Origin of the sequence: Herbaspirillum sp. 1173 (assembly GCF_031455335.1) — a bacterium.
Lineage (GTDB): Bacteria > Pseudomonadota > Gammaproteobacteria > Burkholderiales > Burkholderiaceae_D > Herbaspirillum > Herbaspirillum huttiense.
Genome location: NZ_JAVDSP010000006.1, coordinates 1 through 57,671, shown reverse-complemented (window position 1 = coordinate 57,671; position 57,671 = coordinate 1). Strand labels below are relative to the sequence as shown.

The 57,671-nt window shown below is 62.2% G+C and carries 44 protein-coding genes (1 of these 44 running past the window's edge); 9 read left to right on the top strand and 35 right to left on the bottom strand.

Features of this window, described 5'->3' with window-relative positions; translation table 11 throughout:
• The 3 genes in view from J2X56_RS18760 to J2X56_RS18750 are tightly spaced (at most 35 nt apart) and all read left to right on the top strand, a layout consistent with a single transcriptional unit that may run on beyond the window.
• Nucleotides 1-742: the 3' portion of a phosphotransferase gene (locus tag J2X56_RS18760; protein WP_310161660.1), read on the top strand. It extends 305 nt beyond the left edge of the window; 742 of the gene's 1,047 nt are visible here — the last part of the coding sequence; its start codon lies off the left edge, out of view; the stop codon is at nt 740-742.
• Nucleotides 743-756: 14 nt separating this feature from the next.
• On the top strand, nt 757-2,112 hold the full coding sequence (locus J2X56_RS18755; protein ID WP_134135746.1) for an aspartate aminotransferase family protein: 1,356 nt from the start codon (nt 757-759) through the stop codon (nt 2,110-2,112).
• Nucleotides 2,113-2,147: 35 nt separating this feature from the next.
• Nucleotides 2,148-2,651 (top strand): Lrp/AsnC family transcriptional regulator, encoded by a 504-nt coding sequence (locus tag J2X56_RS18750; RefSeq protein WP_134135747.1) that lies wholly within the window; start codon nt 2,148-2,150, stop codon nt 2,649-2,651.
• Between the two features lie 35 nt (nt 2,652-2,686).
• On the opposite strand, the gene J2X56_RS18745 is transcribed toward J2X56_RS18750, so the two are convergent.
• The 12 genes from J2X56_RS18745 to J2X56_RS18690 all read right to left on the bottom strand — a co-directional run bounded on the left by J2X56_RS18745 (nt 2,687) and on the right by J2X56_RS18690 (nt 17,559).
• On the bottom strand, nt 2,687-3,388 hold the full coding sequence (locus J2X56_RS18745) for a hypothetical protein (RefSeq protein WP_310161658.1): 702 nt from the start codon (nt 3,386-3,388) through the stop codon (nt 2,687-2,689).
• Nucleotides 3,389-3,506: 118 nt separating this feature from the next.
• Nucleotides 3,507-4,205, bottom strand: coding sequence for a hypothetical protein (locus J2X56_RS18740; RefSeq protein ID WP_134135750.1), 699 nt, complete (start codon nt 4,203-4,205; stop codon nt 3,507-3,509).
• Entirely contained in the window at nt 4,202-6,409 is a 2,208-nt protein-coding gene (locus J2X56_RS18735) for a hypothetical protein (RefSeq protein WP_310161652.1), read from the bottom strand. Before J2X56_RS18735 ends, J2X56_RS18740 begins: the two co-directional genes overlap by 4 nt.
• A gap of 18 nt (nt 6,410-6,427) precedes the next feature.
• Nucleotides 6,428-7,003 carry a DUF2345 domain-containing protein gene (locus J2X56_RS18730; RefSeq protein ID WP_310161649.1) on the bottom strand — a complete coding sequence of 192 codons (576 nt, stop codon included), beginning with the start codon at nt 7,001-7,003 and terminating at the stop codon, nt 6,428-6,430.
• A 9-nt stretch (nt 7,004-7,012) separates the two neighbouring features.
• Nucleotides 7,013-8,890 carry a type VI secretion system Vgr family protein gene (locus J2X56_RS18725; protein ID WP_310161645.1) on the bottom strand — a complete coding sequence of 626 codons (1,878 nt, stop codon included), beginning with the start codon at nt 8,888-8,890 and terminating at the stop codon, nt 7,013-7,015.
• 298 nt (nt 8,891-9,188) lie between these two features.
• Nucleotides 9,189-9,953 carry an enoyl-CoA hydratase gene (locus J2X56_RS18720; protein ID WP_204726221.1) on the bottom strand — a complete coding sequence of 255 codons (765 nt, stop codon included), beginning with the start codon at nt 9,951-9,953 and terminating at the stop codon, nt 9,189-9,191.
• A gap of 102 nt (nt 9,954-10,055) precedes the next feature.
• Complete coding sequence (locus J2X56_RS18715; RefSeq protein WP_008334355.1) at nt 10,056-11,252, bottom strand: acetyl-CoA C-acyltransferase; 1,197 nt, start codon at nt 11,250-11,252, stop codon at nt 10,056-10,058.
• Between the two features lie 50 nt (nt 11,253-11,302).
• Nucleotides 11,303-13,690 (bottom strand): 3-hydroxyacyl-CoA dehydrogenase/enoyl-CoA hydratase family protein, encoded by a 2,388-nt coding sequence (locus tag J2X56_RS18710; protein ID WP_134135755.1) that lies wholly within the window; start codon nt 13,688-13,690, stop codon nt 11,303-11,305.
• A gap of 222 nt (nt 13,691-13,912) precedes the next feature.
• Nucleotides 13,913-15,703 carry an acyl-CoA dehydrogenase C-terminal domain-containing protein gene (locus tag J2X56_RS18705; RefSeq protein WP_034329395.1) on the bottom strand — a complete coding sequence of 597 codons (1,791 nt, stop codon included), beginning with the start codon at nt 15,701-15,703 and terminating at the stop codon, nt 13,913-13,915.
• Between the two features lie 17 nt (nt 15,704-15,720).
• Complete coding sequence (locus J2X56_RS18700; RefSeq protein WP_034329398.1) at nt 15,721-16,422, bottom strand: TetR/AcrR family transcriptional regulator; 702 nt, start codon at nt 16,420-16,422, stop codon at nt 15,721-15,723.
• A gap of 217 nt (nt 16,423-16,639) precedes the next feature.
• On the bottom strand, nt 16,640-17,101 hold the full coding sequence (locus J2X56_RS18695) for a hypothetical protein (protein WP_121042392.1): 462 nt from the start codon (nt 17,099-17,101) through the stop codon (nt 16,640-16,642).
• Nucleotides 17,102-17,184: 83 nt separating this feature from the next.
• On the bottom strand, nt 17,185-17,559 hold the full coding sequence (locus J2X56_RS18690; protein ID WP_121042390.1) for an RNA-binding S4 domain-containing protein: 375 nt from the start codon (nt 17,557-17,559) through the stop codon (nt 17,185-17,187).
• Nucleotides 17,560-17,742: 183 nt separating this feature from the next.
• Between J2X56_RS18690 and tssI the strand changes: the two genes are divergently transcribed.
• Genes tssI through J2X56_RS18675 form a run of 3 tightly spaced genes read left to right on the top strand, consistent with a single transcriptional unit; the run spans nt 17,743 to nt 23,828 of the window.
• The gene (gene tssI / locus J2X56_RS18685) at nt 17,743-21,708 is read left to right on the top strand and encodes a type VI secretion system tip protein TssI/VgrG (protein WP_310161634.1); all 3,966 of its coding nucleotides are present in this window, start codon (nt 17,743-17,745) and stop codon (nt 21,706-21,708) included.
• A gap of 15 nt (nt 21,709-21,723) precedes the next feature.
• Nucleotides 21,724-22,401 carry a hypothetical protein gene (locus tag J2X56_RS18680; RefSeq protein WP_310161632.1) on the top strand — a complete coding sequence of 226 codons (678 nt, stop codon included), beginning with the start codon at nt 21,724-21,726 and terminating at the stop codon, nt 22,399-22,401.
• 32 nt (nt 22,402-22,433) lie between these two features.
• Nucleotides 22,434-23,828, top strand: coding sequence for a hypothetical protein (locus J2X56_RS18675; RefSeq protein WP_310161630.1), 1,395 nt, complete (start codon nt 22,434-22,436; stop codon nt 23,826-23,828).
• Between the two features lie 84 nt (nt 23,829-23,912).
• Here the strand turns inward: J2X56_RS18675 and J2X56_RS18670 are convergent, their stop codons facing one another.
• From J2X56_RS18670 to lptM, 17 genes are all read right to left on the bottom strand, one after another.
• A complete protein-coding gene (locus J2X56_RS18670; RefSeq protein WP_039785245.1) occupies nt 23,913-25,088 on the bottom strand; it encodes an acetyl-CoA C-acetyltransferase in 1,176 nt (391 codons plus the stop codon).
• 136 nt (nt 25,089-25,224) lie between these two features.
• Nucleotides 25,225-26,388 (bottom strand): phosphatidylserine/phosphatidylglycerophosphate/cardiolipin synthase family protein, encoded by a 1,164-nt coding sequence (locus J2X56_RS18665; protein ID WP_039785243.1) that lies wholly within the window; start codon nt 26,386-26,388, stop codon nt 25,225-25,227.
• Nucleotides 26,389-26,390: 2 nt separating this feature from the next.
• Complete coding sequence (locus tag J2X56_RS18660) at nt 26,391-27,188, bottom strand: endonuclease/exonuclease/phosphatase family protein (protein WP_121042386.1); 798 nt, start codon at nt 27,186-27,188, stop codon at nt 26,391-26,393.
• Between the two features lie 54 nt (nt 27,189-27,242).
• Complete coding sequence (gene nudB / locus J2X56_RS18655) at nt 27,243-27,746, bottom strand: dihydroneopterin triphosphate diphosphatase (RefSeq protein WP_121043062.1); 504 nt, start codon at nt 27,744-27,746, stop codon at nt 27,243-27,245.
• 50 nt (nt 27,747-27,796) lie between these two features.
• Nucleotides 27,797-28,702: a LysR substrate-binding domain-containing protein gene (locus J2X56_RS18650; RefSeq protein ID WP_034329416.1), complete on the bottom strand. Its 906-nt coding sequence runs from the start codon at nt 28,700-28,702 to the stop codon at nt 27,797-27,799.
• Between the two features lie 120 nt (nt 28,703-28,822).
• On the bottom strand, nt 28,823-30,052 hold the full coding sequence (locus tag J2X56_RS18645; protein WP_034329458.1) for an amidohydrolase family protein: 1,230 nt from the start codon (nt 30,050-30,052) through the stop codon (nt 28,823-28,825).
• An 8-nt stretch (nt 30,053-30,060) separates the two neighbouring features.
• Complete coding sequence (locus J2X56_RS18640; protein WP_121042384.1) at nt 30,061-31,362, bottom strand: MFS transporter; 1,302 nt, start codon at nt 31,360-31,362, stop codon at nt 30,061-30,063.
• 285 nt (nt 31,363-31,647) lie between these two features.
• Nucleotides 31,648-33,453, bottom strand: coding sequence for an aspartate--tRNA ligase (gene aspS, locus J2X56_RS18635; RefSeq protein ID WP_034329422.1), 1,806 nt, complete (start codon nt 33,451-33,453; stop codon nt 31,648-31,650).
• A gap of 96 nt (nt 33,454-33,549) precedes the next feature.
• Nucleotides 33,550-34,185, bottom strand: a complete 636-nt coding sequence (locus tag J2X56_RS18630; RefSeq protein ID WP_034329425.1) for a DUF502 domain-containing protein — start codon at nt 34,183-34,185, stop codon at nt 33,550-33,552.
• Between the two features lie 19 nt (nt 34,186-34,204).
• The gene (locus J2X56_RS18625) at nt 34,205-34,561 is read right to left on the bottom strand and encodes an FmdB family zinc ribbon protein (RefSeq protein WP_121042382.1); all 357 of its coding nucleotides are present in this window, start codon (nt 34,559-34,561) and stop codon (nt 34,205-34,207) included.
• Between the two features lie 178 nt (nt 34,562-34,739).
• Nucleotides 34,740-36,134: an alpha,alpha-trehalose-phosphate synthase (UDP-forming) gene (gene otsA, locus J2X56_RS18620; protein WP_039785232.1), complete on the bottom strand. Its 1,395-nt coding sequence runs from the start codon at nt 36,132-36,134 to the stop codon at nt 34,740-34,742.
• A complete protein-coding gene (locus J2X56_RS18615; RefSeq protein WP_034329431.1) occupies nt 36,134-38,023 on the bottom strand; it encodes a glycoside hydrolase family 15 protein in 1,890 nt (629 codons plus the stop codon). Before J2X56_RS18615 ends, otsA begins: the two co-directional genes overlap by 1 nt.
• Nucleotides 38,024-38,107: 84 nt before the next feature.
• Nucleotides 38,108-38,854: a trehalose-phosphatase gene (gene otsB / locus J2X56_RS18610; protein ID WP_034329435.1), complete on the bottom strand. Its 747-nt coding sequence runs from the start codon at nt 38,852-38,854 to the stop codon at nt 38,108-38,110.
• Nucleotides 38,855-39,052: 198 nt separating this feature from the next.
• The gene (locus J2X56_RS18605; protein WP_121042380.1) at nt 39,053-40,510 is read right to left on the bottom strand and encodes a sodium:solute symporter family protein; all 1,458 of its coding nucleotides are present in this window, start codon (nt 40,508-40,510) and stop codon (nt 39,053-39,055) included.
• Nucleotides 40,511-40,769: 259 nt separating this feature from the next.
• Nucleotides 40,770-41,717, bottom strand: coding sequence for a phage tail protein (locus J2X56_RS18600; protein ID WP_204726227.1), 948 nt, complete (start codon nt 41,715-41,717; stop codon nt 40,770-40,772).
• 326 nt (nt 41,718-42,043) lie between these two features.
• Entirely contained in the window at nt 42,044-43,336 is a 1,293-nt protein-coding gene (lysA, locus tag J2X56_RS18595) for a diaminopimelate decarboxylase (RefSeq protein ID WP_121042377.1), read from the bottom strand.
• Between the two features lie 112 nt (nt 43,337-43,448).
• Complete coding sequence (gene lptM, locus J2X56_RS18590) at nt 43,449-43,685, bottom strand: LPS translocon maturation chaperone LptM (protein WP_121042375.1); 237 nt, start codon at nt 43,683-43,685, stop codon at nt 43,449-43,451.
• A gap of 49 nt (nt 43,686-43,734) precedes the next feature.
• Between lptM and cyaY the strand changes: the two genes are divergently transcribed.
• The gene (gene cyaY, locus J2X56_RS18585; protein ID WP_034331871.1) at nt 43,735-44,067 is read left to right on the top strand and encodes an iron donor protein CyaY; all 333 of its coding nucleotides are present in this window, start codon (nt 43,735-43,737) and stop codon (nt 44,065-44,067) included.
• Nucleotides 44,068-44,171: 104 nt separating this feature from the next.
• The gene (gspG, locus tag J2X56_RS18580) at nt 44,172-44,627 is read left to right on the top strand and encodes a type II secretion system major pseudopilin GspG (protein WP_121042373.1); all 456 of its coding nucleotides are present in this window, start codon (nt 44,172-44,174) and stop codon (nt 44,625-44,627) included.
• Nucleotides 44,628-44,675: 48 nt separating this feature from the next.
• On the opposite strand, the gene J2X56_RS18575 is transcribed toward gspG, so the two are convergent.
• The 6 genes from J2X56_RS18575 to putA form a co-directional block, all read right to left on the bottom strand.
• Complete coding sequence (locus J2X56_RS18575; RefSeq protein ID WP_121042371.1) at nt 44,676-46,211, bottom strand: tetratricopeptide repeat protein; 1,536 nt, start codon at nt 46,209-46,211, stop codon at nt 44,676-44,678.
• 571 nt (nt 46,212-46,782) lie between these two features.
• A complete protein-coding gene (locus tag J2X56_RS18570; RefSeq protein WP_034331865.1) occupies nt 46,783-47,967 on the bottom strand; it encodes a porin in 1,185 nt (394 codons plus the stop codon).
• Nucleotides 47,968-48,389: 422 nt separating this feature from the next.
• Nucleotides 48,390-48,602, bottom strand: a complete 213-nt coding sequence (locus J2X56_RS18565; RefSeq protein ID WP_121042369.1) for a hypothetical protein — start codon at nt 48,600-48,602, stop codon at nt 48,390-48,392.
• Nucleotides 48,603-48,643: 41 nt separating this feature from the next.
• Entirely contained in the window at nt 48,644-49,987 is a 1,344-nt protein-coding gene (gene hslU / locus J2X56_RS18560; protein WP_121043060.1) for an ATP-dependent protease ATPase subunit HslU, read from the bottom strand.
• A 64-nt stretch (nt 49,988-50,051) separates the two neighbouring features.
• Nucleotides 50,052-50,588 carry an ATP-dependent protease subunit HslV gene (gene hslV, locus J2X56_RS18555; RefSeq protein WP_006464149.1) on the bottom strand — a complete coding sequence of 179 codons (537 nt, stop codon included), beginning with the start codon at nt 50,586-50,588 and terminating at the stop codon, nt 50,052-50,054.
• Nucleotides 50,589-50,786: 198 nt separating this feature from the next.
• On the bottom strand, nt 50,787-54,485 hold the full coding sequence (gene putA / locus J2X56_RS18550; RefSeq protein ID WP_121042365.1) for a trifunctional transcriptional regulator/proline dehydrogenase/L-glutamate gamma-semialdehyde dehydrogenase: 3,699 nt from the start codon (nt 54,483-54,485) through the stop codon (nt 50,787-50,789).
• A gap of 360 nt (nt 54,486-54,845) precedes the next feature.
• Between putA and J2X56_RS18545 the strand changes: the two genes are divergently transcribed.
• Entirely contained in the window at nt 54,846-57,518 is a 2,673-nt protein-coding gene (locus tag J2X56_RS18545) for a contractile injection system protein, VgrG/Pvc8 family (protein WP_310161594.1), read from the top strand.
• Nucleotides 57,519-57,671 lie beyond the last annotated feature (153 nt).

The window sequence follows — 57,671 nt, the reverse complement described above, 5'->3', positions numbered from 1 at the left end:
AAGCATCGAACAGGTGACACTGCCGGATGGCAGCGTGAGCATGGTGCGCCTGCTGACTTACCTCGACGGCGTACAGATCAAGCACACCGAACGCAGCGACGGCCAGCGGCGCGCCATGGGCAGCGGCCTGGCCAGGCTCGATCTGGCCCTGCAAGGGTTCAGCCACACCGGGGCACATCATGACCTGCTGTGGAATGTCTCCACCGCGCACCGCTTGCGCGACAAGATGGAGAGCCTGCAGGATCCGGCCAAGCAGCAGCTGGCACGGCACTTCATGGCGCGCTTCGAACGAGATGTGCTGCCGCGCCTGGGCGACGTGCGTGCGCAGGTGATCCACAACGACTATCACCTCTACAACGTGCTGGTGGCACCGCAGGAGCTGGAGCGCATCACCGGCATCATCGATTTCGGCGACATGCTGCACGCGCCGCTGGTGGGTGAAGTCGCCACGGCGGCGGCCTTCCACATGACAGGCAGCGAGGATCCGTTTGCCGGACCGGCGCAGTTCGTCGCGGCCTATCACGCCGAGCTGCCGCTGACCGCGCTGGAACAGGAGATCGTCGCCGACCTCATGGTCACGCGCCATCTGGTCACGGCGCTCATTTCCGAATGGCGCGCGGTGCGCTATCCCCACAACCGCGCCTACATCATGCGGCACAACCCGGCGGCCTGGGAGGCGCTCGGCCAGCTGGCCGACCTGCCACGCCAGGACGCACGTGACCGCCTGCTTTCCGACATCTGACACAGGAGCATTGCATGAGCACCCCTACCGACCTCACCATGGTCAACGCCTACATCCCCGGCCGTGCCGACGTCGGGCCCGTCACCGGGGCCCTGATCGAACGACGCAATGCCCTGCTGGGGCCGGCGTATCGGCTGATGTATGAACATCCCTTGCACATCGTGCGTGGCGAGGGCGTCTGGCTGATCGATCCGCAGGGGCGGCGTTATCTGGATGTGTACAACAACGTCACTTCGCTGGGACACTGCCATCCGGCCGTCACCGCAGCGATCTGCGAACAGGTGCAGACGCTGGCCACCAACACGCGCTACCTGCACGACACCATCCTGGAGCTGGCCGAACGCCTGCTGGCGACGGTGCCGGAGACATCGCTGGCGCACCTGATGCTCACCTGCACCGGCAGCGAAGCCAATGACCTGGCCTATCGCATCGCCAAGGTCCGCACCGGCGGCACCGGCGTGATCGTCACCGACACGGCGTATCACGGCATCACCGATGCGGTCTCGCAGTTCTCGCCGTCGCTGGGCAGCAGCGTCAACCTGGGACCGCATGTGCGCCTGGTGCCGGCCCCGCGTGCCTATCATGCGCCGGGGCAGGATTTGGGAGAAAAATTCACCCGCGACGTGCAAGCCGCCATCGCCGACCTGCAACGGCACGGCATCCAGCCTGCCGCCCTGATCGTGGATTCACTCTTCACCAGTGACGGCATCCTGCCGGGACCAGCGGGCTTCCTCAAAGGCGCGGTGCAGGCCATCAAGGAGGCCGGCGGCCTGTTCATCGCCGATGAAGTGCAACCGGGCTTCGGCCGCACCGGCGAGCACATGTGGGGCTTCCAGCGCCACGGGATTGCGCCGGACATCGTGACCATGGGCAAGCCGATGGGCAATGGCCAGCCGGTCGCAGGCATTCTGGCGACGGCCGATGTGTTGCAGGAGTTCGGGCAGCGCTCGCGCTACTTCAATACCTTTGCCGGCAATACGGTCTCGTGTGCCGCTGCGCTGGCGGTGCTGAAGACGATTGAACATGAAGGCCTGATTCCCCATGCACGGGAGGTCGGTGGCGTGCTGCTTGACGGCATCCGTGCGCTGGCCGAACGACACGAAGCGATCGGCGACGTGCGCGGTGCGGGCATGTTCGTGGGTGTCGAACTGGTCTCGGACCGGACGCAGCGCACGCCTGACCGCGCGCTCACCAGCGAGGTGGTCAACCGCATGCGTCAGAAGGGCGTGCTGCTCAGCGCCTGCGCGATGGGCCACAACGTGCTCAAGATCCGGCCGCCGCTGGTGCTGACGGCGGAACAGGCGGGCATGGTGATCGATGCACTGGACGAGTCGCTGACGGAAGCGCGATCGGCGGCGGGGCGGCGTTGATCCTGAGGCCGGCGATGCGGTGCTATGATCGGACCATGCGACCTACCGACCCTCTCGACCGCACCGACATCAAGATCCTCGAGCACTTGCAGCGCGAGGGCCGGTGCTCGAACGTGGAGCTGGCCGAGGCCGTCAATCTCAGCCCCAGTCCCTGCCTGACCCGGACCAAGCGCATGGAAGAAAACGGCGTCATCGCCGGCTATGCAGCCCGGGTCGCGCTGGACAAATTGGGCGGCCATGTCATGGTGTTCTCCGAAATCACGCTGGGCAGTCACCGTCCCGCCGACTTTCGCAAGTTCGAACAGGGCGCGGCCAGGTATGCGGAAATCGTGGAGTGCTACAACGTCAGCGGGGGGTATGACTATTTGCTCAAGATCGTCTCGCCCACCGTGGCGCTGTTCCAGGAGTTGATGGAACGCCTGCTGGAGGACGAGATCGGCATCGAGAAATTCGCCAGCCGCATTGTGTTGCGCCATCCCTATGAGCAGCGGGTGGAGCCGGTGGAGGTGATTGCTTCGGGGAAGAGCAGCTGGAAATAGCGAGGGTGTAGTGATCTCTGCGTTCTCGCAGCTTTTCATTTCTCAGCCGCCATGTAGTAGCGGCCTGCGCAGTTCACGTAGCGATAGTCAAAGACGGGAGAGAAGACGACGTCGCCTTCCTCATCAAGCCATACACCATAGTTGGATCGCTCAAAATAATCCAGGCAGGCCGTCTTTATCTCCGGCTTCAGGTTGGACATGACCAGTGCGACTGCATCCTTGTTCAACTGCAGGAAATTTCCATTCGTGCGGACACCTGCCTTGCGCAGGGAGGGGACGTAGCGATTGATCAGCGCTATGGGTGGAAGCTGTTTTCCCGTGCTGATATCGAAGGTCCAGCCCACTTTGTCGAAGACATGGTTTCCAGCGCATGCACTGGTGACGTTGAAGACGATGCTCATGGTCCGGAACGCCATCAGGGCTTCATCAAACTCTGCTTCATAAGCCCATGCACCACCTTGTGGATCGGGACGACAGGTTTTTCCCTGTACGAACAGTGACTGATAAAACTTTTCCATGGTGGCATGGATCTGGCTGGCTGCGTCCTTCGATATCCGTCCTCCTGGCTTCACTCTTATCTTCTCGGTATAGATGCGATTCATTGCGTCACGTGGACCGGTTTTCCTGTAGACGGAAATATCGAATTTTTGATCGTCGAGTTCGAGTTCTCGTGCTTGAGTGCAGGGACTAAGAATGGCCGCTCCCAGTGCGGCTGTTCGCAGGAGCAATTTTTTCATGGTATCGCCTTTGATCCGATCAAATGCCATCTGCTTGATGACAATAGGTCAGGGAATAATAAATAGAGAGAGCAACCTTCCGCGGGTCCAGTTTGACTGGTAGACAGACCGCAGGCATTCATCTTCTGATTGGATATTCCTTTTGACATGCCGAATAAGGCCGCTGGAATAACGGCATGAGAAACAATCCCTCGTCCCTTATCAAGATGTGGAAAGCCGTAGTCTTGAAGTGGAAACTACAGAATTCTTTCAAGTCAGCTGTCAACAAGTGTCCATTCTGCTCAATCAGAATCTCGGCAGCATCTTCGCCAAGGACAAGAAGACTGCCCTTTGCGACTGCACCAGCCTCAAACAGCGAAGGCGCATATTTTTTAACGATCTGATGGCTTGAAATTGCCTTACCTGTTCTGATAGCGAAGTTTTTTACACTTTTCCCAAAATAAGGGACGCCACCGCAGACCGCTTGGAAATCGAATACGATGCCCAGCACTCCATGGGCTGAATAGATCTTCTGATGGAGGAAGCGATAGCCCCATGGATGCCTGAATTCCGGCTCATGACAGCTGCGCGCCTCGGCATATACCGACGCATATCTCTCTTCGAGAGCTCTATTGATCCTAAGTACTTGAGCCTTTCCGATCGCGGCAGACTTTTTCAGGACCAACTTTTCAATATATAGACTGCGAAAAGGCTCTTCAAAACCAGTTTGACGGTATATTGATAGCGAATAGTCAATTTCCTCCCTTTCTTTGCTGAGGCCAGTTTCATGAAATATTAAGGTGCCGAAGAGAACCAAGTGGCGGAAGAAAGGGCTCATTGCAAAACTCTCTTGATCCTTTGTGTAAAGTTTTTCCTGTCGGGAAGATTGGCTTTTTGTTCCCACGCCAAGGTTGCATTCCCGCCGTTTATCGCAAGGGTCACGCCGCGGACATCATCCATATCCATGGCTTCGATCGTCTTGTGCCTGAACAGCACGGCGTACCACGCTGCTGTATCAATACAGTTGAAATTCGTTTCAAGAATGCGGTCTGGATCCTTGATGAGCGGCGGACGTTTCTCTTTGTCACCTTTGCCGCCAGATTTTATGTTCCAGCCAAAATCAAAATCCAATCCCTTGGATAACCATCCGCGAAACGCCCAGTACTCGCCATAGTTGTAGCGTCCAGTCAATTGTTTGAATCCCCTCCCTTTGAATCGCGGCCCATCTCCAGGAGAAACATTGCCGAGTTGTTCGCTATGTTCATAACCATGGCCGTCCGTCACTTCTAGCATATAGGTAAGACTCACCGACTCAACGGCTCCCTGCGCCAAGAAATGCGCCATCCGCAACCGACTGTTGAGCCCATACTTGAAACAGCACTTGTTGATCTCAGCGCGATACTTCTCCCGGAGTTCTTCTGATGTGCCATGACTGATCGTGGCAGCAGCGAGAGAGCCCATGGACGGATAAACCAATGCCAGCTCCTCCTTCGACAACCACATGCATTTCGCCAAATTCTCAATGAACTTGATCGGATGCACATGCCACACTCCGCGCGCATCCGGCAATCCCGGCACCTTCTCCCAGAAGGTCTGGCGTTCGATGTGTCGGATCAACTTCTGAAACTGCTCTTGCGTCAATTTCTGCGCACCGAAGTCCTCCTTCGTCACACGCTCATAGCGCTGAGCGATGCCCTGATTGCTCCACTCGGTGGGGTGTCGGGTGACCACATGGCGGACCATTTCATCCTTGTCTGACTGCACAGTCTTCGTGTCGGTGCGCCCTTTCTGACTCTCCTGGATCAGGCGCTGCAGGCCCTCGTCGTCCATGAAGCCGTCAGCACTGAATTGACCATGCTCCTCAACCTTCCTGAAATCCTTCCAGTCAGCATCGCTGAGATACTTAACCGCACTTTTCTCCGCCCAGAAGATCTTGTTTTGATCCGGTTTGAAAATCTGGATCCAGAGTTTGCCTTCATATTGGCGCTCCTGGAATTCGCCGGCATTCAACCACGGCCCGCTCCACGGAACGATCAAACTGCCAGCTTCCAATGTGCGGGCATTCGTGACAGGATTCTTGGCATAGCCGATGAGCCGCTTCCCTGTCGGCATGTAGGCCTTCCTCGCGGCTGTCTTTTTCTTGAGATCGGCAGGTACTTCTGTCTCCACGAACTGGTCCTTCTCGATCCACCAGTTCTTCTTGTCCTCGGTCTGAATATTGAGACACCCGCCTTTGTCTTTGTCCTTGTCTTTATCCTCCACCACGATCAATGGCTTTTCGGGATCCACTTCCAGCTCATGCTTCACGAGCAGTTCGTCCAATACCCTGAGGCTGGCTGTCAGCCAGCATTTGCCCCAGATCGCCTGCATCGGGTTTTGAAGAAAACGAGGATCCTCAAAGAAGATTTCGAAATGAATACCCTGAGACGGTGTGGCCAGGTTGTCGGGAATGCTGCCGCAATAGCCCAGTACATCGCCGCGCTGCACACGCGAAAACTCAGTCCCCAGTTGTATCTGGCAATCTGCCGCAGGCAGGACCGTCTCATCATGGGCTGGCTCCATGATTGGCCGACCTTGCTTGTCGATCAGCGGAGACTTGTTCTTCATGCGTGGCCTTTCGGGAATCCTCTTCTTCAGGAAATTGATGGCCTGCTCTCCCGATTTTTCCTTGACCTTGCTCCACGCTCGCAGATGCATGTAGAGCGAATAGAACACCAGCTTGCTGGTACCCAGTGAGGTCTGGCCAAGTTCCGTCTCATGCCTGAGCAAAATGAAGCTGCGCGAATAGCTGGCCTTCTCAAAGAGTTCATCTCCGGTATCGGTATCGTCATAGCGATAGGCCACCAGCTCGCCAGCAGCAATCGCGCGGATGGGCGTGTTGCGATCCGCCGGATGAAGGTGCACTCCGCCATGCCAGAATCGATTCTTCCCCATGGGATAAGAGCCGCTCAGAATTTCACTCTGGTGATAGAGCGCATCGGGGACGACACGCTGTTCCGCTCCGGCTACGTAGGGCAGATGAATGGGATAGGTAATGATCATGAGAGAGTCTCGCGTCGATCAGGCCGAAAAGAGAAACGCACCAGCGTTGTCAAATCCGCCCTGAGCAGGAATCACCAGTTGCGCATTCATTGATTTGGGTGAAGTGAATTCATGATTGGCGGCATGCACGATAAAGTCGCCACTGGTTCCGAACTCGACGCCATCGCCACTGAAGCGGGCGTAACTTCCACCACCATTGATGAGAATTTCTTCCTTCGCCGTGATCGTGATTTGCCCGGCTGTCTGCGTGATCTTGAGTTTGGCCAGCAGGTGGATGCTGTCGCTCAGTGCGTGCATGTCGATATTGCCCGCCGCCGCGATGAGTTTCATCCCGGCCCGGTGCACCAATAAGCGCAAGCTATTGCGTACACTGGCAAAGAAGCTGTTTCCGGCTGTAACGGCCACAGTGCCGCCGGTACTGACGACGGTATGTTCCGTGCTGGAAAGATGGGTGGATCCGTCCGTGCTGCCGGCGATGCCGACAGGGCTCGCCAGCACCAGTTGCGGCGTGGCGAACTCGGGAAAAGCTGCGCTCCCGGCAACGCAACCCTTTCCGGAGATGGCATTGTTCTGCTTATTCAGCGCAGCAGCCATGTCCGACAACTACCCCGGCACCAGCGCACCGCATTGTTCTGCAAAGTCGGCGTGATGCTCCAAGGCTTGCTGTGCCAGCGCCAGACGTTGTGCCGTTTCGCCCAAATCCTTGGCCGGGCCTCCGGCATTGCGGCGTGCCTCGGTGGTAATGAGCATGCCGCGGCCAGCACGCGCCACACCCCACGCATTGGTGGCCAGCTCCCAGCCCTCTCCACGGGCCTCTTCCCGGCCCTGCGTCCGCTCTATGCGCACGATGTGACCCAGCGAGAGCTGACTGCATTGATGATCGGACTTCAACTGAACCTGCAGCTGTTCAGTCGTATCGTCGAGAATCAGATGATTGCCGCGTCCGCCCGGTGCATTTCCCGTGCCCGGCGCCAGCTCGCGGCTACGCAAGCCGGAAAGTGCCCGCTGCTCAGGCAAGGTCCAGGGCGGCATGTTCCAGCGATTGGCCACGGCAGCAAGAATGATCGGCCGGTCAGGGTCACCGGATAGCCAGTGCACGACGACTTCCGAGCCCACCCGGGGAATGGCCGCGCTCCCAAGCTCAGCACCAGCCCATGGCCCGGCAACCCGGATCCAGGCCGAACTGCGGTCATCGTTGCCACCGATCCGGTCCCAGTGAAACTGGACGCGCACCCGGCCATACTCGTCCGTATGAATGCTGTCCGGGCCGGAAGGACCTACGACGGTGGCCGTCTGCGGTGCCAGTATCCGCGTGTCTTCGCTGTTGAACTGGCGTCCTGGTCGCCAAGGGATGGAGCGACGCGTGCACGTGAGCCATTGCTCATAGCGGGAGCGCTCTGATGGTGCTCGCTGCAACACATTGTTGACTGCCTTGTGCTTCACGGAGAGGATCAGGAAGTCATCCTTGCCAGTGGCATCACTCCGGCCGCGCGGTCCGTGGTTGAAGTGATCAACCAGGCGAAAGTAACGACCCGGCTCGATGTAGCGGCAATTGCCTTCGCCTTGATAAGACTTGGCAATGGCCTCCACTTCTTCCATGCGCAGCTTGGCCATCTCGTATCCGGCATCGGCATTGCGGAATCCATAGGCACCGGCATATTCATACGACTCCACATGCGGCACGCATCCCTGCTGGTTCAGCGTGGGCGCATCGCGCCAGACCGGACGCGGATCCTTGAAGTTGAACGAACTCAAGGCCACGCTGGCCGGCATCATCTCGCGCGTGCATGCCCAGCGGCGGATGCCATCCTCCTCACTCGCCCCGCCCTGATCGTGAAAGCGCACCTCAGGACCACAATCAATGGGCAGGCAGCAGCTGGAATCGCTGGCGACGACGAGCGTATGTCCCTGTTCATCATGCCGATAGAAGTAATGCCAGCCTGCGGCTTCCCAGCGGCGGCACAAGTAATTGAAGTCGGTTTCGTTGAACTGGCAGGCATCGGTCATGGGCGGATCTTCGCCGCTGACCTGCCATTCCCACCGGGGATAAAAGGAATAGTCCGAGAAGATGCTTTCACTCTGCTCCCGCAGAGTCTTGCCGTGGAAAAGATAGTTATCCTTGCGCAAAGCAAGGAATTTCAGCCAGGGACCTAGCCAGGCTTCATAGAGCGTCAGCGCGCCGTCCGAATGGAGGCGACGAAAGCCGAAGACATAACCGGAGAAATAGCGCAGGCTGCCATCGGATCGGACCATGGCCACATTGAGCAGCTTTCCCTGCATCTCCTTGAGGGACAGGCTGGGCTCATCCGACAACAATTCGACCTTGAAGGAAAAATCACGGGAGAGACCTTCCTCCGCCTCAATCTGATGCACTGCGAAGCGAGCGGCAGGGGCATCTTGATGCGGAAAGTGCAGGCGCAAGAAGCGCCGCTGCTCCTGGCTCTGCATCAGCCGGTTCAATGCTTGAAATGTCTCGTGCATGCCTCCTCCTTGAAAGCCTCACCTGCGTTGAAACGCGATGAAAAGGAGGACGATGTTAGCCAGTCAGGATCCGCTGCGATAGCGAAGAAATCCTAGAATTTTCGCCTTAATGGGAGGATGAAAAACGGGACAAGCCGACCTACTTGTTAAGTAAATTTTGATGAAATTCTCATTTCTTTTGCTGCACTGACTGCTAGCAGAATTTCAGTACCACATTGCACTGCGGTTGACCGTTCAGGACCACCGCAGGTCAGATGGCATCTCCGGCAGCACCAACCGCAGGAGATGCACCATGACATCAGGAAAACTGCGTGAAATCCGGCTTGCGCTTCTCGAAAAAAGCCGTGAACGCTTCCTTGGCCTCAGGCGCGGTCAGCATGCGCGAGAAATGCTCGATCTCGGCCACCATCTGCTGTTCGGTCGCGGTGACGCGATTCTTCTTCATCAACTGCTTGGTCACCCGGATCGAGGCCGCCGGCAGCGCCGCCAGCTTGGCTGCCTGCTGCAGCGCATAGGGCAGCAACTCCTCCAGCGGCAGCACGCGATTGACCACACCCATCTGGCAGGCTTCGTCTGCGCCGAAGGCTTCGCCCAGCAACAGCTTCTCGGCCGCACGCTGGTAACCGGCGATGTGCGGCAACAGCAGTGAAGACGCCGCCTCCGGGCACAAACCCAGTTGCGTGAAGGGCATCGAGAACTTGGCATTGTCGGCCGCATACACCAGGTCGCAATGCAGCAGCAGCGTGGTACCGATGCCCACGGCCACGCCCGAGACGGCCGCCACAATGGGCTTGCTGGCATGGCTGATCTGCCACAGGAACTGGAATACCGGCGCATCCTGGGTCTTGGGCGGATTCTTCAGGAAGTCTTCCAGGTCATTACCCGCCGAGAAGGATTTGGGCTTGCCGGTGAAGAGGATGGCGCGGACCGCATTGTCAGTCTCGGCCTCCTTCAGGGCATCGGCCAGCTGCTGGTACATGGCCGCGGTGATGGCGTTTTTCTTGTCTTCGCGATCGAAGTGGATGGTCAGGATGCCATCGGCCTTGGTGAGCTGGATATCCATCTGCACAGTCTCCTTGAATGTTATAAATGATTTATAAGGTTCATGAAAAAAGCCGCACGGCATGCGCAGTGCGGCTTTTGCATCAGGCCTTGCGGGCGCGGATCAGACGCGTTCGAAGATGCCCGCCGCACCCATGCCGGTACCCACGCACATGGTCACCATGCCGTACTTCAGGTTCTTGCGGCGCAGTGCATGGATGGTGGTGGCGGCACGGATCGCACCGGTGGCCCCCAGCGGGTGACCCAGGGCAATCGCACCGCCCATGGGGTTGACCTTGCTCGGGTCCAGGCCCAGGTCGCCGATGACGGCCAGCGCTTGTGCAGCGAAGGCTTCGTTCAGTTCGATCCAGTCGATCTGGTCCTGGGTCAGGCCACCGGCCTTCAGGGCCGCAGGAATCGCTTCCTTCGGACCGATGCCCATGATCTCCGGCGGCACGCCGCGCACGGCAAAGGAGACGAAGCGCGCCAGCGGGGTCAGGTTGAATTGCTTCAGGATCTTTTCCGAAACGATGATCAGCGCACCTGCGCCATCGGAGGTCTGCGAGCTGTTGCCGGCGGTGACACTGCCCTTGGCGGCGAAGACGGGTTTCAGCTTGGCCAGCGCGGCCAGGTTGGAATCGGCGCGCGGACCTTCGTCCAGGGCGACGGTACGGGTCTTGATGTCGATCTCGCCGGTGGCCAGGTTGGGGAAGCGCTCGACGATCTCGACCGAGGTCATCTCGTCGGCGAATTCACCGGCCTGCTGTGCGGCGATGGCCTTCTGGTGCGAGGCCAGCGAGAATTCGTCCTGCGCTTCACGCGAGACCTTCCACTGCTGTGCCACCTTCTCGGCGGTCAGGCCCATGCCATAGGCCATGCCGACGTTCTCATCCTTGAAGGCATTGATGTTGATGGAAGGATGGAAACCCATCATCGGTACCATGGACATCGATTCCGCACCGGCAGCGATCATGACATCGGCTTCGCCGACGCGGATACGGTCGGCGGCCATGGCAATGGCGGTGATGCCGGAGGCGCAGTAGCGGTTGATGGTGACGCCGCCAATGGTGTTGGGCAGGCCGGCCAGCAGCACGGCATTGCGCGCCATGTTCAGGCCTTGCGCGCCTTCGGGGAAGGAGCAGCCGACGATGGCGTCCTCGATCAGCTTGGGATCCAGGCCCGGCACCTGTGCCACGGCGGACTGGATGGCACGCACCAGCAGGTCATCCGGGCGGGTGTTCTTGAACATGCCACGCGGCGCCTTGCCGATGGGGGTGCGGGTGGCGGCGACGATGTAGGCGTCTTGCAATTGTTTGCTCATTATCAAATCTCCTTGGACTCTCCCTCCCCTTCAGGGGGAGAGAGGTTTCATTAATTGCGCACAGGCTTGCCGGTTTGCATCATGCCCATGATGCGTTCCTGGGTCTTGGGGTGGTTGAGCAGCTCCATGAAGAACTTGCGCTCGATGTCGAGCAGCCATTGTTCATTGACGATGCTGCCCTCTTCCACTTCACCACCGGCGACGGTCTCGGCAATCATCTTGCCGAGCTTGAAGTCGTGGGCCGAGATGAAGCCGCCATCACGCATGTTGACCAGCTGCGCCATGATGGTGGCCAGGCCGTTGCGGCCGATCACCGGCACCTGCGGCGGCAGTTGCGGACGATAACCGGCATCGAACAGCGCGCGCGCCTCGACCTTGGCCACGTGCAGCAATTCATAGGGGTTGAAGACGATCACGTCATCCTCGCGCAGGTAACCCAGCTTGCGCGCTTCCAGTGCGGACTTGGAGACGTTGGCAGTGGCTGCAGCCAGCATGTATTCCTTCAGGAACTGCAGGATGTCGTTGCCCTTGGCTTCCTTGGCAGCGCGCACGGCGGCTTCCTTCAGGCCGCCACCGGCCGGGATCAGGCCCACGCCCACTTCCACCAGGCCGATGTAGGACTCGATGGAGACCACGCGCTTGGCGGTATGCAGCAGCAATTCGCAGCCACCGCCCAGCGCCAGGCCGGCGACAGCGGCGATTACCGGCACGCTGGCGTACTTCAGGCGCTGGTGCGCCTGCTGCAGCTGGTGCACCACCGGCTCGATGGCCTTGACGCCACCGGACATGAACAGCGGCAGCATCGACTGCAGGTCGGCACCTGCGGAGAAGGCACCGCCTTCGGCTGCATCCGGATGCCAGATCACCAGGCCCTTGAAGTTCTGTTCGGCTTCGGTGACGGCCTTGTTCATGCCATCGATCACGCCCTGGCCGATCACGTGCATCTTGGTCTTGAAGGACAGGATCAGCACATCGTCGTTCTGGTGCCAGATGCGCACCGATTCGTCTTCGAAGAAGGTGGTACCGGCGCTCTTGCCATCGGCCGCACCCTCGCCCACCAGCGGGGCACGGAAGGCCTGGCGCTGGTAGACCGGCAGCTCGGAACGGGCCACGTCAGCCTTCTTGGAGGGCGACCAGGAGCCCTTCTCCGAATGCACGCCGTCACGGCCATCGAAGACCCAGTCGGGCAGCGGTGCGCTCGACAGTGCCTTGCCGGCCTCGATGTCTTCCTTGACCCATTGCGCGATCTGCTTCCAGCCGGCAGCTTGCCAGGTCTCGAAGGGGCCGACGCTCCAGCCGAAGCCCCAGCGCATGGCGAAGTCGAGGTCACGGGCGTTGTCGGCCACCGATTCCAGGTGCACGGCGATGTAGTGGAAGGCATCGCGGAAGATGGCCCACAGGAACTGGCCTTGCGGATTGGTCGAATCATGCAGCGCCTTCATGCGCTTGACCGGATCCTTTTCCTTGAGGATGCGGGCGATGATGTCATCGGCCTTGGCACCGCCCGGAACGTAATCGCCCTTGGCCGGATCGATGCGCAGGATGTCCTTGCCCACCTTCTTGTAGAAACCGGCACCGCTCTTCTGGCCCAACGCGCCCTGCTCGACCAGCTTGGCCAGCAGCGGCGGGGTGGCATAGGAAGAGAAGAAGGGATCGTCCTTCAGGTTGTCCTGCATGGTCCGGATGACATGGCCCATGGTATCCAGGCCCACCACGTCGGCGGTACGGAAGGTGCCGGACTTGGCACGACCCAGCTTGGCACCGGTGAGGTCATCGACCACATCGACCGAGAGGCCATACTTCTCGGCTTCGATGATGGTGGCCAGGATGCCGAACACGCCCACGCGGTTGGCCACGAAGTTGGGGGTGTCGAAGGCCCGCACCACGCCCTTGCCCAGGGTGGTGGTGAGGAAGGCTTCGAGCTGGTCGAGGATGTGCGGTTCGGTCGATTGGGTCGGGATCAGTTCGACCAGGTGCATGTAGCGCGGCGGGTTGAAGAAGTGCACGCCGCAGAAGCGCGCCTTCAGGCCCGCATCGAAACCTTCGGAGAGGGCATTGATCGACAGGCCCGAGGTGTTGGAGGCGAAGATCGCCTTGGGACCGATGTGCGGGGCGACCTTCTTGTAGAGGTCGTGCTTCCAGTCCATGCGCTCGGCGATGGCTTCGATGATGAGGTCGCAGCCTTCCAGCACGGCCAGGTCATCCTCGTAGTTGGCGACCTGGATCAGGGCCGCGTCATCCTTGTTGCCCAGCGGCGCCGGGCTCAGTTTCTTGAGGTTCTCGATGGCGCGTTGCACGATGCCGTTCTTCGGGCCTTCCTTGGCCGGCAGGTCGAACAGCACGACCGGCACGCGGGCATTGATGCAGTGGGCGGCAATCTGGGCCCCCATGACGCCCGCGCCGAGCACGGCCACTTTTTTGACGATGAAATTGGACACGCAAATCTCCTTTGCTGGTGCTGCAAACATGAAACATGAATTCGGGCCTGGCAAGGTGCTGCGCCGCTGGGACGAGCGCTCACTGTACGCTCTTTATCCCGGGTGCGGCGGCTCACAGCATGCCCTGCCGCAGTGACGCCCGCGTGACGCCGTCACGGGCCGCATTGCGTTGGATCAACGCCGCGTGCAGGCGTGCAGCCCGCGCGCGGCGTGGTGTTGCGATCAGAACAGTTCTGCGTCCAGCGCCATCAGGTTGGCCGCACCCGAACGGGCCTGGCGGATCAGCATCGCGGTTTCCGGCAGCAGGCGCGCGAAGTAGAAGCGCGCCGTGGCCAGCTTGGCGGTGTAGAAAGCATCGCCGCTGTCCTGCTTTTCCAGCGCAATCTTGGCCATGCGGGCGAACAGGTAGGAGAACACCAGGTGGCCCACCACGCGCAGGTAGGGCACCGCAGCCGCACCGGCTTCATCCTGGTTGGCGAAGGATTTCATGCCGATTTCCATGGTCAGCTTGGTCACCTTGTCGCCGATGTCGGCCAGCGGGGTGATGAACTCGGACATGGACTCATCGGTACCGTGCTCTTCCACGAAGGCCTGGATCTGCGCGCCGAATTTCTTCAGCTTGGCACCGTTGTCCATCAGGATCTTGCGGCCCAGCAGATCCAGCGACTGGATGGTGTTGGTTCCTTCATAAATCATGTTGATGCGGGCATCGCGCACGTATTGCTCCATGCCCCACTCGGCGATGTAGCCGTGGCCGCCGTAGACCTGCAGGCACTCGGAAGTGGCCATCCAGGCGTTGTCGGTCAGGAAGGCCTTTACCACCGGGGTCAGCAGGGCCACGATGTCGGCGCTGTCCTTGCGCACCTGCTCATCGGGGTGGGTCAGTTCCTTGTCCAGCTCCAGCGCCACATACGAAGTGAAGGCGCGGCCACCTTCGGCGAAGGCCTTGGCGGTCAGTAGCATGCGGCGCACGTCCGGGTGCACGATGATCGGATCAGCCGGCTTGTCGGCGGCCTTGATGCCGGACAGGCTGCGCATCTGCAGGCGGTCCTTGGCGTAGACCAGGGCGTTCTGGTACGCCACTTCGGTCAGGCCCAGGCCTTGCATGCCCACGCCCAGGCGCGCCGCGTTCATGAACACGAACATGGCCTGCAGGCCCTTGTGCGGCTGGCCGATCAGCCAGCCGGTGGCGCCGTCCAGATTCATCTGGCAGGTGGCGTTGCCGTGGATGCCCATCTTCTCTTCGATGGCACCGCAGAAGATCGGGTTGCGCGCGCCCAGCGAGCCGTCGGCATTGGGCAGGAACTTGGGAACCAGGAAAAGTGAAATCCCCTTCGAACCTTCGGGCGCATCGGGCAGACGGGCCAGGACCAGGTGAACGATATTGGCGGACACGTCGTTCTCACCGGCGGAGATGAAAATCTTGTTGCCGGTGATCTTGTAGGAGCCATCAGCCTGCGGCTCGGCCTTGCTGCGCAGGAGGCCCAGGTCGGTGCCGCAGTGCGCTTCGGTCAGGCACATGGTGCCGGTCCACTCGCCCGAGACCAGCTTGGGCAGGTAGAGCTGCTTCTGTTCGTCCGAACCGTGCGCATGCAGGCATTCGTAGGCACCGTGCGACAGGCCGGGGTACATGGTCCAGGCCTGGTTGGACGAGTTCAGCATCTCGTAGAAGGAATTGTTGATCGTCAGCGGCAGACCCTGGCCACCGAAGTCCGGATCACAGGACAGCGCCGCCCAGCCGGCCTCCACGTACTGCTTGTAGGCTTCCTTGAAACCCTTGGGCGTGGTCACGGCCTTGCTCTCGCGATCGAAATGGCAGCCCTCGCGGTCACCCGAATGATTCAGCGGGAACAGGACCTGCGAGGCGAACTTGCCGCCCTCTTCCAGCACCTGGTCCACCAGTTCGCGGTTGGTGTCGGCGTGGGGCGGCAGTTCCTTGAACACTTCCTCGACATTGAGCAGCTCGTGCAGCACGAATTGCATGTCGCGCAAAGGGGCGTTGTATTGGGGCATGAATGTCTCCGGACGGGTTACGCTGCCTTCCTGGCAGCCGATTTGGAATTCTTGGGGGCGCTGGTACTGGCGCTGTCGCTGCCCTGCGGGCGGTAGCTGTCGATCAGACGCCGGAAACTGGCCTCGGCACGTTCGACGCTGCCGGGAATGTGCAGGAAGCGCGCATCGTGATGCAGGGCCAGGATCAGGCCATACATTTCATAGACCATCTGGCTGACCTCGATGTCGGTGCGCAGGTGGCCGGCTTCCATGGCCTGCTTGATGCAGCGCTCCAGCGCATCGCGCCAGGCCTGGACCATGGCAACGAGGTGATCGCGAATGGCACCGGGACGGTCGTCATACTCGACCGCGCCGCTGATGTAGATGCAGCCCAGGGCGATTTCCACCGTGACCTGCTTGATCCAGCGCGCGAACATGCCTTCCAGGCGCGGGAGGCCGCGCGGCTCCTTGATGGAGGGATAGAACACGTCCTGCTCGAAGCGGTTGTGGTACAGCCGCACGACCTCGATCTGCAGGTCCTCGCGCGAACCGAAATGGGCGAAGACGCCGGACTTGCTCATCTTCATCTTCTCGGCCAGGAGGCCGATGGTGAGCCCTTCCAGGCCATCACGGCTGGCCAGCTCCAGCGCCACATCCAGGATGGCGGCGCGGGTCTGCTCGCCCTTGCGCAGGAACTTGGGCCGGGCGGGCGCGGTGGTCACCTTGCTTGTCTCAGTCATCGTTGTCTCTTTGATATCCGCCGCAGGCGGCGACGGGAAGGAACCGGTTCGACGGGCGCGGCTCGGGGTCCGCTGTCTTGTGCCCTGGATAACCCGGCATGAATTTATCTTCATGCAGAATTTATTCGAACGATCGTACTATTATTCATAGCGCCGCAAATGTCAAACAAAAAATCGGGCTGTCTTGCGGCATGGATTTTTGCCGGGCGGCAAGCCTTCAGGCGGATTCGGAAGGGGGGCTGGCGGCGCCCAGCAGGTCGTGGGCATCGAGCAGGGCGTAGACGATGGTGGGGTTGTTTTCCAGGCACTTGCGGATGGCCGCCGGGATGGTGTCGCGCGTCTTGCGGCACAGGCCGGGCTGCTCGGCCAGGTGGATCTGCAGGCCGCGCACGGTGCGCACCTCGTTGGCCCCGGGGCTGATGTGCAGGTGGATGCCGAGGTTCTTGCGCATGAGGCTGCCCACATGCAGCAGCTCGTCGTAGGTGCTGACGCGGGTGATGCGTTCGATCAGACGTTTTTCTTCTTCACGGGTGAGCCAGAGTACGCGCGCTTCGGGCGCGTGCAGGCATTCCAGCAGCGCTTCACGCTGGCAGTCGCAGGCACCGGGCGGGCACTCCTTGCGCAGGGGCCGGGCCACGGGGACGGACTGCATCGATTCGGAAGAGACCACCTGAGACATCTGCACCTTTGCACCTGGGTTGGAGAAAAGACAGGCCGGGGAAAACGGCCTTCATCTTACAACGAGCCAGCGCTGCGGCGGGATCAGGATGAGGAACGGTCGAGCAGGCGGCGGTCACGCTTGGTCGGGCGTCCCTTGATCTCGGCCGAGGGTTCGCGGAAGAGGCGATGGCGTTCGGCCAGCGCGGCACGGCGCGCAATGCTCTCTTCGGTTTCCTGATAGAGGGTGGCGGCAATGGCGGCCGAGCCACGCTTGTCGGCAATGCCGGTAACCAGCACTTCCCATTCGGTGGAACCGTTGTCGATGTCTAGGCGATCACCGTTCCTGACGTTGTGGGCAGGCTTGGTGCGCTCGCCGTTGAGCTTGATGCGGCCGCGCTCCACGGCTTCGGTGGCCTGTGACCGCGTCTTGAAGAAGCGTGCGGCCCAGCACCATTTGTCGATGCGGGTGGTGTCCATGTCGGGATGAGAAGTGGTCAGTGATGCTTAGTGAGTAGCGGTAATTATCGATATTTTTTGAATCATTTGCTCAAGAAAATCGGGATTCACTTCCTTTCTTTGGTGAATCTCTGCCCTGGTGGATCAGCGTCACTATGCTTGCCAGTTTTTCTGACCACGCTTGTCGCTGCCGTCCGTTCCGCCATGACAGATCAATTCCAGACCATCGCTGCGGCATTTGCCGGCGCCGTACTCTCGCAGCTACACCGTCCCCTCAGGCTGCGCTGGCGAGGGCAGGAGACTCATTTCGCGCAATGGCTGCTGGTGCAGCAAGTCGATATCCAGGAAGCCTGTCTGGAAGGACTGCAGGCGAAGCTGACCTGCGTGTCCAGCGATCCTGAACTGCCGCTGCAGGCCCTGCTTGGACAGCCGCTGGGCATCGAGATGGTGACCGACCGAGGCGGTCTGCATCACACTAACGGGATCATCACCGAGGCGCGCGCCGGCCAGGCCGACGGTGCGCTGCGGGTCTACCAGCTCACGCTCAAGGACGCGCTGTCGATCATGGAGGAGCGCATCAACACCCGCGTCTTCCGTCAAATGAGCGTGCCGCGCATCCTGGAGATCATGCTCGGTGAATGGCGTCAGCGCAGCCCCGCACTGGCGACGGCGTTTCACTTCGATCTGGATGGCCTGGAAGATCGCCGTTATCCGATGCGCGAGATCAGCCATCAGTTCAACGAATCCGATGCGCACTTCATCAGGCGGCTCTGCCGGCGCGAGGGCATTGCCTGGTATGTGGCCAGCCCCCAGCCGGCTGCCAATACCGGCAGGACAGCGCATGCAGACGTACCAATGCATACGCTGGTGTTCTGCGATCAGTCCGCCCTGCTGCCCCGGGCCCTTGCCGGTACGGTGCGTTACCACCGCGAGGGTGCCACCGAGGAGCGCGACACCATCAGCGCATGGAGCCGCCAGCGCAGCCTGGTGCCGGGTCGCGTATGGCGCGGCAGCTGGGACTACAAGGCGGTGCGCCTGGAGGAAGCCGCCAGCCACAGCGCGATTGACCAGGGCGATACCGGCAGGGCATTGGCCGCCATCCTGAATGACGGGTTGATCGAGGCCCCTCACGCTGCGGATGGCCAGCAAGATCACTTGCGCCTGGCCGATGCCCGCATGCTGGCGCACGAGGGCCGCAGCGAATCCTTCGAGGCCAGCGGTACGGTGCGCGATCTGGCGGTGGGGCACTGGTTCGAGCTGGAAGGGCATCCGGACATGCACGGCCAAGATCGCACCTTGCGCGAATTCATCGTGACTTCCTTGCGGCAGCAAGCCGAAAACAATTTCCCCAAAGCGTTGCAGGATGCGATCGACCGCCTGCTGCCCGCCTCCACCTGGCAAGCCGATGTGCAGGGCGCAGCGGACATGCGCTACCGCAACCAGCTCAGCTGCTGCCGCCGCAGCGCGCCGCTGGCACCGCATTACGATCCCCGGCTGCATCTGCCGGCCGTGCATCCGGTTACCGCACTGGTAGTCGGGCCTGCCAACGAGGAGGTGTACTGCGACGAACTGGGCCGCATCAAGGTACAACTGCAGGGCTTGCACGTGGAAGACCACGTCCACGCGCAAGGTGCGGGCACCAGCGGGCAGGAACGGGATAGCGCATTTGTGCGGGTATCGAGCGCCTGGGCCGGGGCAGGCTATGGGCACGATGCGGTGCCGCGGGTCGGCATGGAAGTGTTGATCGATTTTCTTGGGGGAGATCCGGACAAGATGTTCGTCGCCGGTGTCCTGCACAACGGCATCAACCATCCGGCGCGCTTCAGCCACAGCGGCGGCTTGCCCGGCAATCGCTTCCTCTCGGGGATCAAGAGCAAGGAGATCGAAGGTGCCCGCTACAACCAGCTGCGCCTGGATGACACGCCCGGACAGATCAGCACGCAACTGGCCAGCGAGCACCAGCACAGCCAGATCAATCTGGGTTATCTCACCGAACCGCGTCACGACGGGCAGGGAGATGATCGTGGCGAGGGTCTGGAGGCGCGCACGGATGGGCATGGCGTCCTGCGTGGGGCCAAAGGCATCCTCATTACGGCACAAGCACAGGACCGGGGGCGCGGCCGCATGCTGGAGCGCGAGGCCCAGCTGGACACCCTGCGCAGTCTGGCGGAACTGGCGCAGCGCCTGAGCCAGGATGCGGCCAGACATCATGCAGAAGCGACCGATCTGGCGCAGCTGGAGCGTATCAGGACGCAACTGCAGGCATGGGACACGAGCGAAGCGGCCGGCGGCACGAGGCACGCTGCGGCACCCATGGTCGCCCTCGACGCACCGGCCGGCGTGAGCGTGACGAGCCAGGACACCATGGTGCTAGGCGCGTCCCGGCATATCGACCTGCTCAGCCGGGACAATACCCAGCTCAATGCCGGACGCAAATTGCTGATGCGGGCAGGAGAAATGTTCGCTGCCTTTGCCGGCAAGCACATGAAGCTGATCAGCGGCAAGGGCAGTGTCAAGGTGCAGGCGCACGAAGAACACGTCGAGCTTCAGGCTGCGCGACGCATCCTGCTGGAGGCCAGCGAAGAGATCATTCTGCAGGCCCCGAAGATCAGCATCCGTTCGCGCGATGACACGCAAATCCATGGCGGCGGCAGCTTCAGCCGCTGGAATGCCAGCCTCATCGAACACGGCACCAGCGGACAGTGGCGGCAACAGGCTGCTGAACACAATGTGCTGGGTCCGGCCAATTGTCCGCCACCGGAGATAGCGCCACCGCCTACCTATGAAGACTTGCAGCAGAGCGGCAGTTTGCTGGTGCGCCTGCGCAGTCATGCGCGCGATGGAAGGCCGCTGGCACACCAGCCCTATACGCTCTTCAAGCAGGGGGCGCAGATCGCCGTGGGCGTCACTGACGCGGCCGGGCGATTAAGGATCGAAGGCCATCAGCCGGGCGACGACAGCTACTCGGTCAAGCTCCCCAATGGCTACTGCTTTGATTTACCGGTCCACGAACAGATCAGTGCACTGGACCAGCAACTGGCGGCCTCGGGCTATGCCCATGCCAACGGTGAACATGCCGTCGGCTATGTGATGGGCTTGAACAGCGTGACAGACTACTGGGACACGCGCCGGCATCTGTTTCACGATCCGCGCCGGGGGGCAGCATGGGAAGGCGGTGGCGATGCTCTGCCCGGATTGAAGCCATTTCAAGATTACGCTTGCCGCATTTGCGGCGAGGCGCTCATCAGCGTGAGCAAGAATTTCGTGGATGCCTGGAATCGGGTGGCCACGGCTGATCAGAAAATCCAGCGTGTACACGATCTGCGTTCGCCACCGGCTGGCCTGAAGACTCGCGCAGGCAAGGCCGCTCATCGCGCCCAGATCGTGCGCACTCAGGTCGAGGAAGGCGACAAGACTATCCAGCGCCTGTACCGGCAAGCGACAAGCTTCGCCTCCAACTACATCTACATCGAGAACCAGTATTTCCAGTACACCGAATGGGCGCGGTATCTCAAGCACCTCCGGCGAGACTTCATCGCAGCGTGGCAGGCGGCCGGACAGTCATTAGAGGAATTGCCCGATCTGCATGTCTTCATCGTCATCCCCACACCCGAGCGTGCCCAGATGGTACCCGCCACCCATGAAACGCTCAAGACGCTGGGACATGGGCGTTCGATGCCCAACCAGGACAAGAAGGTCGAGGGCAAGTCGTCTCCCGGCAATGTCGAGATCGCCAAGGAACTGGAGTCGCTGGGCATCAAGACGCTGGTGGCTAGTCTGTGGACCTATGATCATGCCGGCGACAGCAAGGGCGAGAAATATCGGGAGATCTACATCCACAGCAAACTGATGATTGTCGATGACGCCTTCTTTACGCTGGGCAGCGCCAATCTCAATCTGCGCAGTATGGCGGTGGATGCTGAGATCAATATTGGGTGTGACGATGCGCGGTTGAGCGGGAAATTGCGCAAGGAGGTCTTTGTTCTGCATTCGGCTAATGCCGAAGGCTGCGACGGAGGCGATGGCCACGTAGCTGAAATATCGAAGTCATTTAGAAAGTGGAACGATCTGCTAAATGACAATCGCAAAAAGAAGACGGCACAGTTGGCACCAAAAGGATTCCTCATGCCATTTTTTGATGAGAGAACATCCATCCTGAGGGTGGCTTGATTAGCGGGAATATCCATGTGCTTGCATCTCCCCAACATCTCTTCTTTCACCGCACTGTTTTCACTAGTGGTTTCAACGACACTCATCCCCGACGGCTTTGTCCTCCCTGACGAGCCACAAGGTGGCCCTCTGATCCAGCATCCAAACACCAATGCCGTCATCAGCGGTTATTGGATCGCCCAATTAGTCAAACCCTACACACCCCGCCAAGTCGCATGGAATGCGGCACAGGTACCCATGCACTATGAGCAGGGCGAATCCTTCACTCCCCCTGACGACGGCACAAAAGAGTCCGGCATTCTTCGTTTCCACTATCTCGGCATACCGGTTCCCAAAGCGCCAGCTGCACGACATGTCCCAGACTGGCGCGTCCCCCAAGGCGTGCTGCGCGAGATTCCCGTTCCTTCACGCGAACTGCGCGCCACAGGCTTGCTTCCTGCACCCGCTACCGGTATCTGGCACGGACGAATTGATCCGGCCCATCCGCTGGCCAAGGTCTTCAACCAATGGAACCGCCAGGCCTATGTCGAAGAAGGGCAGCCCTTCCCCGATCCGCGTGATCGCGGGCTGGACATCTCTCCGAAAGAAATTGAATGGCAATGGCTGGATCAGGCGAATCAGCCCCTGCCCTCAGGCCGCAAGGAGATCACGATTCGCAACTTTTCCCCTTCAGAAACGACAAGCGCTCGTTGACGACAACCATCGCGCTTCCAACGACGCTACTTATGAAAGAAACACATCATCCGGGCAGCGTGCCCATGGATCTGCGCAAAAGATCGGCCACCGCCACTGCACAATGGCTGCTGGAACGCGCAGAAGACAGCAACTCTCCGATCTATCACGCCAACCAGATTGAAGTATTGATCTGCGGCGAAGAAGGCTTTGCCCGTATCTTGCAGGACATCAGGCGGGCCAAGCACAGTGTGGAAATCATTTGCTGGGGATTCGACCCCGCCATGGAACTGGAACGCACGGGCAATACCTGGCCCCGGGGTCCGACCTGGGGGGATTTGCTCAGGGATGTCGCGGCCGGCAAGTACAACAACGGGAAGCCGGTTCAGGTGCGGGTGCTGTGCTGGCGTGATGGACTGATCTCCGCTCTGGCGAGAAATACACCGGGCTACGGGATGCTCCAAGCGGAGCAGGTCAAGCGCATCCGGCATCACGAGCGCCTCTCCGGAAAACCACATGAAGCCGGGATGACGCCACAGGAGCGCCGCGACTACTTCAACGCATTGTGGTTCTTTGATGCGACCCACGGCACCCATTCTCATCTCAGCTTCAAGGTCCGCGCGTGCGACAGCGACAAGGTGCGCGAGAGCCTTTCGAAAGAAAGCAAGAAGATCTTCCCGCGGATGGAAGCTATCTCCTTCATGGAAGCATCGACTGCGCATCAAAAAACGATACTGATCGACTATGACCATGCGCACGGTCAGCACGCGGTTGGTTACGTCATGGGCTTGAACAGCGTCACCGATTACTGGGATACCAGAAAACACCTGTTTCATGATCCACGCCGAGGTGAATCATGGGAAGGCGGTGGAGACAATCTCCCGGGCCTGAAGCCATTTCAGGATTATGCGTGCCGTATTGTCGGTGAGGTACTCATCTGCGTGAGCAAGAACTTTGTCGATGCCTGGAATCGGGTCGCCGCTCCCGGTCAGACAATCCAGCGCGTGCATGATCTGCGCTCACCGCCTGCTGGCCTGAAGGCAAGCGCGGGCAAGGCCGCTCACCGCGCGCAGATCGTGCGCACCCAGCCGGAGGAAGGTGACAACACCATCCAGCGCCTGTATCGGCAAGGCGTGCTGCGCGAGATTCCCGTTCCTTCACGCGAACTGCTTGCCACTGGCTTGCTTCCTGCACCCGCTACCGGTATCTGGCACGGACGAATTGATCCGGCCCATCCTCTGGCCAAGGTCTTCAACCAGTGGAACCGCCAGGCCTATGTCGAAGAAGGGCAGCCCTTCCCCGATCCGCGTGATCGCGGGCTGGACATCTCTCCGAAAGAAATTGAATGGCAATGGCTGGATCAGGCCAACCAACCCCTGCCTTCAGGACGCAAAGCCATCACGATCCGCAATTTCAGTGCGGAAGAACCAATGGCAAAAGGAAGCTGATCGGCGGGTCCCCCATCTTGCCCCAAAGAAAAACGCCGGCTGAAAAGCCGGCGTTTCTTCATCACGACAAGCGCATCAACAGGCTCAACGCTCCACCGCCAGCGCCACGCCCATGCCGCCACCGATACACAGGCTCGCCAGGCCCTTCTTGGCATCACGGCGCACCATCTCATGCAGCAGCGTCACCAGCACGCGGCAGCCCGAGGCACCGATGGGGTGGCCCAGGGCGATGGCGCCGCCGTTGACGTTGATCTTGCTGGTGTCCCAGCCCATCTGCTTGTTCACCGCAATGGCTTGCGCGGCGAAGGCTTCGTTGATTTCCATCAGGTCCAGATCCTGCGGCGTCCAGCCGGCCTTCTTCAAGGTCAGCTGCGATGCCGGCACCGGGCCCATGCCCATGATGCTGGGATCCAGGCCAGCCGAGGAATACGCCTTGATCCTGGCCAGCACCGGCAGACCCAGTTCCGCGGCCAGCTTGGCCGAGGTCACCACCACGGCCGCCGCACCATCGTTGATGCCGGAGGCGTTGCCGGCCGTCACCGTGCCAGCCTTGTCGAAGGCCGGACGCAGACCCGCCAGGGCTTCGGCAGTCACGCCGTGCTTGACGAATTCATCGGTATCGAAGACCACGGTTTCCTTCTTGCCCTTGATTTCGATGGGCACGATCTCATCCTTGAACCGGCCGGCCTTCTGCGCCGCTTCAGCCTTGTTCTGCGAGGCAGCTGCGAAGGCGTCCTGCTCTTCACGGCTGATCTCGAACTTCTTGGCGACGTTCTCGGCGGTGATGCCCATGTGGTACTGGTTGTAGACGTCCCACAGGCCATCGACGATCATGGTGTCGGTCAGCTTGGCATCGCCCATGCGGAAACCGTCACGCGAGTTGTTGAGCACGTGCGGCGAGGCGCTCATGTTTTCCTGGCCACCGGCGATGACGATCTGGGCGTCGCCGCAGCGAATCGCCTGCGCCGCCAGCTGCACCGCCTTCAGGCCGCTGCCGCAGACCTTGCCGACCACGAAGGCCGGGACCATGTCAGGCAGGCCCGACTTGATGACCGACTGGCGCGCCGGGTTCTGGCCCAGGCCAGCCGTGAGCACCTGGCCGAGGATGACTTCGCTGATGGCTTCCGGCTTGATGCCGGTCTTGGCCAGCAGGGCCTTGATGACTTGCGCACCCAGATCGGCCGCCGCAATCTTCGACAAGGATCCGCCGAATTTGCCGATCGCCGTTCTCTGTGCTGCGACAATGACCACATCATCCATAACTCGCTCCTTTTATTGAAATGGCAGGAAGCCGCGCACGGCTGTCCTTCGAAAACCGGGATGGTCATCTTATTCGATTTCATCTTGGAACGCGATATGGTGAATTTTCGGTAAATCAAACACCCGGCAAAAAGTCTCAAGCGTCTTTTCCGAGCGTGATGATGTGAATTACCGTGCGATAGAGGAGGAAGGCCGCACCATACGCCGCGCGCTTGTACCAGGGCACGTGCAGGAAGTCCGACAGGTGCACCACCCGGCCCCCTGCCGCACCGGCTTCGATCTCCTGGCGCAGGTAAGCGGCGAAGGCCGGATCCTGCACCACCACGTTGGCTTCCTGGTTGACGAACAGCGACAGGCCGTCATAGTTGCTCGATCCCACGGTGGCCCATTTGTCATCCACCACGGCCACCTTGGCATGCAGTTCCGTATGGGTGTATTCGATGATGCGCACGCCCGCCCGCAGGAGCTTGGGATAGAAGGAATGCGCCACCGCATCCTGCATCACGAACTGTCCCACGCCCAGCAGCAGGGTCACCTTCACCCCGCGCATGGCGGCTTCTTCCAGCGCGCGGCGCATCTTGCGGCCCGGGGCGAAATAGGGATTGGCGAGGAAGGCCGTCTCCCGCGCACGCCCCAGCGCCTGCAGATAGGCGCGCTGGATGGTGCGCCGGTTGCGGAAATTGTCGCGCACCACCAGCGCAGCCTGGGTCTGGTCATGCACTGGACCTGGGTGGCCATGGCGCAGGCGCTTGAAGTTGCGCCAGCGCGCCTTCAGTTTCATGCGCCCCACACGCAGCCATTGCGCCTGCACTTCACGATAGATGTCCTGCACCAGCGGCCCGAGCACGCTCACGGCGAAATCCCAGCGCGGTGCGGGCAGCGCGGTGATGTGGTCACGGTCGGACACCATGTCGTCATTGATGTTGAGCCCGCCAACGAAGGCCACCTGCCGATCCACCACGCACAGCTTGCGGTGGCTGCGCGCCACGCCGCGCCGGAACCAGGGATTGAAGGAGCGATGCTGCACCCCGGCCGCCGTCAGTGCGAGTCGCAATTTGTTAGTATTTTCGCGTCCGGTACCGAGCCAGTCATTGATGACATAGACCACAACACCGCGTCCGGCGGCCCTTTGCAGGGCTTCGCAGACCAGTATGCCCGTATCGTCGAGCGAAAAAATATAAGTTTCCAGATAGATCTCGACGCGTGCTGCGTCGATGGCGCTGATCAGGGCGGGATAGAACCCCGCGCCACTGTGCAGCAGCGCAATCTGGTTGCCGTCAGTAAAGGTGAGGTGGCGCAAGATCAGGCCAGCTGCAGTTCGGTCACGATCGGGGCATGGTCCGACAGGCGCGCCCAGGGGCCATCCTTGAGGACCTCCGCCATTTCCACGCGGAAACCTCGCACATAGATGCGGTCCAATCGCAGCCACGGCATCATGGCCGGGAAGGTCCGTGCCGGGCGGATCGGTGCCGACAAGCCACCGAGCCGGCGCAAGCCATGCATCACGCCGCGCGCATTGGGCTGCGGCTGATCGAACACTTCGGTCACGCCCAGATTCTGGTACAGCGTGCGGCTCAGCTGGTTGGTCCAGTCATTGAAATCACCGGCAATCAGCAAGGGCGCATCAGGCGGCGAGGAGGCGCTCACGGCCTGGATCAGCGCATCGATCTGGCGCCGACGGCCCCCTGCGAACAGCCCCAGGTGAATCACGTAGCAATGCACCTCCACCCCTTCGATGGGCACCACGCAATGCAGGATGCCGCGTGACTCATAGGCATGGTCCGACACATCCTGGTTGCGGATGGAAGCGATTTCAAAACGCGAGATGAGCGCATTGCCATGATGGCCATGGTCATACACGGCATTCATGCCGTAGGCGGCGTGGTGGGTATCACCGGCAAGATATTCATGCTGCCCCTGCTGCGGCCAGTTGGAGGCGTGACGCAGGGCGTTGAGGTCATGGCGGCCCTGCACTTCCTGCAGGAACAGGATGTCCGGATCCAGTTGTGCCAGCGCCTGCTTCAGCGCCAGGATGCGCGGGCGGCCGGCAAAGGAGGTCACGCCCTTGTGGATGTTGTATGTGGCAACGCGCAGCTTCATCGATGCAACCTTTCTCTTGTTCTTGTCCGGTGGCGGTCCCGCGCAAGACGCTGGCTAGGTCGCCAGATAGCGCGGCAACTGCAGGATCGCTTCCGCATTGGAGGGCGAGAAACAGCGGTCGGCTGCCTCGCGATACGGCAGCCAGACATGGCGGGTGTGCTCGCGCGGGGCCAGCGTCACCGGAATATCACGGGGCACCAGCAGGCCAAAGACATGTTCGGTGTTTCTCGTCACGCCCGGCGCATAGCGGTGCCGCCAGACCGGATAGATGTCATAGATGTTGGAAAGTTGCCAGTCGCGCAGATGCGCGCGCGGCACGCGGTTTCCGCCATCCTGCAAGGAGTCTACGCCGGTGTCGGCCACCACGATGCCGGTTTCTTCCTCCACCTCGCGTCGGGCGGTCTCCGACAAGGGCTCATCAAGGGCATCCTTGGAACCGGTCACCGATTGCCAGAAGCCGGGCTGGTCGGCCCGTTCGATCAACAACACGTATTGATCGGCGCTGTGGATCACCACCAGCACCGATTCGGGAATCTTGTAGGGCTTGGCTTGCGTCATGGCCTGTCCGTGATGCGGGAAAGGCTCCATTGTATCGGGACGGCAGCGTTTCAGAGCAGCGAGGCTTCGCTCTCGGCCACCAGCCAGCTGCGGAAGGCCCGTGCCGCTGCATGCTCGATGCGGTCGCGCGGCCACACCGCATAATAACCGCCGCCCAGGCTGGCATTGGCTTCACAGGCGCGCACCAGCAGCCCTTGTTCCATGCAGGCGTCGATCATGTGACGCCAGGCCAGCACGATACCCTGCCCTTCCATGGCCAGTTGCAACAGCACCGGATATTGGTTCGACAGGATCTGCTGTTCGATGCGCACATCGTCCACCCCGTTGTGCGCCAGCCAGTTCTGCCAGGACATCCACTGGCGCTGCCCGTCCTCCAGCATCAGCAGGGTTTCCTGGGGCAGCTCGGCAGGGGCCAGCGTACGGCCCTTCAGATAGGCCGGGGAGCAGACCGGGAACACTTCCTCGTCATACAGGCGGCGCACCGCCAGGCCCGAAGGCGGGCCATCGCGCAGGAAGTAGATGCCCATGTCGAAATCGGTTTCGGACAGCTGGGCCAGGCTGTCATTGACCACCAGGCGCAGGTGGCAATCTGGATGCTGGGCGCGAAAACGCGCCAGGCGCGGTGTCAGCCACAGCACCGCCACCCCCTGCGAACAGGCCACCGTCAATTCCTGATGGCCCTTGCGCTTCATGATGTCTTCAGTGGCTTCAGCGCAATCGACCAGCAGGCGCTGCACCAGCGCGGCATAGCGCTGGCCGCTCACCGTCAGGCGCAGTGCGCGCGGCTCGCGCAGGAACAGCTTCTTGCCGAGAAAGCGCTCCAGCTGGGCGATCTGGCGGCTGATGGCGCTTTGCGTGAGGTGCAGTTCAGCCGCCGCGCGGGTGAAGCTGCCATGGCGCATGGCCGCCTCGAAGGCGATCAGCGAAGGTAATGGGGGAAGGGGCGATATACGCATGGTCGGCGCTCCGGCTCGAAAGGTCTCATCCAGGTCGAGATGGTAGAGCGAAAAGCATGCCCGCCGCAGCTTTCCCATGAGGTGCGGAAAGCTGCGGCGCAAACGACGCAGTACCGGCGATCAGCGGCTGCGGTGGATGTGGCCGGATTGCATGACCAGCGACAGGTGTTCACCCTGGCCGGTCAGCAGCGTGATGTCCTGCAGCGGATTGCCGTCGACCACGATCAGGTCGGCCAGCGCACCGGCGCGCACGGTGCCCAGTTCGCCTTCGCGCTGCAGGATCGCAGCGGCAATCGAGGTGGCCGAGCGGATGGTTTCCAGGTTGCCCAGGATCTCGGCGCGGATCAGGAATTCGGTCGATTGATCCTGATGCATCTCGCCCAGCAGGTCCGAGCCGAAGCCCATCTGCACGCCGTGCTCGGCATAGATGCGCAGCGAGTCACGGCCGGCCTGGCGCACCGATTCGATTTTGGCCACCGAATCCGGCGGCAGGCCCAGGCGCGCGCCATCACGGGCCAGCGAATCGTAGGTCACCAGCGTGGGCACCACGAAGGCACCGTGCTCGCGCATCACGCGTGCAGCCTCGGCATCGACCAGGTTGCCGTGCTCGATGGTGCGCACGCCGCAGCGCACGGCACGGGCAATGGCGCGGCCGGTGTAGGCATGCGCCATCACGTAGGTCTGCGCGGCTTCGGCTTCGGCCACGATGGCGCGGATTTCATCTTCGCTGTATTGGGTATTGCCGATGGGGTCGGTCGGCGAAGCGACGCCGCCCGAGGCCATGATCTTGATCTGGGTTGCCCCCTTCTGCAATTCCTCGCGGGCAGCCAGCCGCACGGCATCCACACCATCGGCCACGCGCGCAATGGCACCGGCACGGAAGGCGCAGGAGCACGGCTCCAGCACATCGGAACGCGGACGGAAATCGCCATGGCCGCCGGTTTGCGACAGCGCCTTGCCCGAGGGGAAGATGCGCGGTCCCGGTACCAGGCCGATGGCGATGGCTTGCGCCAGGCCCCAGTCGGCACCGCCGGCATCACGCACGCTGGTGAAGCCGCGATTCAACATGGCTTCGACGATGGGCAAGGCGCGAATCGAAGTCAGCGAGCCGGGTTGCAAGGCATTCAGGCCCAGGTTGGCCAGCGAGGCCAGCACGTGCACGTGGCAATCGATCAGGCCGGGCATGACGGTCTTGCCGGTGACGTCGATCACGCGTGCGCCGCTCACCTCCAGCGGGGTAGCGGAGACATCGACGATGCGGTCTTTTTCAATCAGGACATCATGGCGCGGGAACAGGCTGCCCAGGGCCGGGTCGAGGACGTTGCCGCCCTTCAGGAGAATCTTGGTCATGGCGAATTTCAGTGTTGTTGCAGGTACTGCGGCTCACGCACGAAGCGGGTGCCGACGAAGCTGATGGCAGCGGCGATCATCACGTAGAAGGCCGGGGCCATGTTGTTGCCGGTGGCAGCGATCAGCCAGGTGATGAAGAAGGAAGCAAAGCCGCCGAAGATGGTCACGGCCAGGTTGTAGGCCACCGACAGGCCGGTGGAAAGCACCTTGGCCGGGAACAGTTCGGAGAAGGCCGCCAGGATGGGGCCGGTATAGGCCGCAATCAGGGTGCCGAAGACCAGCTGGAAGATCAGCAGCGTGGACAGGCTGGGCGCGCTGTTGATGTAAGCGAACATGGGATAGGCCAGCACCAGGATCAGTGCGGCGGCACCGGAGAGCAGCGGACGGCGTCCGATGCGGTCGGCCAGGCGGCCAACGATGGGGGCCAGCACCATGATGCAGAGTCCACCGACCATGCCGGCGATGAAGCCGGTGGTCTGCGGCAGCTTCAGCACCTTGACCGAGTAGGTCGGCATGTAGAACAGCAGCACATAGGTACAGACCGTCCACAGGATCACCATCGAAAAGCTGGCCGAGGTCTCGCGCGGGAAGTTGCGGATCACTTCCTTCAAGGGCGAATCGGTCTTGTCCTTTTCTTCGAGGAAGGTCGGGGTTTCTTCGAGGTGATTGCGGATGTAGTAACCCACCGGGCCGATGATGATGCCGAGCAGGAAGGGCAGTCGCCAGCCCCAGCTGGCCAGGGCCTGCGGATCCAGGCTGGTGGTGACGAAGGTACCGACGGCTGCACCCAGCAGCACGGCCACGCCGATGCTGGCCTGGATCCAGCTGGAGTAATAGGCGCGTTCACGCTCGGGCGCGTATTCGGTCAGGAAGGCAGTGGCACTGCCCATTTCGCCGCCGGCCGAGAAGCCTTGCAGCAGGCGTGCCACGACGATGATGAGCGGGGCGAACAGGCCCACGCTTTCATAGGTCGGTGCCAGGCCGATCATGGTGGTGCCCACCGCCATGAGCAGGATGGTGACCGACAGCGCCGCCTTGCGGCCCACGCGGTCGGCGTAGATGCCCAGCAGGATGCCGCCCACCGGACGCATGAAGAAACCGACACCGAAGGTGGCCACTGCCAGCAGCAAGGAGGTCAGGTCGTTACCGGTCGGGAAGAACAGCTTGGCGATGATCACCGCGAAGAAACTGTAGACGGTGAAATCGAACCATTCGAGACCATTGCCGATCACGGTGGCAATGATCGCGCGACGGCGCTGGTGGTTGGTGACCACCGGAATCCCGCCGGCTGGTAATGTCGTTGCTTGCATGCTCTCCCCTCATGTCAGACGTTGATATGCGGCCGATAATAGGGTCAGCGGGAGACTGGCGGAAATGATATCTGTGCATGCAGCCATGCTCTGTGCGCATGCATGCGTAAATGATTTGGCGATTTTTCTCCTTAACTTTTTATATTGTTTATATCGTTTAGGAATCCGCTACCGGAATGAAAAAAGCGCGTGCATTTCTGCACGCGCTTCTTGTTGCTGCCCTCATCGATTCATCCACCCAATCGATGAATCGATACGGAGCTGAATGTCGAATCGATGAATCGATCAGGCCTTCACTGCCGGCTCGGTATTGCGCAGGCGGATGTGCAGCTCGCGCAGCTGCTTCTCGTCCACTTCCGACGGGGCATGGGTCAGCAGGCACTGGGCGCGCTGGGTCTTGGGGAAGGCGATCACGTCGCGGATCGATTCGGCACCGGCCATCATGGTGACCAGGCGGTCCAGGCCGAAGGCGATGCCGCCGTGCGGGGGCGCGCCGTATTGCAGGGCGTCCAGCAGGAAGCCGAACTTCAGGCGGGCTTCTTCGTCATCGATCTTCAGGGCGCGGAACACCTTGCTCTGCACGTCGGCGCGGTGGATACGGACCGAACCGCCGCCCAGTTCCCAGCCGTTCAGGACCATGTCGTAGGCCTTGGCGATGGCCGCACCCGGGTTGGTCGAGATGAAGTCTTCGTGGCCATCCTTGGGCGAGGTGAACGGGTGGTGCAGGGCAACCCAGCGCTGGCCGTCTTCGTCGTATTCGAACATGGGGAAGTCGACCACCCACAGCGGACGCCATGCGTCGTCGAACAGGCCGTTCTTCTTGCCGAATTCGCTGTGGCCGATCTTCACGCGCAGCGCGCCGATGGCATCGTTGACCACCTTGGCCTTGTCGGCACCGAAGAAGATCAGGTCGCCGTCTTGTGCGCCGGTCTTTTCCAGGATGGCGTTCAGGGCCGCATCGTGGATGTTCTTGACGATGGGCGACTGCAGGCCGTCACGGCCCTTGGCCTTTTCATTGACCTTGATGTAGGCCAGGCCCTTGGCACCGTAGATGGCGACGAACTGGGTGTAGGCGTCGATTTCCGAACGCGGCATGTCCGCACCGCCCGGCACGCGCAGGCCGACCACGCGGCCGCCTTCGCTGTTGGCAGCGCCCGAGAAGACCTTGAAGTCCACATCCTTCATGACATCGGTCAGCTCGGTGAATTCGAGCTTGACGCGCATGTCCGGCTTGTCCGAACCATACATGCCCATGGCGGTGGCGAAGTCCATCACCGGGAACGGGTTCGGCAGGTCGATGTCCAGCGCGTTCTTGAAGACCAGGCGGATCATGCCTTCGAACAGGTCACGGATTTCCTGTTCGTTCAGGAAGGAGGTTTCGCAGTCGATCTGGGTGAATTCCGGCTGGCGGTCAGCACGCAGGTCTTCGTCGCGGAAGCACTTGGTGATCTGGTAGTAGCGGTCGAAGTTCGCCACCATCAGCAGCTGCTTGAACAGCTGGGGCGATTGCGGCAGGGCGAAGAATTCACCGGCGTTCACGCGCGAGGGCACCAGGTAATCGCGGGCGCCTTCCGGGGTGGACTTGGTCAGCATCGGGGTTTCGATGTCGATGAAGCCTTGTGCATCCAGGAACTTGCGCACTTCCATGGCGACCTTGTAGCGCAGGCGCAGGTTGTTCTGCATCTGCGGACGGCGCAGGTCCAGCACGCGGTGGGTCAGGCGGGTGGTCTCCGACAGGCTGTCGTCATCGAGCTGGAACGGGGGCGTCACCGACGGGTTCAACACTTCCAGTTCGTGGCACAGCACTTCGATCTTGCCCGACTTCAGGTTGGCGTTGGTGGTGCCTTCCGGACGGTTGCGCACCAGGCCGGTGATGCGCAGGCAGAACTCGTTGCGCACCGATTCGGCATTCTTGAAGACATCCGCGCGATCCGGGTCGCAGACCACCTGGACCAGGCCTTCGCGGTCGCGCAGGTCGATGAAGATCACGCCGCCGTGATCGCGGCGACGGTGCACCCAGCCGCACAGGCTGACGGTTTGGCCGAGCAGTGCCTCGGTAGTGAGGCCACAGTATTGGGTTCGCATGGACATGGTTGTGATTCCGTTGACAGTGTTCTTGTTGGATTTCAGAGAAGACGCTAAGGGCGAAGGCGGGGCTGGCCGGGCAGCGGACTGCCGGCCGCCCCCTCAATTCTTCGGCGCCGCCGCGTCGGTGATGATCTTCTTGTCGGTGACCATCTCGGGGGCGACCACGCCCATGGAGACGATGTACTTCAGGGCTGCATCCACCGACATGTCGAGCTCGATGGCATCGGCACGCGGCAGCATCAGGAAGAAACCGGAAGTCGGGTTGGGGGTGGTGGGGACATACACGCTGATGAAGTCACCCTGCAGGTGGTTCTTGACCTCGCCACCGGGCGCGCCGGTCAGGAAGGCGATGGTCCACGAACCCTGGCGCGGGTACTGGATCAGCACGGCCTTGCGGAAGGCGTTGCCGGAAGGCGAGAACAGCGTGTCGGAAACCTGCTTGACGCTGGAATAGATCGACTTCACCACCGGAATGCGGGTCAGCAGGCCTTCCCACAGCAGCACCAGGCGGCGGCCGATGAAATTGCGCGCGGCCAGGCCGGTGAGGAATACGATCAGCAAGGTCAGGATCGCGCCCAGGCCGGGGATGTTGTGGCCCAGCCAGTGCGCCGGCCGCCAGGCCTCCGGCAGCAGCAGCAGCGACTGGTCCATGGTACTGATGATCAGGTTCAGTACCCACAGCGTGATCGCCAGGGGGACCAGAATCAGCAGACCCGTAATGAAGTATTTGCGCATGGGGGAAAGGAAGGCCTCGTTAGCTGGCGCTGGGGGTGGACGCTGCCGCAGGGGCAGCCGCCGCCGGTGCCGGTGCGGGCGCAGCGGCCGGAGCAGCAGCAGCAGCAGGTGCATCTGCAGGCGCAGCGGGGGCGTCAGCTGAGCCGGCAATGCCGGTGCCATTGGCACCCTTGCTGTTGGCCGTGCCGCTGCCATTGCCCCGGAAATCGGTCACGTACCAGCCCGAACCCTTCAACTGGAAGCCGGCCGCAGTCAGCTGCTTCCGGAAGCTGTCCTTGTTGCAGGAGGGGCAAACGGTCAACGCATCGTCAGAGATCTTCTGCAAGACATCCTTGGCAAAACCACACGCTTCGCAGCGATACGCATAAATGGGCATGACAAACTCCGCAAAAAACTTCCAAAACCCTGAATTATAAAGGCTTTTGGCGGAGTTTTAGTGAACCTGCCCGCGCAGGCGATGCGCTGGCGCGACGGCTCGGGCCTCGCACCAGGCAAAGATTTGCTTTTTGGAAAGTTTATTCACCACCCGGCCCTGCCGGTGGCCGGCTCCCGTCTCATCCCTCAACAGGGGCGGCGCGGCTGCTGCGCAGGGTGTCAAGAAATTCACGACACCACCAATGCACATCAAACTGGCGGATGTTCTCCATCAGTGCGGCATGGCGCTCGCGCCGCTCGCCCTGCGACATCTGCAGGGCCTGCTGGATCACCTGGGCGGCACCGTGGGTGTCGTAGGGATTGATGATGAGCGCCTGTTTCATCTGCTCGGCCGCCCCGGCAAAGCGCGACAACACCAATACGCCCGGATCGTCCGGGTCCTGGGAGGCGACGAATTCCTTGGCCACCAGGTTCATGCCGTCACGTAGCGGCGTGACCAGGGCTACCGCGCAGGCACGGTACAAACCCGGCAGGCGGCGGCGCGCCACGGTACGGTGGATGTAGCGGATCGGCATCCAGTCGAAGTCGCCGAAGTCGCCGTTGATGGAGCCGCACAGGCTTTCCAGCTCGCGCTGGATGTCGCCGTAGGCTTCCACGTCTTCACGGCTGGGCGAGGCGATCTGCAGCAAGGTGGCGCTGTGGCGATTTTCCGGATACAGGCGCAGCAGCTCGCGGAAGGCGCGGATGCGCTGCGGCAAGCCCTTGGAATAATCCAGCCGGTCCACGCCGATCAGCAAGCGCCGGCGTGAGTACTCGGCCTTGGTGCTTTCATAGGTATCGCGCGCTTCCTTGGCCTGGCCCAGGCGCTGGAATTCGGCCACGTCGATGCCGATCGGGAAGGCATTGGCATGCACCGTGCGGTTGAAGGCGCGGAACTGGTTGGGGCCGACCGGCTCGGCGGTCGCTTCGGCCTGCACGTACTGGGCGAAGTGCTGCAGGTCGGCATGGTTCTGGAAGCCCACCAGGTCATAGGCAAACAACGCGCGCATGAGCCATTCATGCGAAGGGATGGCAGTCAGGATGGGCGGCGGCGGCAGCGGGATGTGCAGGAAGAAGCCGATGCGCGCCTCGCAGCCCATGGCGCGCAGTTCGGCGGCCAGCGGGATGAGGTGGTAATCGTGGATCCAGACGATGTCATCGCGCTTCAACAGCGGAAACAATTTACGCGCGAAGAGCTGATTGACCCGGCGATAGCCGCCCAGGTGACCCGCCTCGAAATGCGCCAGGTCCAGCCGATAGTGGAAGACCGGCCACAGCACGCCATTGGCGTAGCCGCGATAGTAGGCATCATGGTCTTCCTGCGACAGGTCGAGTTCGGCCAGGGTGACCGGGCCGGCCTGGTTGACGCGCAGCTCGCCCTCGCCGGGCGTGCCGTTCTCGACGACCTTGCCGCTCCAGCCGAACCAGAGTCCGCCAGTCTTCTTGAGGGTCTCGCCAAGCGCGACGGCCAGCCCGCCGGCAGCCGGCTTGCGGGGATCGGCGAGGCGATTGGAAACGACGACGAGTCTGCCCATCAGATCACCGCCTCCCATGACGCCGACAAGCGCATCGCACAGTTGATGATGCCCACCATCGAATAGGTCTGCGGGAAGTTGCCCCACATCTGGCGCGTGACCGGATGCGTATCCTCGGACAGCAGGCCCAGGTGGTTGCGGGCATCCAGCATGGCCTGGAAGATCTCGCGCGCCTGCTCCTTGCGGCCGATGCGCGCCAGCGCGTCGATGCGCCAGAAGGTGCAGATATTGAAGGCAGTCTCGGGACGGCCGAAATCATCCGGGGCTTCGTAGCGGCGCATGTAGGGACCGTCGCAGAGGGACTTCTCCAGCGCTTCCACGGTGGAGATGAAGCGGGGATCGGTGGGCGAGATCAGGCCGACCTCCACCATCAGCAGTACGCTGGCATCGAGGTCGCGTCCGCCGAAGCTTTCGGCATAGGCCTGGCGCTGTTCATTCCAGGCTTCGGTGAGGATGCGGTCGCCGATTTCCTTGGCACGGTCGCCCCAGTAGCGGGCGCGCTCGGGCAGGTCCACGCGGGCGGCGATCTTGGCCAGGCGGTCGCAGGCGGCCCAGCTCATGAGCGCCGACGAGGTATGGATGCGCGAGCGGGTACGCAGCTCCCACATGCCGGCATCGGGCTGGTTGTAGACTTCATAAGCACGTTCACCCACGGCTTCCAGATGCTGGAAGTGTTCGGCCCCGGCGCGATGGTGCAGGCGCATGTCGTGGAAGGCCTGCGCCGCGCCGAGCACGATGTTGCCGTAGACGTCGTGCTGGAAGTGTTCATACGCCTGATTGCCCACGCGCACCGGCTGGTGATGCTGGTAGCCCGGCAGGTGATCCAGGATCTGCTCGGGCAGCGCTTCTTCCAGGCCGATACCGTACAGGGGCTGCACGTGCCCGCCACCGGAACGCACCACCACATTGGTCAGCCAGCGCAGGTAGTCTTCCATGGTGCCCAGCTCGGAGAGACTGTTGAGGGCACGCACCACGAAGAAAGCGTCACGCAGCCAGCAATAACGGTAGTCCCAGTTGCGCTGGCTGCCCGGTGCTTCGGGCACGCTGGTGGTCATGGCGGCGATGATCGCGCCCGTATCTTCATACACCGATAATTTCAGCGTGATGGCGGCGCGGATGACGGCATCCTGCCACTCCAGCGGCGTGGCCAGGGCGCGGCTCCAGTTGCGCCAGTAGGCGGTGGTTTCCTGCTCGAAATCACGGGCGGTATCGTTGATGCCGCCATGCAGGGTTTCGTCCGGACCCAGGATGAAGTTGTAGGGGCGGCTGACCACGAAGGCGGTCTCGTCGACGATGTAGCTGATGGGCGCATCGGTATTGAGGCGCAGGGTCTGTTCCTGGCCGACATAGCGGATGTGGTTGCTGCCGCGCGTCTGCGGCGGCACTTCGCGGCCCCAGTCGAACTTGGGACGCAGCACCACGCGCATGCGCGGCGCGCCCGAGAGCGGATGGATGCGGCGTACCAGCTGCAGCGGCCGGAAGAAGCGGCCGCGGCTCTGGAAGCGCGGCGCCAGGTCGGTGATCTCGATGCCCTGGCCCAGCGTGTCGTACAGGCGGGTGCGCAGCACCGCCGTATTGGGTTCATACCACTGCTCGCTGTGGGAAAAATTCTCCAGCTGGAAAGCCCACAGCGCGCCATTGTCGGTCGGATCGAGCAAGGCATTGAAGACCGGGTCGCCATCGAAACGCGGCAGGCAGCACCAGACGATGCGGCCCATCTTGTCCACCAAGGCCGAGAAGGCGCAATTGCCGATCACGCCCAGCTCCAGCGAGGAGGTCGAGGGCATGTCGTGCGCCTGCGCGGCCAGGTGCGGTTGTTCGGAATGCTGCGTCTGGGAGTGGGGTTGCGGTTGCGCTTCTTGATGCGGATCGGGGCTGGGCTGGCTCATGGTTCCTCGTGCTCTGTTCTGTGGGTCAGATTTCTTGATGGAAGGCGATGTGCTGCGGGGCCGGCAAACAGGCCGGTACGAAGGCTATCCGGGGGTGCTGCGTACCTCCACGCTCTGGCGCAGCAGGTCCAGCACGGCGGCTGGATCGGCCAGGCGTTGCAGGGCTTGGCTGGGGCCGGCGCCGATCTTGATGCCAAATCCGCCGAAGACTTCACCTTGGGCGATGGCAAAGCCGGCCTCATCGGTCACGTCATCGCCGATGAAGACCGGACGGCGGCCCCGGAACGGGGCCTCATGCAGAAAAGCGGCGACGGCGTCGCCCTTGTTGATGTGCGGCTTGGCTTCCACCACCATCTTGCCGTGCAGCAAGGTGAAGCCCGGTTCATGGCGCAGCGCGTCCATCATGGTCTCCACGCAGCGCTGTTCCAGATGGGCGGCGTGGCGGTAATGCAGGGCCAGTGCGCCGCGCTTGAGTTCCAGCTGCAGGCCGGGATGCGACTCCACCAGCGGCAGCAGGCGCTCGCGCAGGTGATGCACGTCCGGCACCGGTTGCTGCAGGATGCGGCCATCGGCCGTACGCCGCTCGGCACCATGCACACCGGCCGCAGGCAGGCGCAGCGGGGCCAGGAAGAAATCCAGTTGATCGAGCGGACGGCCGCTGACGATGGCCAGCGCGCCGTCCGATTCTTGCTGGATGCGCTGCAGGAGCGTGATCAGCTCCGGCGGCACCACGATCTCTTCAGGCTGGGGCGCCAGGTCGACCAGGGTGCCGTCGAAGTCCAGAAACAACGCATCGGCAGCGACATCGTAGGGGCGAATGTGCTCAGTCATGCCATTTCAGGTTGATGGAAAGCAAATAAGTTCCGGGTGGCTCTCGAATTATTGTCAAATAAATATCGAATAAGTTCGAAAACCCGGGCGTTGGAATTGCTTTGACAGCACCTGGCCCAGCAGTTCTGGCGGCTTCCCCAAAAAGACGAAACGGCCGCGCGGCAAGGCCGGGCGACCGTTTCAATCAGGCAAGAGGGATCAGGACTGGACGCTGCCCTCGGCGGGGACCGCCACCATGGGCGGCACCGGGGCCAGCACCTGGGGCAGGAGCGAACCAGCCACCATGCCGCCGATGGAGAACAGCAGGCCGGCCAGTTGCGGCGGCCACAGGCCGTCGGGGGCGGCGTATTCCAGCGTGATCCAGGAGACCAGGCCCAGCACCATGGCCATCAGTGCGCCCTGGCGGGTGGCACGCTGCCAGTAGACGCCGAAGGCCAGCGGCACGAAGGCGGCCACCAAGGTCACCTTGTAAGCGTTCTCGACCATTTCATAGATGCTGGACTGGCTGTTCAGAGCCAGCGTGGTCACGCCCACCGTGAAGACCAGCACCACGGCGCGCATCGAGAACAGGAATTCACGGTCGCTCTTCCACGGGCGAATTTCCTTGAGGACGTTCTCGGTAAAGGTCACCGACGGTGCCAGCAGGGTCGCGCTGGCGCAGCTCTTGATGGCCGACAGCAGCGCGCCGAAGAACATGACTTGGGCGAACACCGGCATCTTTTCCATGATGAGGGTCGGCAGCACCAGCTGGGAATCGGTTTCCAGCAGGCGCGAGACCATCGCCGGGTCGATCAGCGTGGCGGAATAGGCCAGGAAGATGGGGATGAAGACGAAGAAGAAATAGATCACGCCACCCAGCACCGAGGCGTTGCGCGCCACGTTCTCGTTCTTGGAGGACATGACGCGCTGGAACACGTCCTGCTGCGGAATCGAGCCCAGCATCATGGTGATCCAGGCGGCAAAGAACCACAGCACGTCTTTCAGTTCAGCGGCCGGCCAGAAGTTGAACTTGCCGGCCTCGGCGGCGTGCGCAATCACGACTCCCGGACCGCCGACCATGCCCGAAACTTCAACTCCGATATAAAGCATGCCGACCACCACGATGATCATCTGCAGGAAGTCCGTGATGGCCACGGCCCACATGCCGCCCATCAGGGTATAGATGAGCACGCTGCCGGCACCGATGATCATGCCCCAGTGCATGGGAATGTAGCCGCCCGAGACGACGTTGAAGACCAGCCCCAGCGCCTTGATCTGCGCCGCCACCCAGCCCAGGTAGGAAATGACGATGCAGATCGTGACCAGCATTTCGGCGGCACGGCCGAAGCGCTTCTTGTAGTAGTCGCCGATGGTCAGCAGGTTCATGCGGTACAGCTTCTTGGCGAAGAACACGCCCACCAGGATCAGGCACAGCGACGAGCCGAAGGGATCGGCCACGATGCCGCCCAGGCCGTCCTTGAGGAAGGTCGAGGAAACGCCGAGCACCGCCTCGGAGCCAAACCAGGTCGCAAAGACGGTCGCGGTCACCACCGACATCGGCAGCGAGCGGCCGGCGACGGCATAGTCCTTCGAACTCTTCACATAGCGGGTGGCATACAGGCCGATACCGACCGAGATGACCCAGTAGAGGACGACGAACCAGAGCAGTGCATTCATGCCTTTTTCCTTGCAGGGGGGGGTAAGAAAAACGCGCATTATAGCGGCAACTTCCTCGCGCAAAGCCGCTTGCGGCAAGACTTTTCATCTGTCGCCAGCGGGCCACAGCCGTGCTGGCCGCTCACTGCGGACTGGTCTGTCGGCAAGCAAGAAATGCTCCCGCTCACAGGGGGCGGGCCTTCAGGAATTTGTCAGGGGAGATGAAGCGGAAGGAAAGCAGCCTGCGCCGCCGGAAGCGGCAGCGCAGGAGAGGGAGGGATCAGGCACCTTCGTTGTTGCGCTCGTAGGAGGGGCAGCCGTTCTTGCCCCACTTGCCGTCGCACAGCTTCCACAGGCAGCTCTCGCGCGCAAAGACGGACAAGGTGCTGCATTGCTTGACCTGCTCGGCCAGGGTCGGCACGGGCTGCACTTCCACCACTTCCGGCACCGGCACCACGGCCTGGGCGCGCTCCGCCTTGGCGCGGGCGTTGGCCAGCTGGGCCTCGGCTTCGCGGCGCCGCTGTTCGCGCAGGGCCAGGGCGGCATCCTCGCGGCGGTGGCGGGCTTCGGCGGCGGCGCGCTTCTGCGCCAGTTGATGGGCCTTGTCGTCTGCTTCCTGCTGCAGCTGGGCGATCACTTCGGGGCCGGGGGCAGCATCGCTGGCGGCAGGCTGGGCATGGTCCAGGCTGGCAGGCGGCGCCACGGCGTCCACCGGGGCCGCCTTGGATAGCGGCGGCAATTGCTGCATCACCGGCTTGAGCGAGCGTTGCGGCCATTGCGCCCCCGCCCACAGAGCGACGCCGATGATGGCCAGTGTCAGCAGCGAGACCAGCAAGGCCCCACGGGTCGACGCGCGCGGCTCCGGTTCGCTGCGCGGACCACGCGGACCACGGCGGGTCTGGGCTGCGGGCTCTTCCTGCGCCGCCGGCGCCGTGGCGGTGTCTTCATACGGCAGGCTGGCGGTGCCGGCTGAGGTAGCCACCGCCGCCGTGACGGCGGCTGCGGCAACAGCGGCAGCCGTGATGTGCGAGGCCCGGACTTCCAGTTCCTCTTCGCTCAGGTCAGGCTGCACGGACGCAACGCGTGCTGGTGCCGGCGACTGGCTGGCGTGACTGGACTGACTGCTGTGTATGACCTGGCCGGACGGATCGCCATGGCCGGCCTGCGCCACGACCTCGCTGGCGACGCGACGGTCGCGATCTCCCTCTGACCGTTCCAGAACTTGCATTGGAATTCCCCTGTATTACGCTAGCGACCACCGTCCCGGTGGCCCTGATGTGCTCCCTCACGTCCGTGAATGCTTGCCAGGTCTCGCGTTGCGGGCTGCTCTGCCCCCAGGCATGTTCTGATGCTTCGATTGTTTTTCGGACGGATGGCTATTTTGCGCCGAAATTTCTGAAAGGCAAAACAAAAATGCGGCTCTGCAAAAAATATCTGCAGCCAAGCCAGGCGGGACTTGCCGGGCTATCAATAAACGCGCCCGGAATGATGCACAAAAGGAAACGGCAGCCCCGTTTCCGGGACTGCCGCTTGGCAGACCGACAATAAATCGCGTCAGTCCACGATCTTTTCCAACGCGAACAGGTCGGCCGGATTTTCACGGGCACGGACCAGGTGGACCTGGCTGCCATCGACCAGGACTTCCGCCGCACGGCCACGGGTGTTGTAGTTGGAGGCCATGGTCATGCCGTAGGCACCGGCCGACATCAGGGCCAGCAGGTCGCCCTCGTGGATGGCCAGTTCGCGCGAGCGGGCCAGCCAGTCGCCGGATTCACACACCGGACCGACCACGTCGTAGATGCGGGGCTGGCCGGCGTTTTCCTTCACGGTCTGCACGCCATGCCAGGCTTCGTACATGGCCGGACGCATCAGATCGTTCATGGCAGCATCAACCACGGCGAAGTTCTTTTCTTCACCATGCTTGAGGTATTGCACCTCGGTCAGCAACAGGCCGGCATTGCCGACCACCGAGCGGCCCGGCTCGAACATGACCTGGATCGGGCGGCCGTCGTACTTCTTGGCGCGCCAGGCGTCGACGCGAGCGAACACGCGCGCCAGGTAGTCGCCGATGGCCACCGGTTGCTCGTCATCGTAGCGGATGCCGATGCCCCCGCCGATGTCGAGGTGGTGAATCGCGATGCCTTCGGCTTCCAGCGCATCGACCATGTCGATGATCTTTTCCAGTGCTTCCAGCAGCGGCGAGTCGTCCAGCAGCTGCGAGCCGATGTGGCAGTCGATGCCGACCACGTCGATGTTGGGCAGGGCAGCGGCGGCGCGATAGCAGTTCAGCGCATCTTCATAGGCCACGCCGAACTTGTTTTCCTTCAGGCCGGTAGAAATGTAGGGATGGGTCTTGGCATCCACGTTGGGATTGACGCGCAGCGAGATGCGGGCGCGCTTGCCGAGCGCACCGGCCACTTCATTCAGGCGCGCCACTTCGGGGATGGATTCCACGTTGAAGCAGAGGATGTCATGTTCCAGCGCCAGCTTCATCTCGTCGCGGCCCTTGCCCACGCCCGAGAAGATCACCTTGCGCGCATCGCCGCCGGCGGCCACCACGCGCAGCAGCTCGCCACCGGAGACGATGTCGAAGCCCGAGCCCAGCTTGCCCAGCAGGTTCAGCACCGCCAGGTTGGAATTGGACTTGACCGAGTAGCACACCAGTGCGCCACCCTTGCCGCCCTCGGCACGGCCGGCCGCGCGGCAGGCATCGGCATAGGCCGAGAAATTCTGCACCAGCGCCGACTTGGAATAAACGTAGAGCGGGGTGCCGAACTGATCGGCCAAGGCTTGCAGGGAGACGTCTTCGGCGTGCAGCGCGCCGTTGCGATAGGAAAAGTGGGACATGGGAATCCGGAAAAGTCAGCGGAGAAAGGCAATCGGTGGAATCATCCGGCGCAGTCCCCGCCCTCATTACCGGGGGACCGGCCGCAGTACAGCGCGATGTTTCAGCCAGGCATCATCGTTTGGGAGCGTCGGCGGCGGGGGTGTCGCCGGAGGCTTTGGCCTCACCCTCCTGGGTGCCTGCCTTGTCCTGGGCCGCTGCCGGCGCGGCGGGCTGGGTGCGTACGAAGGGATCAGGCGGCACCTTGGGCATGTACAGCGGGCCTTTCTGGCCGCAACCGGCCAGCATCAGGACGGCGGCGCACAGCGCCAGGGAAGCTGCACAACGGACGGGAGAATGGGGTGACTTCACGATAAAATGACGGATTACATCGAAATCTTAGAATGACTTGGAGTGTAGCATGACCGAATCGGAATTCCTGGACCTGGCTGACGCCACCCTCAACGCCATCGAGACGGCCCTGGAAGACGCCTGCGACGCCAGCGACCTGGATGTGGAATGCAGCCGCAGCGGCAACGTGCTGGAAATCGAGTGCGTGGACAATGGCTCCAAGATCATCATCAACAGCCAGGCCCCCATGCAGGAAATGTGGCTGGCCGCGCGTTCCGGCGGCTTCCACTACAAGTTCGACGGCAGCCACTGGCTCAACACCCGCGATGGCACCGAGCTTTACGCCACGCTGTCGGAAGTGGTCAGCAGCCAGGCGGGCGTTCCCGTCACCATCAAGCCCTGAGCCAGCGCGGCGCCGGCCTGCGCGTCCTGCCGCCCCAGCGGCGGTGCGCCTGAACCTGCGCCCTGCCGGCTTGCACCGTCCACAACAATAAGACTGCAGCATTCATGCGTCGATCTCTCCGACATCCTGCCTTCCTGTTCCTGCAGCGCGGCCTGGCGCGCCTGCGCTGGATCCTGGCGCTGACCGTATTGGCCGTGGCGGCCACCCTGCTGCTGCCACCGCTGGTGACGCGCTTCAACCACGACCACAGCCCGCAAGCACTGGCCGCCGAGAAGGACATGCAAGCCATCGCCGCCGGGCTGGAACGCTATCGCCAGGACAATGGCCGCTATCCGAGCGCCGCCCAGGGCCTGCTGGCCCTGGTGATCAAGCCGACCCGGGCACCCGTGCCGGGCAACTGGCCCATCGGCGGCTACGTGGATCGCCTGCCGCGCGACCCCTGGGGCAATTCCTATCAGTACGGTGCCGATGACGACGGCACCAGTTACGAACTCTATTCCTTCGGCCAGGCCGGCCCGGACGGCGGTGCCGACGGCGAACAGGTCATCCGCCAGCATTGAGGAGACCGATCAGGCGGCAACTATCGCCTGATCAAGCCTGTCGCTACCTCAGGCGATATCCGGGAAGGCCGTGCGCAGCCGGTACTGGCGCTGGCGATAGTTGCCTTCCGGACCGCTGAATCCACAGTCGACGTCACCGAACAGGCGGCTTACGCGGTTGATGGCGGCGCGCTGGGCTTCGGTCTGCACCGCGATCAGGCGGCGCTTGCTGCGCGCGTGATGAGCGCAGATGTCGACCACCAGACAGTGGCCATAATCGGCCTGCTTGATATCGATGAGCAAGGCTTCCGGCTTGGTCAGGCCAAAGGTGGCCGCCAGTTCGATGCGCGCACTCAGGAAGGGATTGCTGTTGCGCAGCTTGTCGCTGAGCTGGGCGCGCGCCTGCACCGCCCATGACTGCGCCTCTTCCACGGCCATGAACGGCTGCAGCGCGTCGGCTGCGCCGGCCTCGCCCTGGGCGGCCGCCTGCTGCCACCAGTACAGGGCCTTGACGTCATGCATGGGATCATCGCGGCGATTGCGCCAGAAAATCTGCGCCAGCTCGCTCTGCGCTTCCACCAGACCGGACTCGGCCGCCTTTTCCAGATATTGCTGGGCGACCTGCAGATTGCGCTGCGAATAGATCGAGCGCGAATAGATGCGCGCCAGCGCATGCCAGGCCTGAGCCGAACCGCCCTCTCCCGCCAGCACCAGCCAGTGCAAGGCCTTCTTGAAATTGGCCAGGCCCTGCTCCATGAAGACGCGATTGCCGGCGCGGTCGATCTTGGCGCACAGCAGTCCCAGTTCCAGACGCGCCTCGACCTCTCCGGCCAGCGCTGCTAGTTCAAACAAGCGCATCAGTTGCGGCAACTCGGGCGCGGCCGCACGTGCCTGCCACTGGCCATAGCGCAGCAGCAGCGTGGCTTCCTCGGCATTGAGCTGCACCAGGCCGGTGGCATCGCCCTCCTTGTCGAGCTGCGCCACCGCCTCACTGTTGCGCTCGATCAGGCGCTTGACCAGCACCGCCGCGCCGCGCGCGAAGGCCGCACCCTGGCCTTGCTGCCAGGCCTTGTCCAGCAGCGCGTATTGCGCCTGTTCGATGCCGGCACGTGCTGCTTCGCGCACCAGTCGTTCTTCGACTGCCGAAGCCGGCAGGCCGGGCACCATGGGCTGGCCATGGCGCTGCATCTGCTGCGCCAGCAGCCATTGCGCCTCATGGTCATCGCGGCTGGCCAACAAGGACAGCGCGGCGATGGCGCGCGCGTGAGCATTGCTGTCGAACTGTTCGGTGTGTTCCAGTACCAGGCGCGCAAAGATCACGCCGGCCTGCGGCACGCCCGCTTCAAACGCCTTCTCGTACCAGATGGCCGCTTCCTGCGGCGAAGATAATTCCTTGACCTGATCGTAGGTGATGTTGCGGCCGATGATCATCCACGCATCGTCCACACCCTGTTGCGCGGCGCGGCGCAGCCAGTAGAAGGCGGTGCCCTTGCTGCGCGGCAGACCGCTGCCGCCGTCGAGGTAGCGTCGGCCCAGCGCCAGCTGCGCGCGCGATTCGCCGGCACGGGCGGCCTTGATGACGGCCAGCTCTTCTCTCGTTGCCATGTTCTTTTCCTTTCTCAGCAAATCCGCAATCACGAAATCGCGGACGAAAAAATCCCCGCTGGCGCAGCAAGCTGCGTCAGTCCGGTGTGCATCAAAAAACTAAGGTTTTGAATGCAATCCGCCAGTCCGTTGTGGGGCGGTGCGATACGCGATCCATGGAAGTGTTCCACCTCCATGCGCATCGAAATGGTGCTGCTATTAGAGCAGTGCGCTGCAAAAAAGTGCGCAAGGCCGAGAGCTTATTACGCTTTCTTTACAGACATCAAGATCGGCTACCAGTAAGGCTTTTGTCAGGATTTGACAAACAGAAAGCGAGCTTTTTGCAATGCCAAAAATGAGCTTTCCTGTGCAAGCTCGGGGGCAGCGTTGCACCAAATCCGAGTGCCCGACGAGCCATGCGCGAAATCAGCTGCATTCCTGCGAAGAACGAAATGGACTATTGCCAAAACTAATAAAAATCGCGATCAGAAGAAGCATGAAAAAAAGCGCCGCATGAACCTCATGCGGCGCTTCTTTTGCTCACTTGTGCATCACACTGCGCCGCCGGGAAGACGACGCAGGTCAACTCACATTAGAACTTGTGACGGATACCCACGGCGACGGCGCCTTGGTTGCCATCGGTGCCGGTGCTGTCGGAGACGCCCGGGTTGACCATGTCGCTAGCCTTGGTGTAAGCCAGGAAGGCGTACAGGTCGGTGCGCTTGGACAGCCAGTAGTCGGTGCCCAGGCTGACTTGGGTCAGCTTGGTCTTGTTGGACACGCCGTCGAAGTTGGCACGGGTGTGGTCCACAGCCGCCAGCAGCTTGAGCGACGGGCTCAGGGAGTAAGCGGTACCGATTTCGTAGATGTCAGCCTTGTTGGAACGGGCCAGCGTACGATTGGTCAGCGAGGTCAGCGAACCGACGCCCACGGAGGTCAGGTTGGCCTGGGTGTTCAGGTCTTGCTTGACGCGCGACCAGTTACCATACACACGTGCCGGACCGAACTGGTAGGACGCTGCCACGTTCAGGACCTTCTGTGCGGTGCTGCCGGAGTTGGCAGTCAGGGTGTTGACGTTGGTGGTGGTCGAGCTCGACGGGATCAGCGAGACGTCAGACGGGGTCGAACCAGCCTTGGACTGGTAGTAGTTGATACCAAGACCCAGAGGACCGTTGTCGTACTTGCCGCCGATGCCGAAGGACTGGCCAGCGGAAGTTTGACCAGCGGTTTCACCGAAGCCGTACATCAGGTTACCGGTGAAGCCGTTCAGGCTGTTGGTGGTGTAGCTGATCGAGTTGTTGGTGCGGGTGCCTTGCAGGCGATCCAGACCGGAGCCGGAGTTGTTGACCCAGCCACCGAAGTCTTGCACGGCGGTGTAAGCCGAGATGGTGTCGGCGAAGTCGGTTTGACGACCGACCAGCACGCTACCGAAGTTACCGGTCAGACCGACCACCGACTTGCGGCGGAACAGGTTGGAACCAGTGGTGGCGTCGGAGCCTTGCAGGCCGCCGGTATCGTTGGAGAAGCCGGTTTCCAGTTGGAACACAGCCGACAGACCGCCGCCCAGATCTTCAACACCCTTGAAGCCGATACGCGAACCCTGGATGATGCCCGAGTTCAGGCCAAACTTGGTGCCAGTACCGCCGGAGGCAGTAGCAACCTTGCTTTGGTAGACAACACCGGTATCGACGATACCGTAGATCGTGACGGAGCTTTGCGCATTGGCTGCGCCTGCGAACGCGCCCAGAACGGCGAGTGCCAGCAGAGATTTTTTCATGTGACGTCCTTCTCTAAAAATAGTCTTGAGGATCCGCACTTGCAGTCGGATGGGCAAACATTAATGCTTCTCGTCGCCCATGACTGCACCTTGGTCGATAGAAGTCATTTTTTAGACGGGAGCCAAAGATTGAAAAGGCAATTGTTGTATTTTTTTATCGCCGCTTTCGGATGTGCTGCGGCAGGACTGTCCCGCTATCGGCCTGCATCAAGGAAAAAGCGCCGGTATCCCTACCGGCGCTTTTCGTCATTTCTAACATTTTGATACATCTTGCTGGCAACAGACAATGGGCTCTTGTCCAGCAGGCCGGCGAGGCTTGTTGTCACTCGCTGCGCATTTCCGTACATTTTCGTACATTTCTGGCGAATGCGACTGGTTGGATGCAATATCGCGTTCCATCACTGTACAGCCATGCATTGCACTCACTCCTGCTTATCTTCCTTGGGTTCACCGGCCAGCTTCTTCAACAGCTCCGACTTCAATTGCTGACGCTGCGCCGATGCATTCTTGCGATGTGCACCGGCACCTCCGGCGCGCTGCTGGGCAGCCAGCGCCACCGGATTGCGTGGCTTGGATTGTGATGGCTCGATGCGAAAACTCAGTTTCTGCCGCGTTCCCAACGTCTTGTTGGCCATCGCATTCTCCTTGCCTCGGCGGGCATCATGACAGCATCGCGTTACAGCACGTAGCGCGACATGTCCTCATCCACGGCCAGCTCGCCCAGCCGCTCGTTGACATACCCGGCATCGATGAGCAGCCCATCCACACCAGCCTCACCCGCCGTGAAGGAAATCTCTTCCAGCAGTTTTTCCATCACGGTATAGAGACGGCGCGCACCGATGTTCTCGGTCTTCTCATTGACCGTATGCGAGATCTCGGCCAGTCGCTTGATGCCGCTGTCGGCGAATTCGATCTTCACGCCTTCGGTGGCCAGCAGCGCTTCGTACTGCTTGGTCAGGCAGGCATCGGTGCCGGTCAGGATGCGCTCGAAATCGGCAATCGACAGCGAATCCAGCTCCACGCGAATCGGGAAGCGTCCCTGCAATTCCGGAATCAGATCGGAAGGCTTGGAGAGATGGAACGCGCCCGACGCGATGAAGAGAATGTGATCGGTCTTGATCATGCCGTACTTGGTGTTGACGGTGGTGCCCTCCACCAGCGGCAGCAGGTCGCGCTGCACACCTGCGCGCGAGACATCGGCATTGCCGTTCTGCGAGCGGGTGGCGATCTTGTCGATCTCATCCAGGAAGACGATGCCGTTCTGCTCGACATTGGCGATGGCCTTCTGCTTGAGTTCTTCCTCATTGACCAGCTTGGCGGCTTCTTCCTCGATCAGCAGCTTCATGGCTTCCTTGATCTTGATCTTGCGCGCCTTCTTGCGCTGATTGCCCAGGCCCGAGAACATGGACTTGATCTGCTCGGTCATTTCTTCCATGCCCGGGGGTGCCATGATTTCCATCGAGGGGGCGGCATCATTCAATTCCAGTTCGATCTCGCGATCATCCAGCGCACCTTCACGCAGACGCTTGCGGAAGGTCTGGCGGGTCGTGTTCTTGTCATCCTTCTCGGGGCTGGCATTGCCATCGGGCGTAAAACCGAAATCGCGGGCCGGGGGCAGCAGCACGTCCAGGATGCGATCCTCGGCCGCATCCTCGGCGCGGGTGCGCACCTTGCGCGTTTCCAGCTCGCGCGTCTGCTTGATGCCGATGTCGACCAGGTCGCGGATGATGGTGTCCACGTCGCGGCCCACATAGCCGACTTCGGTGAACTTGGTGGCTTCAATCTTGATGAAGGGTGCATCGGCCAGCTTGGCCAGGCGGCGCGCAATCTCGGTCTTGCCCACGCCGGTGGGGCCGATCATGAGGATGTTCTTGGGCGTGATCTCGTGGCGCAGCGGTTCCTCGATCTGCTGGCGACGCCAGCGGTTGCGCAGCGCGATGGCCACCGCGCGCTTGGCGCGGGCCTGGCCGACCACGTGCTTGTCGAGTTCGGAGACGATTTCCTTGGGAGTCATATTCATGGTGGTGATCTTTTCGCTGTGACGATTCATCGGAGAAACAGGCAGGAAATGCGCGCTGCGCGGCTTAGTCCAGCGTCTCGATGATGTGGTTCAGGTTGGTGTAGATGCACAGCTCGCCGGCGATGGTCAGCGACTTCTTGACGATCTCGGCCGGGGTCAGCTCGGTGTTCTCATACAAGGCCTTGGCGGCCGATTGGGCATAGCTGCCGCCGGAACCGATGGCACCGATGCCGTCATTGGGTTCGAGCACATCGCCATTGCCGGTGATGACCAGGGTGGTGTCGCGATCCGCGCACAGCAGCATGGCCTCGAGACGGCGCAGCATGCGATCGGTGCGCCAGTCCTTGGCCAGCTCGACCGAGGCGCGCATCAGGTTGCCCTGGTGCTTTTCCAGCTTGGCTTCGAACAAGTCGAGCAGGGTGAAAGCGTCAGCCGTGCCGCCGGCGAAACCGACCAGGACCTTGCCGTGGTAGAGCTTGCGCACCTTGCGCGCACTGCCCTTCATGACGATGTTGCCAAGCGTCACCTGGCCGTCACCGCCAAGCGCGACCTGGTTGCCGCGACGGACGGAAAGGATGGTGGTGCCGTGAAATTGTTCCATGCTTGCCTCTGTTCAATATGTGCCGGGGAGCAGCGGAGGGACGTACCGGTTCCGCATTCCTGTCGAGATGGGGCTGGCCAGCCGGATTGCAAGTCATGCCATCGGGTGGGCCGCCATCGAGGGCAATATTGTACGCCCCAAGAAAAACGGGCACCCTGACCACAAGGCCGGGGTGCCCGTCTGAGGCAGCGGGAGCGATTACACCGAAATCGTCATCAGGCTGGCATTGCCGCCGGCGGCCGTGGTGTTGACGCACAGCGCGCGCTCAGCCAGCAAGCGCCACAAGGGAATGGCACCGTCTTCGCTGCACAGGATCAACGGCACCAGCGCACCTTCGCGCTCGGCCAGGCGCACGCGCCATGCGGCAGCTTGGTGGCTGTCCACCAGAGCGGCCTGCAGCGCTTCGGCCTCCAGCTGGCTGGCACGGCGGATGGCCGCACGCACCGGCGCCGGCAAGCCGGCCGGCAGCATCGCCGCGCTGGCCTCATCGACCACCACCGTATTGCCGGTCGCAAAGGCCGCCGCCAGTTGATTCAGCAATGTACCGACGCTGGCGGCCACGCACAGCACCAAGCCGCGCGGGGCGAAGCCCAGGGTATTGCGCTCGCCGGTGGGGCCGGGCAGCAGCAGGCTGCGCTGCAGCAGGCTGTCGCGGTGATAGCGCTCACCGCTGGCGGCCAGGCGCTCGTGGCCATGGGTGCGGGCCCAATCCAGCAGGCTGTCCAGCAAGGTGTTGGGCACTTGCGCCGGTTGCGCGCGGGTCAGTTCCTCGTGCAGTTGCGCATGGCGCTGCAGGCGTTTGAGGTAGAGCGGACCACCGGCCTTGGGACCGGTGCCGGACTTGCCTTCGCCACCGAAGGGCTGCACCCCCACCACTGCGCCCACGATGTTGCGGTTGACGTAGATGTTGCCCACGTGCGCGCGCTGGGCCACGAAATCGATGGTCTCGTCGATGCGCGAATGCACGCCCAGGGTCAGGCCATAGCCGGTGGCGTTGATGGCGTCGATCAGCTGTGGCAGCGCATCGCGGCGATAGCGCAGCACGTGCAGCACGGGGCCGAAGACTTCGCGCTGCAGTTGCGCCAGGTCGTCGATCTCGATCACGGTCGGCGCCACGAAGGTGCCGTGCCGGCAGTCCTCGCCCAGCGGCAGCTGGTGCACGGCGCGCGCGCTTTTGCGCATGCGCTCGATGTGGGCCAGCAGGTTCTGCTGCGCCTCGGCATCGATGACCGGGCCGATGTCGGTGGAGAGGCGGTCCGGACGGCCCACGCGCAGTTCGGCCATGGCGCCCTTGAGCATTTCCAGAGTACGGTCGGCGATGTCTTCCTGCAGGCACAGGATGCGCAGAGCCGAACAACGCTGGCCGGCACTGTCGAAGGCGGAGGACAGCACGTCCTGCACGACTTGTTCGGCCAGCGCCGAGGAATCGACGATGAGCGCATTCTGGCCGCCGGTCTCGGCGATCAGCGGGACATCGCCATGTTCGCCGCTGCCGTCGCCATCATCGTGCTTGCGCTGGGCCAGGGTGCGGTTGATGAGCTGCGCCACTTCGGTGGAACCGGTGAAGATCACGCCCTTGACGCGCACATCCGAGGTCAGTGCGGCACCCACGGTCTCACCCCGGCCCGGCAGCAGCTGCAGGGCCGCGCGCGGCACACCGGCCTCATGCAGCAGTTGCACGGCGCGATGGGCGATGAGCGCAGTCTGCTCGGCTGGCTTGGCCAGCACCACGTTGCCGGCGGCCAGCGCAGCGCTGACCTCGCCGATGAAGATCGCCAGCGGGAAATTCCACGGGCTGATGCACACCACCGGGCCCCAGGCCAGCACGTTGCCGTCGTGGCGCGAGGCGATGGCGTAGTAGCGCAGGAAGTCGACCGCTTCACGCACCTCCGCAATCGCATTGGGCAGCGACTTGCCGGCTTCGCGCACGGCCAGTGCCATCAGTTCGGCGATATGTTCTTCCAGCAGGTCGGCCGCGCGTTCGAGCATGGCGGCGCGCTCGGCGGCCGGGGTCGATTGCCATTGCGGCGCGTAGGCGGTGGCGGCGGTCAGCGCCGTATCGACATCGGCCACGGTGGCTTCGCTGACCTGGCCCACGATCTCACGATGGTCGGCCGGATTGCGCACCGCCTGTGCGGGCTGCGCAGCCAACTCGCCCGCGATCAGCGGTGCGGCCTGCCACTGGCGCTGGGCCATGGAAACGAACAACTCACCCAGTTGCTGCAGGCGCGATTCATTGGAGAGATCGATACCCGAAGAATTCTTGCGCTCCTGGCCATACAGCTGCTGCGGCAAGGCGATGGCCGGATGCGGCACGCCGCCCTGGGCGCGCACGGTCTCGATGGGATCGGCCACCAGACGGTCCAGCGGCACGGCCTCGTCGACGATCTGGTTGACGAAGGAGGAATTGGCACCGTTTTCCAGCAGGCGGCGCACCAGGTAGGCCAGCAGGGTCTGGTGCGAACCGACCGGGGCATAGATGCGGCAGGCCTTGCCCAGGTTCTCGGCACCGACGACCTGATCGTACAGGGTCTCGCCCATGCCGTGCAGGCACTGGAATTCGTAGTTGTCGACCTGGAGCTGCTTGGCCCAGTGATAGATCGCCGCCAGCGTGTGGGCATTGTGCGTGGCGAATTGCGGATAGATGACGTCGGTGGCGGCCAGCAGCTTTTGCGCGCAGGTGAGGTAGGACAGGTCGGTATGCACCTTGCGGGTATAGACCGGATAGCCCTCCAGGCCATCGACCTGGGCGCGCTTGATTTCGCTGTCCCAGTAGGCACCCTTGACCAGGCGGATCATCAGGCGGCGGCCGTTGCGGCGGGCCAGGTCGACCAGGTAGTCGATGACGAAGGGGCAGCGCTTCTGGTAGCCCTGCACCACGAAGCCCAGGCCGTCGAAGCCGGCCAGGTCGGGGTCGGCCACCAGTGCTTCCATCATGTCCAGCGACAGTTCGAGGCGGTCGGCTTCTTCGGCGTCGATGTTCAGGCCAATGTCGTATTGCTTGGCCAGCAGCAGCAACTGCTTCAGGCGCGGCAGCAGTTCACCCATGACGCGTGCATGCTGGGCGCGCGAGTAGCGCGGATGCAGGGCCGAGAGCTTGACCGAGATACCCGGGCCATCCTTGATGCCGCGACCGTTGGAGGCGCGGCCGATGGCGTGGATGGCGGTCTCGTAGGACTGGTAGTAGGCATCGGCGTCGTGCATGGTCAGGGCGGCTTCGCCCAGCATGTCGTAGGAATAGCGATAGCCGCGCTTTTCGTTGTCGCGGCTGTTGTCCAGCGCTTCTTCGATGGTCTGGCCGGTCACGAACTGGTTGCCCAGCATGCGCATGGCCAGGTCCACGCCCTTGCGGATGAGCGGCTCGCCGCCCTTGCCGATCAAGCGCGTGATGGCTTGCGTGAGGCCGCTTTCGCTGCTGCTGGAGACCAGCTTGCCGGTGATGAGCAAGCCCCAGGTGGCGGCATTGACGAACAGCGACGGCGACTCGCCCAGGTGCTTGCGCCAGTCGCCCTTGCTGATCTTGTCGGCGATGAGGCGGTCGGCGGTCTGGCGGTCGGGGATGCGCAGCAGCGCTTCGGCCAGGCACATCAGCGCCACGCCTTCTTCGGAGGACAGCGAGAATTCATGCATCAGCGCATCCACGCCGGAGGACCGGGTGCGCTTCTCGCGCACCTGCTGCACCAGCTTCTTGGCCAGTTGCTGAGTGGCGTCCTTCCAGGGCTGCTGGCCCTGCACCTGCTGCAGCAGCCATTGCACGGCCTCGCGCTCGTCGCGACGATAGGCGGCAGTGATGGCCGCACGCAGCGGGCTGGGGGCCGGCAGCAACTCGGCCTGGAATGTGCCAAAGGGCAGGCTGGAAGCGGAGGCCGCAGGGGCGGCGGAGGCGACGGTGGTCATGGTCTGGAGTCGAAGTGGGATGGAAATGGGCAACCGGATTCTATGTGCTTGATGCCAATATTAATTCTGTATTTCATGCACCTGTCCAATATTTAATTCGGACTATTTCATTTATACGATTTTTAATTTTCCACAACTGCGCCAGCATCGCGCCTTTCGCAGTACTGTCGCGGCCTCCGGGGCGATGGACGGTCGGAGCTGGCCTGAGCCCGGGCCATTGCTCTCCTGGCGAGGCAATTCCCAATTTATTCGAAACATTCTTCGGTGCCTTTCGAGCTTTGCCCGGGATTTTCTTGGATTCTCTGGAAGTACGAAGTTGCCGAACAAGAATGACGGCCCGTCATTGTCCTGGGGCTTGTCATGGATCACGCCAGTCAGTTGCTCTCTCGTCTGCTCCCCTTCTCGGCGGCAACGCGCCTCTATCGTCTGGAGATCGCTGGCCAGCCCGAGGACCGCTTCCTGGTCGAAGCCTGGGCGGCGGCAGAGGCCCTGCATGCGGTGGGCGCCACCGAGCTGATCGTCGTACGCCTGGATACGGAGGTGGCGGCCGGTTCCCTGCTGGGCTGCCGCGCCACGCTGGAAACACGTCTTGCCGAGGGCGGCCTGCGTCGCAGCAGCGGTCTCATCCACGAAGTGGCCAGGCTGGGCGGCGATGGTGGATTCTGTCGCTATCGCCTGCGCATGGCCCCCTGGCCCTGGCTGCTGTCGCAAGCCGCTACCAGCCGCGTGTGGCAGGACAAGCGTCTCATCGAGGTCGTCGATGAAGTCTTCCGCGAGTGTGCACCCCATGCGGATTGGCACTGGAGCAGCGATGCGCTGGCCTGCCTGCACCACCTGCCGCCGCGCAGCTACACCGTGCAGTACCGGCAGACGCATCTGGACTTCATCAGCCGGCTGCTCGCTGGCGAAGGGCTCTCCTGGCGCATCGAAGAACATGATGCCAGCCCGCAGAGACATCGGCTGGTGATCTTTGCCGACAGCGCCGCGCGCAGCGCTTTTCCGGAAGATCCCACCAGTGCGGCCCATGATGGCATCCGCTTCCAGGCGGCCCGCGAGCAGGAGCAGCAGGACGGCATCCAGGCCCTGGCGGCATGCCGCAGCCTGCAGGCGGCCAGCTACACGCTGCTGTCCTATGACTACCAGAACAAACAGGCCATCGCCGCGCGCATTCCCACGCATCACGACTTCGGGGGCCAGACTGCCCCCAGGCTGGAAAGCTATGACAGCGCAGGTCCGATCACCGATGACAACGACGCTGCAGACCGCCATGCACGCCTGATGATGGAAGCCGCGGAGGCCCGCAACAAGCACTGGCGTGGAGGCAGCACGGTGCGCAGCTTGCGGGCCGGGTCACGCTTTACCCTGCGGCAAGGGCCGCTGGCGGGCAAGGAGCAGGAATATGCCGTGCTGGCGGTGCTCAGCGTGGGCGTCAACAACCTGCCCGCCGATACGCAAGCGGCGCTGGCCGAGCTGTTTGGTCCCCTGCCGGTCTTGCTGGAAGACGCCCTCCATGCCTGCCTCAAGGCCGCCACCGTGGACGAGATACAGGCGCCGGACCGCAGCCTGATCGATCTGGCACGCCGCACGGGCCATGCCAACCTTTTCGAGGCGATACGTGCTGACATTGTCTGGCGGCCCGTGCTGGCCGATGGCACCGGCCTGGAGCGCCTGCCGCACGCATGGGCGCAGGGCAGCCAGAGCGCCATCGTGGTCGGCCATCAGGGCCAGACCACACCCAACGGTCCCGACGAAATCTGCTGCGACCATCTGGGGCGCATCCGCATCCGTTTCCACTGGCAGGGACGGCATGGCGATGCGGGGGCCACCTGCTGGGTCCGTGTGGGCCAGCGCTGTGCCGGACCGGGCATGGGGATGCAGTTCTTGCCGCGCATCGGGCAGGAAGTGCTCGTCCAGTTCATTGAAAACGACCTGGAGCGACCGATTGTGCTGGGGACCCTCTACAACGGCCGTGGGGAGGGAGGTGTCGCACCGACGCCGGGAGGCGAGGTGAAGTTTTCTGCAAACACGCAGGTGTTTCAATGGGCCAGCGATACCGCCATCGGCGGCCAGGGCAATCTGGCCGGGGGAAACGCACCGACCTGGCATGGCGCCAGCGCGGATCTGGACGGGCACCGCAATCCTGCGGCGCAATGGGGCATCCGCTCCAAGGAGTTCGGTGGCTGGGGGTACAACCAGCTGCTCTTCGATGACAGCGACGGCCGTGGCCGCATCCAGCTCAAGAGCACCCAGGCCGGTAGCGAGCTCAATCTTGGGCACCTGATACACAGTGCCGACAACTATCGCGGCAGCTTCCGGGGCACGGGCGTGGAATTGCGCACCGATGCCTACGGCGTGATGCGTGCGGGGCGCGGCCTCCTGTTCTCCAGCTACCGGGTGGCACATCACGCAAGCCATCGCGATCCGGCCGGGGACAACATGGGGCAGCGGGCCATGGTGCGACAGGCTGCACAGACACGCAAGACCTTCGATGAAGAGGCGCGCACGCATCGCGCCGCAGGCATGGCCGAAGGGCTTGAAGCGCTTAACAAGGCCATCGCCGCGCAAGCCGAGATCGCCCAGGAGGAGCTGCCTGCCAGCAGCACGCCGCTGATCCAGGTCGCTGCGAAGGAAGGGCTGGGCGTGGTGGCGGGCCAGCATCTGCAGATGGCCAACGGCGGGAGCGTGAGCCTCATTGCCGGCCAGGATGCGCAGCACGTCAGCGGGCAGCATTTGCGGGTGCGTACGCAGCAGGCCATCGGTGTGCTGGCCGGGGCCACTGCTGCAGGTGAGAAGGGAATCGGCTTGCAGATGATTGCCGCACAGCGCGACATCGATGTGCAGGCGCAGGCGGGCAGCTTGGGCGAGGCTGCGCCCAAGCAGCCACAACGATGTTTCATCGCCCTGATCGGCAATCAGAAAAACAGCCTGGAGTTCGCCACCTGCCTTGCCCGGGACCGTAATCCCAGGGAACCGAACGAACTGCATTATCGGGACTTCATGCGAGCACTCAAGAGTATTGAGTTTGGCCGATAGCGATTGCTCATCACTGTATATACGTGATCCCATCCAAACGAAGCACCAGATTTATACGAAAAAAAGCGCAGCCTCGGCTGCGCTTTTTCGTCGATGTATCGCAAATGATTTATATCATTTACGAATAATAGATCGACTTATCCCTCACCCAGA

What these genes read in the sequence shown, in the direction of transcription:
- J2X56_RS18575 (WP_121042371.1), bottom strand. Translation starts at nt 46,211, where the DNA reads ATGGCAACGAGAGAAGAGCTGGCCGTCATCAAGGCCGCCCGTGCCGGC.
- J2X56_RS18700 (WP_034329398.1), bottom strand. Translation starts at nt 16,422, where the DNA reads ATGACTGAGACAAGCAAGGTGACCACCGCGCCCGCCCGGCCCAAGTTC.
- J2X56_RS18615 (WP_034329431.1), bottom strand. Translation starts at nt 38,023, where the DNA reads ATGAGCCAGCCCAGCCCCGATCCGCATCAAGAAGCGCAACCGCAACCC.
- J2X56_RS18755 (WP_134135746.1), top strand. Translation starts at nt 757, where the DNA reads ATGAGCACCCCTACCGACCTCACCATGGTCAACGCCTACATCCCCGGC.
- J2X56_RS18605 (WP_121042380.1), bottom strand. Translation starts at nt 40,510, where the DNA reads ATGAATGCACTGCTCTGGTTCGTCGTCCTCTACTGGGTCATCTCGGTC.
- aspS (WP_034329422.1), bottom strand. Translation starts at nt 33,453, where the DNA reads ATGTCCATGCGAACCCAATACTGTGGCCTCACTACCGAGGCACTGCTC.
- J2X56_RS18545 (WP_310161594.1), top strand. Translation starts at nt 54,846, where the DNA reads ATGGATCACGCCAGTCAGTTGCTCTCTCGTCTGCTCCCCTTCTCGGCG.
- J2X56_RS18650 (WP_034329416.1), bottom strand. Translation starts at nt 28,702, where the DNA reads ATGCGTATATCGCCCCTTCCCCCATTACCTTCGCTGATCGCCTTCGAG.
- J2X56_RS18735 (WP_310161652.1), bottom strand. Translation starts at nt 6,409, where the DNA reads ATGATCATTACCTATCCCATTCATCTGCCCTACGTAGCCGGAGCGGAA.
- J2X56_RS18715 (WP_008334355.1), bottom strand. Translation starts at nt 11,252, where the DNA reads ATGAGCAAACAATTGCAAGACGCCTACATCGTCGCCGCCACCCGCACC.
- J2X56_RS18730 (WP_310161649.1), bottom strand. Translation starts at nt 7,003, where the DNA reads ATGGCTGCTGCGCTGAATAAGCAGAACAATGCCATCTCCGGAAAGGGT.
- J2X56_RS18745 (WP_310161658.1), bottom strand. Translation starts at nt 3,388, where the DNA reads ATGAAAAAATTGCTCCTGCGAACAGCCGCACTGGGAGCGGCCATTCTT.
- J2X56_RS18750 (WP_134135747.1), top strand. Translation starts at nt 2,148, where the DNA reads ATGCGACCTACCGACCCTCTCGACCGCACCGACATCAAGATCCTCGAG.
- J2X56_RS18600 (WP_204726227.1), bottom strand. Translation starts at nt 41,717, where the DNA reads ATGCAAGTTCTGGAACGGTCAGAGGGAGATCGCGACCGTCGCGTCGCC.
- nudB (WP_121043062.1), bottom strand. Translation starts at nt 27,746, where the DNA reads ATGACGCAAGCCAAGCCCTACAAGATTCCCGAATCGGTGCTGGTGGTG.
- J2X56_RS18570 (WP_034331865.1), bottom strand. Translation starts at nt 47,967, where the DNA reads ATGAAAAAATCTCTGCTGGCACTCGCCGTTCTGGGCGCGTTCGCAGGC.
- lysA (WP_121042377.1), bottom strand. Translation starts at nt 43,336, where the DNA reads ATGTCCCACTTTTCCTATCGCAACGGCGCGCTGCACGCCGAAGACGTC.
- J2X56_RS18720 (WP_204726221.1), bottom strand. Translation starts at nt 9,953, where the DNA reads ATGGATATCCAGCTCACCAAGGCCGATGGCATCCTGACCATCCACTTC.
- J2X56_RS18725 (WP_310161645.1), bottom strand. Translation starts at nt 8,890, where the DNA reads ATGCACGAGACATTTCAAGCATTGAACCGGCTGATGCAGAGCCAGGAG.
- J2X56_RS18630 (WP_034329425.1), bottom strand. Translation starts at nt 34,185, where the DNA reads ATGCGCAAATACTTCATTACGGGTCTGCTGATTCTGGTCCCCCTGGCG.
- J2X56_RS18645 (WP_034329458.1), bottom strand. Translation starts at nt 30,052, where the DNA reads ATGACCAAGATTCTCCTGAAGGGCGGCAACGTCCTCGACCCGGCCCTG.
- gspG (WP_121042373.1), top strand. Translation starts at nt 44,172, where the DNA reads ATGCGTCGATCTCTCCGACATCCTGCCTTCCTGTTCCTGCAGCGCGGC.
- otsA (WP_039785232.1), bottom strand. Translation starts at nt 36,134, where the DNA reads ATGGGCAGACTCGTCGTCGTTTCCAATCGCCTCGCCGATCCCCGCAAG.
- hslU (WP_121043060.1), bottom strand. Translation starts at nt 49,987, where the DNA reads ATGAATATGACTCCCAAGGAAATCGTCTCCGAACTCGACAAGCACGTG.
- J2X56_RS18695 (WP_121042392.1), bottom strand. Translation starts at nt 17,101, where the DNA reads ATGTCTCAGGTGGTCTCTTCCGAATCGATGCAGTCCGTCCCCGTGGCC.
- cyaY (WP_034331871.1), top strand. Translation starts at nt 43,735, where the DNA reads ATGACCGAATCGGAATTCCTGGACCTGGCTGACGCCACCCTCAACGCC.
- hslV (WP_006464149.1), bottom strand. Translation starts at nt 50,588, where the DNA reads ATGGAACAATTTCACGGCACCACCATCCTTTCCGTCCGTCGCGGCAAC.
- J2X56_RS18625 (WP_121042382.1), bottom strand. Translation starts at nt 34,561, where the DNA reads ATGCCCATTTATGCGTATCGCTGCGAAGCGTGTGGTTTTGCCAAGGAT.
- J2X56_RS18660 (WP_121042386.1), bottom strand. Translation starts at nt 27,188, where the DNA reads ATGAAGCTGCGCGTTGCCACATACAACATCCACAAGGGCGTGACCTCC.
- otsB (WP_034329435.1), bottom strand. Translation starts at nt 38,854, where the DNA reads ATGACTGAGCACATTCGCCCCTACGATGTCGCTGCCGATGCGTTGTTT.
- J2X56_RS18680 (WP_310161632.1), top strand. Translation starts at nt 21,724, where the DNA reads ATGTGCTTGCATCTCCCCAACATCTCTTCTTTCACCGCACTGTTTTCA.
- J2X56_RS18670 (WP_039785245.1), bottom strand. Translation starts at nt 25,088, where the DNA reads ATGGATGATGTGGTCATTGTCGCAGCACAGAGAACGGCGATCGGCAAA.
- J2X56_RS18675 (WP_310161630.1), top strand. Translation starts at nt 22,434, where the DNA reads ATGAAAGAAACACATCATCCGGGCAGCGTGCCCATGGATCTGCGCAAA.
- J2X56_RS18705 (WP_034329395.1), bottom strand. Translation starts at nt 15,703, where the DNA reads ATGCCCCAATACAACGCCCCTTTGCGCGACATGCAATTCGTGCTGCAC.
- J2X56_RS18690 (WP_121042390.1), bottom strand. Translation starts at nt 17,559, where the DNA reads ATGGACACCACCCGCATCGACAAATGGTGCTGGGCCGCACGCTTCTTC.
- putA (WP_121042365.1), bottom strand. Translation starts at nt 54,485, where the DNA reads ATGACCACCGTCGCCTCCGCCGCCCCTGCGGCCTCCGCTTCCAGCCTG.
- tssI (WP_310161634.1), top strand. Translation starts at nt 17,743, where the DNA reads ATGACAGATCAATTCCAGACCATCGCTGCGGCATTTGCCGGCGCCGTA.
- J2X56_RS18640 (WP_121042384.1), bottom strand. Translation starts at nt 31,362, where the DNA reads ATGCAAGCAACGACATTACCAGCCGGCGGGATTCCGGTGGTCACCAAC.
- J2X56_RS18565 (WP_121042369.1), bottom strand. Translation starts at nt 48,602, where the DNA reads ATGGCCAACAAGACGTTGGGAACGCGGCAGAAACTGAGTTTTCGCATC.
- J2X56_RS18740 (WP_134135750.1), bottom strand. Translation starts at nt 4,205, where the DNA reads ATGAGCCCTTTCTTCCGCCACTTGGTTCTCTTCGGCACCTTAATATTT.